Below are 57,671 nucleotides of genomic sequence, written 5' to 3'. Positions count from 1 at the left end.
TGACGGTTCGAATTCTAGGTCAAAGGAGGGATGTTATGTCGGGTTTTCATAACTGGCTACTTGAGATCGCTGGCGGCAATTACTTCCTCTACATCAAACGTCTTTCCGCCAACGACACCGGCGCAACGGGAGGTCATCAGGTTGGGCTTTATATCCCTTCAGCTATCGTTGAAAAGCTGTTTCCGACAATCAATCACACCGGTGTGCTAAATCCTTCGGTCCTTCTGACCGCGCATGTCTCCTCACACGACTGCCCGGACAGCCAGGCCCGGGCGATTTATTATAACAACCGCCATTTCGGTAAAACCCGGAATGAAAAAAGGATCACGCGCTGGGGAAGAGGCAGTCCACTTCAGGACCCTGAAAACACAGGCGCCCTGACGATTCTTGCCTTCAGACTTGATGAACAGAGACGTGATAGCCCGGCTGTAGACATCTGGGTGTGTGCCAACACCGATGAAGAGGACGTCATTGAGGCGGCCATCGGCGAGATTGTTCCTGGCACCCTTATCGCCGGGCCCGCCGGGCAGATTCTGGGCGGCCTGTCTCTTCAGCAGGTACCCGTGAATCATAAATACGTGATCCCCGAAGAGTGGCATCAGCGCTTTCCCTCCGGTAATGAAATTATCCGGTATGCCGCAGGCCATTACGTGAAAAACTCCCATGACCCGGATGAGCAGCTTATTGACCGCCGGCGCATCGAGTACGACATCTTTCTCCTGGTCGAGGAACTGCATGTTCTGGACATCATCCGGAAAGGATTTGGCTCAGTTGATGAATTCATTGCGCTGGCCAATTCTGTCAGTAACCGCCGAAAATCAAGAGCCGGGAAGTCACTGGAACTGCATCTGGAACATCTTTTCACTGAGCACGGCCTGCGACATTTCGCCACACAGGCCGTCACAGAAGGGAATAAAAAACCCGACTTCCTGTTTCCTTCGGCTCAGGCTTATCACGACGCAGAGTTTCCCAGCGAAAACCTGCGCATGCTGGCGGTTAAAACCACCTGTAAAGACCGCTGGCGCCAGATACTGAATGAAGCCAACAGAATCCCCCGGATGCACCTGTTTACGCTGCAGGAAGGTGTTTCACAGGCGCAGTACAGGGAAATGCAGGAGGAAGGGGTCAGACTGGTCGTGCCTTCGTCGCTACACAAAAAATATCCGGAAGCGGTGAGAGCAGAATTAATGACGCTGGGAGCGTTTATTGCTGAGCTGACAGGACTTTATGCAGAATTGCCATAGATAACTGCCGGCAGACAATGCCGGCAGGTTTACTCAGACTTTTTCCGCTTTATTACCGGCAGAAACGGCTTTCAGGATGTAGGGTTCCAGCAGCTTAGCTACAGCTTCGAACACGGGCACCACAACGGAGTTACCAAACTGCCGGTATGACTGTGTGTCAGAAACAGGAATACGGAAAGGTTTGCCAGCGGGCTTCTCAAAGCCCATGAGGCGTGCGCACTCACGCGGGGTCAGGCGGCGCGGCCGGTGGGCCTGATTTTTTTCGTCCGCAAATTCTGCTTCTCCGGTAACCATATCCCAGCCACGGTCTATCAGTATTTCAGATCCGTCTTTGTGATAGCGGGCAGAGAGCGTGCGGGCAACGCTGTCTTTATTTTCAGGGTTAACAAGGCCAAAACCAAAACCGTTACCCTTAGCCGCATGCTTTTTAGCGTAGTTGTAGAGATACTCCCAGAGCTTCGGCGTCAGTATATATTTGCTGTCCACAACAGGCTCCAGCAGTTCGCCAAATGACGGCCGTAGTTCGGGATATAACCGGCTGACGTCGCGCAGGGAAAAGCCTTTGTGAATGTTAAGATCGCGGCGGAAACCAACCAGAACGATACGTTCACGGTGCTGAGGCAGGAAGTGCTTTCCGTCGATGACCTTAGGGTCACTTTTGCCGATATCGGAAGCATCCGAGACTTCATAGCCCAGCTCGTCAAGCGTCTCCATGATGACTTTAAAGGTTTTTCCCTTATCATGGCTTTTCAGGTTTTTAACGTTTTCCAGCACGAAAATGGCCGGTTTTTTGGCCCGGATAATACGCGCCACGTCAAAGAACAGCGTGCCCTGCGCCTCGCATTCAAAACCATGCGCACGACCCAGCGAATTCTTTTTGCTCACGCCCGCGAGGCTGAACGGCTGGCAGGGGAAACCTGCCAGAAGGACATCATGATCCGGCACATGCGCATTAATATGAGCATAGGCATCGGTCTCTGACACTTCAGTATTGTCACTAAGGGTGACTTCCCGGATATCAAGATTGAACGTATGTGCCTGCTCGTCATTGAACCAGTTGGCTTTATACGTGCGAACAGCCTCTTTATTCCATTCACTGGTAAAAACGCACTGGCCCCCGATGGCTTCAAAGCCTTTTCGTATTCCGCCAATACCGGCGAAAAGGTCAATGAACCGGAATGCATAATTCGGGTGATGAGGTGGCGGCTCAGGCAGCATTTTACGAAGAAGCGCTTCTTCAGCAGATGTCAGTGATTTAGGCTGACACTTACCATTGATCCATCGGTTAAGCGTTTCGCGGCTCCACTCGTTTTTGCCGACTTTTCTGAGCAACTCGGCTACATACTTCTGATCATAAATTTCCAGTACCTGCTCGATCAGCTTTTTATCATTCTCCTGCCTCAGTTCTTCTTCCACGGATGCTTTCTCAAGAAGATCCTGCGCCAGTAATTCAAATTCGGACATAATGCCTCCATGGGGTCTTATGGGTGAAAATGTATCACTCATTTGACCCAGAGGGAATTTTTTTATCTGGATATTTAAACAGTATCAATTATCAGCGCGAGACTGCTTCCGGTGCGCTTTACAATAGGGGATTGACGCTCAGCGGAACGGTTTTGCACCGTCAGGGACACTTTGTCATATAAATCAATACATTGAGATGGAAAAGAAAAACACACTCAAAATGGTGTATTTTTAATCGCTAAATAGTATTTAACGGACACCGTTTTCCGTTAATCGATATTTCTCGCCTAACATGAGCGTTCATTCCACTGAGCGTCAGACCCCTTAACAAATTCTGACGCCTTCATGCCGCTGACGCGGCATTCACTGGACAGGCTGCACACTGCTCACCCGTCCGGCTACGTCTGAGAGGTAAGTGCTATGCAGGTTACTGAACAGCAGTACGGGGAACTGGAGAAGGTTTATACCATGATCGGCGCAGTGGTCCTCGCGCTGGCCGGCGACGGTCTTGAAACCACACGGCTGCGCATTGCCGCATTCATTCGTGAAGAACTGGCGAAAACGGATGAATGGTCGCCAGGTATGAAAACGGTCATGCTGAACGCGATCGATACGCTTGAAACCTATCCTGACCAGGAAATAGTGGAGTTACACCGCGACGGCGATGGCGGGGTTCTCTGAGAGACGCTGATGTCATAAAATACCGGTTATCAGGATCACCCTATGCTGTGGTCAGGCATCATGGAATATCTTATGGATAAAGAAAATCTGAACGTCAGTCATCTTGCCTGGTGCGGGCTGATTGCGCTGCATACCGCCCGTCTCGACGGGCTCGCTACCTCGCCCGCACAGGACAACCTCTTTCTGACCCGCTGGCTGGCTACTGCCGAGAAGCAGCGTCGTTTTGGCCGGGAGCTGGCCAGCGACATAAGCTGGCTGCTGAAAGAGGGGCGCCAGAAAGGCCTGCGTGCTGACCTGCCCGGCAAGCTCGATTACCTGTGGTCCGCCAGCAACGGCAACCTGAAGGCGCAGAACGATTTGTTCCGGCTGCAACACGTTCTGCACGCGGTGAAGATGACCGGCTGGATTTACATGGTGCTGGCAGAAGGCGAATGGAGTGGCCGACGGAAATTGCGTCTCAGCCCGTCCGTATCAGGCATCTACCTTAACCGTAACGCGCTGGACACCGGCTTTGATGAACTGGGTCAGCAGCGTATTCCCCTGCCTGCGCGCATTACCGGTGACCTCGCGGGGCTCGATGTGCTGCTGCAGCGATCGGGCTGGCGCCGCGAAGCCGCCGACGCTCAGGACGCGCAGCTGCATACCCTCCTGGCCGAAGGGTTTATTACAGCGTAAGGCCGAGTCTGCGATGAGGAACTATTGCAAGATACAGTGGTTGCCGTAACTTTAAGCTTCAGGAACGATGCTATCGCCGGGCATGACTGACGTTATGCAAATCGTTATTCATAAGCTGGAAATTCTTCCGGATGTGGAAAGCGCGGAGCCGCTCTGAAAACCCGTGCCGGTATTACACCGGTTATCAATGGCCCTTAAATCGACTGCCTGAGCTTTTCTGTTTGATGCTTTACCTGATGATTAGCGGAGCAGATTCACCGGTTTACAACCGGCAGCAGTCCCGGTTATAAATTTAGTGGATGATGTGCCGGTTCTGAAAAGGAGGAACCTGTGGAAGAAGAACAGGGACTGAGGATAGCGCTTTCGCCGGTGCAGCTGGCTGCTGTACTCTCTGATCGCAGCGTCAGTGAAGGTGAATCAGCCAGTAACCGTATATCCGGCGGGCTGGGGCTGGCGGGTGGCGTGGTGGAAATGTTCGGTGCAGGCGCCCTGTGCGTGGTGCCAGAGCCCACCATGCTGACCAAAGCCGGCTGCGTCTTTGTCGGAACGCACGGACTTGATACCATTCAGGCCAGTCTCCGGCAGGTCTGGACCGGCAGGCAGGTCAATACCGATACCTTTAATTCCGCCGTGGCGCTCGCTGAATCACTCGGCGCTGACCGCCAGACCGCCATGAAGGTGGGTCTGACGGTAGACATTGCCATTCCGATGGCGTTTGCGCTGGCGGCCGGTGCAGAGCGGGTCATTGCGGTACGCCGCGGCCGTTTCAGAATTGCTGAGCATGAGTCGCTTTCAGGACGCGCGCCCGGTGGCCACACCATTGAACGGCACATCGGAAAGTCGCCGCATGAGTTACGCGAAAGGCTTGTCAGAGAGCCCAGGCTTGAAGAATCCAGCAGCTTTAAATCACTGAGTGATGCTGAGTCAGTTATCAGCCGGGTGCTGGCTGATAATAAAAATCAGATAATGATGTGGGTGAAGAACGTTCCGCCTGGCATGCGGGCCCGCATGCGCCTGAGCCGGCGGTTTGCGCACCCCACGGGGATTATGGTACGCAAAGGAAATCAGGAGACCGTTACCTGTTATGCCGTCCGCGTGGTGATTGATTTCAGGTCGTTTAACGGAAAACCTTATTTTGTTCTGACTGCGTTTCCGGAGGTATAGTGTACCGTATCAGCATCAGCGAACTGGATAATTTTATCGGCGTATATTTCGGTCAGGATTACGTTATGGCCGAATCCGGACATGAGATAGAACCTAAAATTCAGGCCTACATTCATGATATGCCTGATGCAAATCTTCATGCCCTGCTGGCAGACATTGAACTGTTTCTGGACGGGTGCGACGATACCGAGCTGGATTTCCGGACGCATTACAAAGGGGAATTTGTGCCGGCGAACTGGGACACCACGGCGCAGGCGTTTCTGGCGCGGGTACAGGCGCGGGTGTCTGCCGCGCTTAAAAACCGTGAACGCTGACATCTGGCCGTCGATCCCCGCGAAGCAGTCAGCGTTGCCAGGTCCCTGTTCCTCCGGGTTCCCTTTTTACAGGCTACAGTGAATGCCCGGAGTGGCTCAGAATAACGGACATGCAGCGGACGAGCCGCCAGTGAACAGCCAGATACAAACCATTGTATTTTACCCTGCACAGGCATTGTGTACGTGCGATCCGCACTTTTACGAGCAACGATTTCATTCATCAGGGACCTGCCAGGAATAACGCCATGAACAGACATGAAGTGACGTCTGCGCTTTTCAGCAGCGCGGGATACGATGCGACTACCGGCGTGCTTGAACTGGAGTACCGTAACGGCGCGTGCCGGCAAAGGTGTATCAGGCCTTCTGTGCGGCCGCAGACAGCGACACTTTTTTCAGGACCAGCATCGAGGGGCGCTACCTCTCTGTGCGGGGCAGCCTCAGCCTGCGGCGCGACGTCTGAGGCCATCATCTGCGCGTACGCATCATAGTTCTCCAGCGCCTGCTGGCGACAGTATCGGACGGGGGGCCCTGCGCTCAGCCCGTACCCGGTAGCCACAGCGGCGCTGCCGGGCTGAATCCGTCAGCGTGGCTTGTACCCATGACCAGAACGCGCGTCCAGCATGCGGGGTCACACTGTAGCCGGCCTTTTTCATGATTTTACGGGCAATGCTCTCACTCCATTTACAGATGAGTGAAAGTGCCCCGTTAAAATCACCGCGTGATGTGAGCATGTTTATTTCGTGAAATTCGTTCATGGTTTCCCCTTCCCTGTGTGAATTATATTATCGGCAGGGATTAATAATGACTTAATCCGTATTTGTTATATTTTGTTTCGACAGTAACAGGGTGTTATTTAATTAATGAAACGCGCGGCGTGATAGAATATTTACTCATTTTCCCGGCAGGCGACCATCTATGAATAAATATAAAGCCAGAGTAATCGCGTTATGCGCGATTGTATTTATACCCTGTTCGTTCGCTACGGTGACGGCAGGATTCTCTCCCGGCGGCACGGCGCTGAACCTGATACTGCAGTTCGCCGGCAGCGCGCGCCAGAGCGTGGACGTGGCGGCCTATGACTTCACCAGCCAGCCCGTGGCGCAGGCGCTGGCTGCTTCCGTGGCGCGGGGCGTGACGGTACGGCTGGTTGCCGATGAAAAGAAAAGCCGGGACCGGTGGTCACTCGTCAGCGCGCTGGCCTGCGCGGGTGTGCAGGTGCGCGTCAAAGGCATGTACAGCATCATGCACAATAAATTTATTGTCACTGACGGAAGCGCGGTTGAAGCCGGGTCACTTAACTACACGTCATCGGCCGATAAAAGAAATGCTGAAAACGCACTGGTTATTACAGGCGAGCCGGAAACCGCGCGACAGTACCAGACGGAATTTAACCGTCTGTGGAATGAATCTTCGCCTGTAACGTGCTCTGAAACAGAAACTAATTAAGTCTTTATCGTAATCTTATTTCTTCTACCAGACACTAGTATGAATTCTGAGTATGCGCGGATGTAACTGATATGGCGTAATTGTGGCATCGACGTATACTGACATCATGAGTAATGAATTCATCCTTCATCACAGACATTACGGAAATACAGGTTTATTTCGAAAAGCTGAAAACTGGTCAGAAAGGAATATTTGAATGGCTTTCCAGAGTCCGGCCCATAACTACACAGAAGCACGCCTGAGTCTGGGTGACCTCGCTCATCTTTCACCTTATTCAACCTATCTGATGCGCAGCGACAGCAGCTTTCCTGATGCCGGCATCGTGAAAGAGTCTGTGCTGGCCATCGATCGTGCACTGGTACCGGCGCATGGCCAGCTCATCGTGGCCGAGTTCGACGGGGAGCTGACGCTGCGGCGCCTGCTGCTCGATCCTGTTCCCGCCCTGCAGGCGCCGGATTCAGATGAAACCATTACCCTGCTGGATGTGAGTCAGGGACTTCCCGTATGGGGTGTGGTTGCATACGCACTCACCGATGTGGCCGGGCTGGGATTCAACGGACCGGTGAGAGAGTAATCATGTTTGCGCTGGCCGATGCCAATAATTTTTATGCATCCTGTGAAACTGTATTCAGGCCGGATTTGCGCGGTAAGCCCATTGTTGTCGTGTCGAACAATGATGACTGTGTAATCGCACGATCGGTGGAGGCTAAACGCTTAGGGATTAAAATGGCGGCTCCGCTGTTTCAGAACGAGCGTTTTTTCAGGCAAAACGGCGTTCAGGTGTTCAGCTCTAATTACGAGCTTTATGGCGACCTGTCTGCACGCATGATGGACATCCTGGGCGAGATGGCTGCGGGACAGGAAGTCTATTCCATTGATGAATCTTTCCTGGATGTCACCGGAATTGGCAGCCTCATCCCGCTTGAAACGTTCGGACAGCAGATGCGCGAGCGCATACGGCGGGAGACAGGACTGATTATCGGTGTGGGGTTCGGGCCGACCAAAACGCTGGCCAAACTGGCCAACCATGCGGCCAAAAAGTGGACCCAGACACGGGGCGTCGTGGACCTGTCTGACCGGAGCCGTCAGCGCAGACTCCTGCATCTGACCGATGTCAGTGATATCTGGGGCATCGGCCGGCGCATCAGGCTGCGGCTTAATCAGCTGGGAATCACTACGGCTCTGCAGCTGGCGGACAGCAACGTCAGCATGATACGAAAGAGTATCGATGTCATCACGGAGCGTACAGTAAGGGAACTGAACGGCGAGTCCTGCCTGGCGCTTGAGGATGCACCGCCGCCGAAGCAGCAGATAGTGAACTCACGTTCTTTCGGGCAGCGTGTCACACAGCTGGAAGAGATGCAGCAGGCTGTGGTCCTTTACGCCACGCGCGCCGCTGAAAAGCCCAGGGAGCAGAATTCGCGCTGCCGCCATATCAGCGTGTCCATCGCCACCGGCCGGCACGGCGATGAGCCGCAGTATTCAAACACTACCTCCCGCATCTGTGACTATCCAACCAGTGATACGCGGGACATTATAGCGTCGGCGCTTCGTGGCCTGGGCACGATCTGGCGGGATGGATACAGATACGCCAAAGCCGGCGTAATGCTGGGAGATTTTTACCAGTCCGGTGTGGCGCAATTTGACATGTTCAGCGAACAACAGCCGCGGGCAAACGCTGATGCGCTGATGGCGGCGCTGGACACCATTAACCGTTCAGGCAAAGGAAAGGTGTGGTTTGCGGGTCAGGGAGAACGTGACAGTGCCTGGCAGATGAAGCGTGAAATGCTCTCGCCGCGTTATACGACTAGATTAAAGGATATTCCAAAGATAAAGTAGCAATCTTACTTCTTTTTTAATGTCAGATAGCAGGTTGCCGTTCCATAGTATTATTTCCCTGTCCAGGCTGTAACAACCTCTTCAGCACTCTTAATGTAAAAGTCAAGCAGGAACTCGGCGATATCATTTCTCGAACAATCAATCAGGCTGAATTCAGTAAGGCTCTGATCATTCAGTATGACATTCGCTTCACCTGCCATATAAGCACGCCCTGGAATTGTAAGACTTTTCTTTATAAAGTACAAAATCTGACTGACAGGTATACGAACCCGGTCCATTTTACTTGTCACTGAGTTATATTTGTAGGCCGTAATGAACGGAGTACCGATGTCCTGTGCGTCATCTCGGGCGCCGCAGACTTCAGCTATTTTTTTCGCTAAATCAATAAAGGGATTTATGTTGAAGTCACTACCGCTGCCGTAATTCTTTGCCTTTTCGCTGAGGTAAAAAGCTATATCAAGCGGGTCTTTAAAGCTAACTGATGACAATTTTTCAATTGTTTTCCTGATAATGTCTTCTTCTGGAAGATCATACTGATCGATAACTTCATTTACCCAGTTAAGAGTGATTTCATCAATGGATAAATTTTTCTTTCGGACCAACATTTAATTTCTCCTCTTCATATTGTGTTCAGAATGTACGTTATCAGTAATGTAAGCAAGACGAGCCATTCTTTGCATATTGCAGAATCAATCATTAAATCATGATTTCATTCTAAGATCGCTGCGTTGATAGCTCCAGTCGATAAGGCTGTCAGGGCGCTGTAAATCAAAGAGTATGCGGGTTTCGAATCCGTTACCTACAAAGGACACATTGCCCTCAACAAGTGAGGCAATGCCCTTCGACCCTACGTGAAGCGTATTCTGGGTATGAGCATATTTATCCGGATATTCCTCCAGAGTAAACAGACAGCGATGCCTGGCATTTGCCCTTTCAAAAAACTTCTTATGGTCAAAACACATTACGATAAGCAGCTTTCCGGCCATGATGTCCATAAGCAAATCTGTCGGAAGGTTTATGCTCAAAAAAGGGCGTGACAGCGTATCAAAAAAACTTTCATTTATATTTGTTACCCGGCCTTTAAATTCGGTACCGTCTATCCAGATATTGAATCCCACAAAGCCCATTTGCGTTTCAGCATAAACGCCCACGTATACGCACTCATCGATAACATCGATGGCCCATTCTTTACCGCCTTTAATTTCTTCAGCCAGGTTAATAATATGTTCACTAAAAAATTCCGGCTGATAGTCACGGTCTTCAATTATGACGCGTGATTGCATCAGGTTGTCATATCCTTCCCCCGTATGTATAGCTTCCAGCGCGTTTCCGGCCCGAATCATCTGGTTTTTAATACGGTTGAACTGCCGGGCATCGTTAACTGGTTTATCGTTAAGGAAATTCTCTTCAAAGTGAGGACAGCCGGAGGTATAACCAAATTCCGCAGCCTGATATAGCTCGATATTCTTTATTCCGCTCTTGACCTCGACCAGCTGAAAGCCGTCCTGGAGCGAAATCATGACCAGGTCTCCTACGTGCACAAAGGTACTCATATCGCTGACAACCGCGAGCCGGTGTGGGTCGCTGTTGAGATCGTCCGCGGCAATTAGGGAATCAATAATGTTCTCTTTTGAGAGGTTGTCCAGATCGGCTTTGATGGGCAGCCGGCGCACGGATGAGGCCTCATTGCCGAGCATTCCCCAGATGAGGGCATCTGCCGTGCGGCGCAGCACACGAATCTCCAGCTTTTTCAGTTCAATAGAGGCGATGCATTCGTCCTTCTGCGTTTTCTGACGATTGCGATGATGTTCCTTTTTTTTCACCTCCAGCTCATTAATCTCGTCAAGCCTCACCACGACTGAAAGTGCGATATGTTTGTGTGCGGTCTTCCAGCGTGAGACACAGGCTTCATATCCTGCTGTCATATCCCCTTCCTGGCCCAGACGGGCCAGTTCAGTTTCCTCGCCACGGATGAGAAGCGTGATTTTCTGCATATGTGAAATGAACTCAGGTGAAAACAGGGTCCAGAACTTCAGAAAAGGCCTGAATTTTCTGTCCATTTCTCTGTCACGTCCGGTGTTTTTCATCTACACCTCACGCCATTCAGGCCGGTTTAACGGCGGTTGCAACCGGATGCCGCCCCGCAGTTTTGTTTTCAGGTTCAAACGTGACGCGGTCACCCACGGCGTAAGCACCCAGTCTGCCCGCAAAATTTCTCGCCTGCGCAATAAATTTCGTCCCGTCCTTTTCACTGAGTAACATGGCAAAACCTTTACCGGCATCCAGCGAGATAATCCCGCCTGTGTGCCGGGTTTCCAGCAGCGTGCTGGCCAGCCAGTCATCCTCTGACGTCTGCGGTATGTCCGGCAGCCCTGACGGCAGCTTTTTATTTTTCCACAGCGCATGGGGATTACACAGCTCGTTCATCTTCTGCGTGTTCTCAATGATGCTGAGCAGCTTCAGGTTTGAAGGGTTTATCCAGCGGATGACGTCCAGACACTTGTGATAGTCCCGCACGACCTTATTGATAGCCTGCTCCACGCAGTATGTCTTGTCTGAGCGCCAGAGCGGTTCGTGGTGAGACAGGCGGTTTCTCAGGGTGTTGATGTCACGCAGGTCAGCTCCGATCCGGTTGACGGAAAGCGGCGTGCCCTGCTTTTTATCGAGTGCGTTCGGGAAGACTTCCGGTATGAGGTGCGGCCAGAGGTGAAGATAGCTGGCATAGCCGTCGCTGTAGTCGCGGTTAACCATTGAGACCCAGAAGCCAAACGTCAGCTTGGCGATGAGGTTTTCAGTGGTCGGCGGCTTGCCGTCCTTTCTCAGCTGCGCTTTGGCACCTTCAACAGCGCGCCAGGAGTCCCGGTTGTTCTGCTGAGTCATGACGGTCACAAACCACTTATCGTCGATGCGGCTTTTCAGCGCGGGCCAGTCGGCCGCAGGCGCACTCTGCTCGATGAGTGTCTCTTCGTGCCGCCTCTTTGCAGCGCAGATGGCGTTTCTCAGGGACACCTCTATGATCTGCAGCGTGGGAAGGAACGCGCCGGCGAGCTGTTTGTTCCAGAGGTAGATGCCGAGGCACTCCTCCTCGCTGGCTCCGTTAAAGACCGAGGACTTGTAGGTGGCAAACCTGTGCTGGGAAATTGAATCCAGTATGGCGGCAATGGTCATAATCACTCCTTGTTATGCTGCTACTATACTGCGGCCTGAAGCGGATGCCACAGACATTACGCTTGACGTAAGCGTCAGTTTGTACGAAAATCTCTCCCCAGAGACGGGATCTCTGACTGTGTGAGCGATCCCGGCCAATGCCGGGACGCGAAAATTTCGAAAAAGGCTTCCTCGCGGAGGCCTTTTTTGATCCTGTCATTCTCAGAACTCTTTCCCCTTCTTTTTATTCGCATCATGCCGTCCGACGGCTGCGCTTGGCCGATTTTTTACGATTGGGCATTTCCGTTATAAAGCCAAAAATTTATTTGTGAAATTTCCTGATGCTGAACCCATGACTAAAAATGCACTCAGGTTTTACTGGGGAACGCTGTATAACTCGAATAATGATATTGAATGGCTTAATCCTGCTGAATGCAGGGATGTTGGAATACCTTTAGGCGGCCTGCGTGATGCCATTCTCGAAAAATTCAGTATTTCAGATTCTGAAAGTCTTGAAGGGGCTGCAATCATTTTTGATGGTCGTTGCCACTGGAATAAAGATAAAACGAAAAGAATAATAAATATATATGACAGTGAGCGTATATTCATTTCTTTAGCTGATTAACTATGGCAGGCATTGCGTAAATTTATAGCAATCGCTTTGTTTAATATGACTGGCTGCCTTCTTTACGGTTAAAATATGCCAGAATGATGCATGTATAAACAGGAACAGAGAGGAGAAGGACACGCAGTGACGCTGACAGAAAAATCGGGCCACCTGGCATGGTGCGCCCTGGTGGCGCTTGAGCTGGCCCGCCAGGACGGCGCTGTATGTTCTGCCGCTCAGGAAAATCTCTTTCTGACCCGCTGGCTGGCGACTGCCCTGAAGCAGCGCCGCTTTCCCCGTGAGGTAACGCCCGACATCGAATGGCTGCTGAAACAGGGGCGCCAGTATGGCGTGGGCGCAAAGCTTGCCGGCAAGCTGGACTACCTCTGGCGCTCCTGCACCGGTGCGCTGTCTGAACAGAACGACCTGTTCCGGCTGACGTATGCGTTGGAAACCGCGAAGGACATGCACTGGGCATACCGGCTGCTCAGCGACCGGGAGTGGGCAGGACGCCATGCCGCTGCCCTGAACCCTGACGTCAACGGCATTTACGTGTCCCGGACCAGCCTGGACGCGGCGTTTGACGACAACGGCTGGCAGGTCAGCCCGCTGATGGCGCGCCTGACCGGGCGCGTGAAGGGGCTGGAAACGCTGTTTAACCGCTGTGGATGGCAGATGACCAGTGAAGGGCCGTCCGGCCTTTATGCACTGACGGCAGAAAAGCATCAGTTAACAGAAGCATAGATAAAATCAGTACAGCAGCTGCTCTCTTCAGCTGACCGGAATAACGGCGTTTACTGACTACAGTGGATGTCTGACGCAAGGGAGTGAAGAATGGAACGTGAAGCAATACTGCAGGTGCTCAGGGCGAACCCGGACAACTGCATCCGGGCCTTTCACCGCGGGCACCCGGGCTGCTCCGGGTACATGGAGGGGAAGCTGCTGATAAGGCGCTACACAACAGTTCTAATGAGCGGGCAGCAACCGCTTTGACATGATAAAAGTACTGTGAGGAGGCCGCGAGTCTATTCCTGCTCATTAAATGGCCGGAGCGCGCTTGCTACATCTGACCGGTGATTTGAGGATAAAAATCCTTTTGATGTCTGTCTGGTTATCCGAAGCGTGCGAATGTGAGAGTGCAAGAAGGGTTGTTCCATTGAAAACGGCATGCCTGCTTTAGCCCGTCTTGTCAGATTCATTCCTATGAGTATCAGCCTCCTCAGCAATGTACTTTGCTGAATGACGCTTAAGCCCGGCCAGATTTCATCACCAGATGGTCATAGCCTTTGCGGCGATAATTCAGCACCGAGATGCCCCAGAAAATTACAAAAATCCCCACAGCCACGTAGCCCACACTGCCCATATTGTCGTTAAGCTGACCAATCTGCGTCCACAGCCCGCCGTGCATATCCAGCTTATCCGCTATCAGCCCGAGCGCTTCCAGGCCGCCGATAAACAGGGCGATGACCACACTGGTGGCGGTAATCATGATGTTGTAATAGAGCTTACGCACCGGTTTATCAAATGCCCAGCCGTACGCGCCGACCATAACAAAATTATCCAGCGAATCGACCAGCGCCATGCCGCAGGCAAACAGGACCGGGAACACCAGAATGCTCCACACTGACATACCAGAAGAAGCACCCGCTGCAGACAGGCCCAGCAGGCTGATTTCGGTGGCGGTATCAAAACCCAGCCCGAACAAAAAGCCGACCAGATACATCTGCCAGCTTCTGTTGACCAGATTAAATGCGAAATGAAAAAGCCTGCTCATTACGCCACCGTGTACCACGAGCAGCGCATCCTGCGACGCATCGGTGTTGCCCTGTTTGACCTGCTGGAAACGGCGGTAAACATCGCGCAGGATCAGCGCATTCAGTAGCGCCATCAGCAGCAGAAACAGGGCCGAAATCAGCGTGCCGATTGACCGGCCATAATCATGCAATCCGCCAATTTTATCGCCAAAAACCAGCGAGGTAGCGGCAATCGCCACACAGGCCAGTACTACGATGGTCGAGTGCCCGAGTGAGAAAAAAGCGCCGACGGCAACCGGACGTTGTCCCTGCTGCATTAATTTGCGTGTCACGTTATCAATAGCAGCAATGTGATCGGCGTCGACAGCGTGGCGCAGACCATAGCCATAAGCCAGCAGTGAGGCCGCGATCAGCGCTGCGCTGTGATGGAAGACTATCAGCGCCCAGCCCCAGGCCGCTAAATTAGCTGCGATCAATCCGCATAACAGCCAGCCGGCACGGCGGTGAGTGTGAAAAAAATCACGGTTTATCATGATAATCCTTATGCGTTAATGAAAAGCCAGGATGCTGAAGGCGGGCACAGGCGATAACCGCCTGGCCGAGCGCCAGCCCGCCATCGCCAGCCGGCACCTGTTGGGGCATCAGGACCTGAAAAGGGGCTAAATAGTGAGGCAGAAGCTGTCGCAGTAGCCGGTTGTGCAGTACGCCACCGCCCAGCGCGACGGTGGTGACGCCGTGGATTCGCGCCTGATGACGGGCGAGGCCGGCAAAGCCCTGCGCCAGCGCGTCATGAAAGGCAAACGCCCGCTCGGCGGGTGCGGCCTGCCAGTTAAGCCATTGCCGCCAGAACGTCGCGAGATCTAACAGGATTTGCTTACCGGTGTGGAGCAAAGGCAGGGTGACCGGATGCAACGCACCCTGCGCGCTGCGCGCCAGCGTCTCCAGACGACAGGCGGCTTCGCCTTCCCAGCTCAGACTTGCGGGTGCGCAATGAAGGGCCGCGGCGACGGCATCAAATAAGCGCCCGCAGGACGAGGCCCGTAGCGCATTGATTCCGGCGCTAATCGCCTTTGAAAGTGGCAACCACGGATGTGATAACACGGTGTCCGCTTCAGAGCGTTTCTGCCAGTCCGGCACAAACGCCTGCCAGTGCGCCAGTAAGTTACGCCAGGGTTGCCGTGCGGCACAGTCACCGCCCGGCAAGGCGACGGCAGGGAGCCCGCCTGCATGCTCACAGTGCAGGTAATCCACCAGCAAACACTCCCCGCCCCATAACGCCCCATCCTCACCATAGCCGAGTCCATCCAGTGCCAGTCCGACCACTCTCCCGCCGTCCAGCGGCCAGCTATGTTCTGCCAGACAGGCGGCGAGATGCGCATGATGGTGAAACACCGCCATCCTGTTGATTGTCGGGCGTTGCGCCTGACAGTAGCTGACGGCGTCAGGATGCGCATCACAGACCGTTATCTCCGGTGTACAGTCATAGAGCTGCTGAAAATGTGCAATGGCCTGTTGCTGCTGGCTGGCAATATCGCTGCGGGTGAGGGAGCCAAAGTGCGGACTGAGAATAGCCTGATTGCCGCGAAGCAGGCAGAAGGTGTTTTTGCGTTCACCGCCCAGCGCCAGCAGGGGGTACGGACTGTCAAATCCGGCGGGCAGAGTGAGTGCATCAGGCACGTAACCGCGCGACCGGCGCAGCATTTCGCTGCCATGCTCTGTCACCCGCAGCAGTGAATCATCAGCGCGCTGCACAATGTCGCGATTATGCAACAGCCAGAGGTCGGCGATATCCTTAAGTTGATCACGCCCCGTCTCATTGGTCAGTGCGGGCGCACAGCCGTTTGCATTGCCGGAGGTCATTACCAGTGGGGTCTGACAGGACTGCATCAGTAAATGGTGCAGCGGAGTAAACGGCAGCATCAGCCCGATTTCATCCATCTCCGGTGCAACCGCCGCACACAGTGGTGACCGCGGATTTTTCGCAGTCAGAACAATAGGTGCGGCTGGCGATTGCAGCCTCTCGCGCAGCCTGCCTTGCGCGTGGATATCGCTGCACTGCGCCAGCCAACTGATGTCCGGTAGCATCACAGCCAGCGGCTTAGTCGGACGCTGTTTGCGTTGACGCAGACGCAGCACTGCCGCCTGCTGTGTGGCATCACAGGCCAGATGGAAGCCGCCCAGCCCCTTAATGGCAACGATTTTTCCTGCCTGTATCGCCATCGCCGCCTGTGCCACTGCTGCCTCGTCCTGCGCCAGAACGTCGCCATGGTGTAATGTCGCGCTGACGCAAGGGCCGCAGTGCGGACAGGCGATCGGCTGGGCGTGAAAGCGCCGGTCGGCCGGGTTGTAATACTCCCGCTCGCAGGCCGGGCATAGCCTGAATTGCGCCATGCTGGTCAGCGCGCGGTCGTAAGGCATTGCACGGATCAGCGTAAAACGCGGCCCGCAGTGGGTACAATTGGTAAAGGCATAGTTAAACCGACGGTCGGTTGGTCGGGCCATATCCTGCAGGCAGGCCGGGCAGGTTGCCGCATCAGGAACCACCTGGGTATTCATCCGGCTGTGACGGCTATCAGTGATAGTGAAATTTTGCGGCGCCGTCTGCCAGACGAAATCATCGACACTCAGGCTGTCAATATGCGCCAGCGGCGGGCAGTCGCGGCGTAACTGTTCTGTCAGCGCGTCAAGGCTGACAGGTTTAAGTAGCCTGATTTCTACACCTGCGCTGTCGTTACTGACCTCACCACGCAGCTGCAGCTGGTGTGCCAGCTGCCAGATAAATGGCCGGAAACCGACCCCCTGGACTTTGCCGCAAATGCGGATACGTATGCCGGAAACAGACATGACTCTCTCATTTCCTTACGATTCGGGCGGCAACCCGGCAGCCACTGTGACCCCGACCCCCTGATGATTATCAGCTCTTCGGGATCGCGTTGTGCGCTGCTGTGCTGCGACGCGAAAATGATGATAAGTTCGCGTCAGGATGCCCTGGTGAAATTAAATCCCGCTGGCGGGGATCAGGTCTTCAGCGGCGCTGCGCAGGCGGGCTTTCATGTCGCTGTAAGTCTGATGTGCGTAGCTTTCAGCCCAGCGTTGATCGGCGATCGGTTCGACTTTCACTGCGCAGTATTTGGTTTCAGGCGTTTTAGAGATAGGGTCGAGGTTATCCTGCGTCAGTTCATTGCAGGCGCCGATCCACCACTGATAGGTCATGTACACCGCACCGGCATTAATACGTTCGTTGTAGTTGACGCGTGAGATGACTTTGCCACGGCGTGAGGCTACCCAGACCAGTTGCTGGTCACTGATAGTCAGCGCCTGTGCATCGATCGGATTCATCTGCACGAAGCCAGGTTCGTCAGCCAGCGTTTGCAATGCTGCACAGTTGCCGGTCATGGAGCGACAGGAGTAGTGGCCGACTTCGCGTACGGTACACAGCACCAGCGGATAGCTGTCGTCCGGCAATTCAGCCGGCGCGCGCCACGGCGCGGCAAACAGCTGACCTTTACCGGTTGGGGTATCGAAGTGGTTATTGGCATACAGGTAGGGCGTTCCTGCGCTGTCAAGCGTGGTGCATGGCCACTGAACGTGGCCCAGTTCACCCATTTTTTCATAGGTTGCGCCATAGAACAGCGGGCATAAGCTGCGCATTTCATCCCAGATTTGCTGATTATCGCGGTAATGCATCGGATAACCCATCTGCGTCGCCAGCAGGCTGATGATCTCCCAGTCGCGCTTGACGTTACAGGTCGGTTCGATGGCTTTCTCAAAGCGCTGGAAGCCACGGTCGGCACAGGAAAAGACGCCACCATGTTCACCCCAGGATGTCGCAGGTAAAATAACGTCAGCCTGTTCCGCAGTTTTGGTCATGAAAATATCCTGTACCACCACAAAGTCGAGCGCGGCAAAGCCTTTGCGCACCAGCCCTAAATCCGCCTCGGTCTGAAGCGGATCTTCGCCCATGATGTAATAGGCTTTAACCTTGCCTTCGAGCGCCAGATGCGGAATTTCGGTGATGCGGTAACCGATGTCGGTATCCATCAGATTGACGTCAATCCCCCAGGCATCGGCGAATTTCGCCCGCACGTTCGGGTCGGTAACCGACTGATAGCCGGGGAATTCATTCGGCAGCACACCCATGTCGCAGGCACCCTGCACGTTATTTTGCCCGCGCACCGGGCCGACGCCGACGTTGGCCCGGCCGAGGTTGCCTGTCAGCAAGGCCAGCCCCGCCAGGCCTTTTACCACGTCAACGGCCTGGCCAAACTGAGTCACGCCCATGCCCCACATGATGGTGGCTGAAGGCGCTGCGGCGTAGGTGCGCATCGCCTGACGGATTTGCTGTGCGGACACGCCGGTCTGTTCCGCTACCGCTTCCGGGGCGTAATCCGCGACATTTTTACGGTATTCCTCAAAGCCTTCGGTGTATTTCGCTACATAGTCGTGGTCATACAGATCTTCTTCGATCAGCACATGTGCAAAAGCATTGACCAGCGCCATATTACAGCCGTTTTTGATTTGCAGATGCTGATCGGCAATACGGGCGGTTTCAATGCGGCGTGGGTCGCAGACAATGATTTTTGCGCCTTTCTCTTTAGCCTTGATCACCCGGCGTGCGACGATCGGATGGGAATCTGCGCAGTTATAGCCGATCACCAGCAGACATTTTGAATTCTCGATATCGCCGATAGAATTACTCATCGCGCCGTTGCCGAGCGTCGCCTGTAAACCCGCCACGGACGGGCCGTGGCACACCCGGGCGCAGCAGTCGACGTTGTTAGTGCCAATCACCGCTCGGGCAAATTTTTGCATGACATAGTTAGTTTCATTGCCGGTTCCGCGCGAGGAACCGGTGGTCATGATGGCACGCGGACCGTGTTTCTGTTTGATCTCCGTCAGCCGCTGTGCGGTGTAGCGAATGGCTTCATCCCAGCTGACGGCTTCGAACTTTCCGCCTTTCTGACGGCGGATCAGCGGCTGTGTCAGGCGCGGGGTCAGCAGTTTGGTGTCATTGAGAAAATCCCAGCCATAATAGCCTTTCAGACACAGTTCGCCCTGATTGGTAACGCCGTTCGCCGCTTCGGCGCGAATAATTTTTCCGTTATCCACCACCAGATTCAATTTACATCCAGCGCCGCAGTAGGGGCAGACAGTCGTGACTTTTTTCATTGGAAGGTTTCCTTAATCCGGGGTTAAAACAGCAGCGGAGAAGTGTTGTCGAGCGCCGCGCGGCGACGTTTTTCTGCATTCATCTCCTGTAACTGGTTACGATCGATAGCGAACAGGGCGTTGGTCGGGCAGATGGCCAGACAGGCCGGGCCTTCAGTCCGGCCATGGCACAGATCACATTTGTGCGCTTCGGCTTTATCCGAGGTAGCTGCCATCGCGGCGCCGTTCTGGCGGAAAATCGGTTTTGTCACCACTTCCATTGCGCCGTACGGGCAGGCAACCACGCAGGTTTTACACCCGATGCAGCGCTCCTGCAGCACCTGCACATGGTCGGCTGAGCGAAGAATGGCGCCATTGGGGCAGACGTTGGCACAGGGTGCATCTTCACACTGGCGACACATCACCGGGGTACTGAGGTTGACGCCTTTTATCACGTGCAGACGCGGTGCGAATGTCGCGGCGCTGAGCAGCGAGATATCCTGCGAGTCGTTATGCGCCATTACGCAGGCAATTTCACAGGTACGGCAGCCGATGCATTTTTTGGGATCGGCGATGATGAACCGGTTCATGAGTAATTAGTCCCTAAGCCATTGGTTTTAGCTACTGGCTATACATAAAGCGTGCCAGTTCATGTTTTTAATTTTTACTATTAAATTCATTGAGTTAATTTTAAAGGTTGCTCCGCTGACGAAATTTTTCACTGACGTCATATTTGCGTCGTCACCGTATCGACAGTTATGTCGAAAGACTGAAAGGAGCGATCCCAGGACCAGTTTCAAGTCGCGGTAACAGCTGATGCAGGCGGCTGATCGCCTGTTCCACAGCGGTACTCATCGGGTAATAAAACGCGACGACGTCGGGCTGAATACCGACAAAGGTGATCTGCGGGATGTCCTCGCGCAGTTGCTGCATGAGAAAGGTCAGCGGCAGATTGTGGGTAGTCATCATGAACATGTCGGCGATATCTTCCTCGGCAATAATGCGCATTTCGCCAGGCGCCAGCCCCATATCGGTAGCATCAGCAATCACCAAATGTTGTGGATGCAGTTCGCGCAAATAGCCGATGTCGTTTTCAGGTGCCGCGCCGCCGTCCACCACCGTCCAGCCGGGAAGTGGTTTTTCCGCGCACAGTTCGGCCAGACGCGGACCGGCGCCGTCGTCGCCCATCATGCTGTTGCCCACGCACAACAGCGCGTAGCGGGGAAGGTTCTCAGGGTAATCAGGCATCGTACCTCCTGACCATCAGGTACATGGCGGGGTCATTTTCAATTTGCGCCAGCAGGGCGATAAGCTGTTCGCTCCATCCTTGCTGTTGCACCGTCATTTGCGGGCTTGCATCGCGCAACGCCAGTGCCAGCAAATGCGTGTGGCTGCTGTCGATAGTAATCTCGCCAAATCGCTGAACACCCGCCAGTTTGCGGCGGGCTTCGCTGTTTTCAGGCAGACAGTCGATCCAGTGCAGATAGCCATCGAACGGGCATTCGAGGCGCGATTGCAGACAGTCGATCACCCCGAGGTGATGGCCGATAGCCAGGCTGTAATAAATCACTTCCTGCGCTTTCTGCGAGCAGCGTTTCTGGGCGCTTTTTTCATCAACAAACTTGCTGCTCAATGAATAGAAAATCACTTTGTCTTTGTCAGGCGCATGACCATCATAGGACTGATGGCGCGCGTAGCGCTGGTCGTTAACGGAAGTCATCACAGACGCACCTCGCCTTGCAGCACCTGATGATAGATATGCTGCAGATTGCCGATGATTTCGCTCAGGCGCAGGTCGCCCTGTTCAGCCAGATAGGCCGATACACGTTGTTCTACCGGCTGTAATCCGGGGGCAGCGACGATTTTCATAAACTGATCGGCAATCTGGCGGCCATAGCGGTAACCGGCCATGCGGCGCGCTTCGCGATCCAACAGCACGCGTAACGGTTGCGGCAGGTCGGGATGCAATAAAATAGCCGGTTCTGCGGCAGCGTCGTCATGCTGCTGCCCTTTGATTTTTTGATCCAGCAAACCCAGCGCCATTGCAAATCCATAAATGGTCGCCGCCGGTGTCGGCGGGCAGCCGGGGATATATACGTCCACCGGCACGATTTTGTCGGTGCCGCCCCAGACGCAATAAAGGTCGTGGAAAATGCCGCCGCTGTTACCGCATGCGCCGTAAGAAATACAGATTTTCGGATCCGGTGCCGAATCCCAGGCGCGCAAAGCGGGCATACGCATTGCGCGGGTGACCGCACCGGTGAACAGCAAAATGTCAGCGTGGCGCGGCGATGGAACGACTTTGATACCGAAGCGTTCAGCGTCAAACAGGGGTGAAATGGCGGCAAAAATCTCAATCTCACAGCCGTTACAGCCACCGCAGTCCACGCGGTAAACGTAGGCGGAACGGCGGATGCTGTTCAGCAGGGTGGATTTCAGTCTGGCGATACTGTCATCCAGTGTAACAGGCACCGGCAGACCCTTTTCGTCTCGCGGCGCAATCGGGTTATGACTCATCAGCGAACCTCCGTAGTCATATGGCGGCCAATATCAATGCGGTCGCTGGGAGAAAGACCGTGCATTTTTTTGCACGCCGGACAGGTTTCATACTGCACACGACGTTCGCTAATCTGCAGGTCGCTCAGCGCGGCATTTTCCTGTAACAGGCTGAGCGCAAAGTCGATTTCTTTTTGGACGGCGTAAGGTTTGCCGCATTCCCGGCAAGGGCAGACCGGGAAATCCGCGGTCTCAAACAGGTCTTCTTTGCGCCAGACCGCCAGCTCGAACTCCTGCGACAACGTGATCGCTGCCGTAGGGCAGACTTCTTCGCAGCGGGCGCAGAAAATGCAGCGTCCTAAAAACAGCTGCCAGCGGATCGTTTTGGTGTCGTCTGACGTGGTCATGGTCAGCGCGTTAGACGGACAGGCATTAGCACAGGCGCCGCAGGCGATACACTGCTGTGCGGTATAGTGTGGTTTGCCGCGAAAGTTGGGTGCTAAATTCAGCGGTTTGAAGGGGTAGCCCAACGTTGCCGTGCCGGTTTTGAGCACTTTTTTAATCAGTTTCAGCATGATTTGAACGGCTCCTTAAAGCGGCGAATTTTTGCGTTCGATGCCGTAACGTTCGATCTCTTTGTAAGGCACGACGATGGACGTTTTCTTGCGCACATCAACCACCGTCATGCGGTCTGTGCAGGAATAGCAAGGATCGAGACTGCCGATAATCAGCGGGGCGTCGGAAACGGTATTGCCGCGCAGCATGTAGCGCAGCGTCGGCCAGTTGGCGTAGGTCGCCGCACGGCAGCGCCAGCGGAACAGCTTCTGATTGTCGCCGGTCATGCTCCAGTGAATGTCGTCGCCGCGTGGCGCTTCGGCAAAACCGAGCGCGAAACGGTGCGGAATATAGTTAAAGCCTTCCACCGCCAGCGGGCCGCCCGGCAGGCTTTGCAGGCCAGACTCGATCATATTCAGGGAGTTAAAGACTTCGTGAATGCGCACTTTCAGACGGGAATAAACATCGTTACCGGTTTCGCTGAACAGTTCAAACGGCAGTCTGGCGTAACCGGCGTAGGGATGATCCTGTCGCATATCACGACGGTGACCGCTGCCGCGCACCATCGGGCCGACGTTGCTGAAATCGCGCGCCACCTGAGGATCCAGAATGCCGACGCCGATGCTGCGCTGTTCCGTATTTGGCGTGCTGAGCAGAATATCCACCAGCTCGTTCAGGTCGCGACGCATAACGCCCGTCAGCGCAAGGGTGGCAATCATATCGTCTTTTAATATGTCGCGACGGATGCCGCCGATCAGGTTCATCCCGTAGGTTTTGCGCGCACCGGTCAGGATTTCCGCCATTTTCATCGACTGTTCGCGGATGCGGAAAAACTGCATGAAACCGGAATCAAATCCGACAAAGTGACAGGCCAACCCGAGGTTCAGCAGATGGCTGTGCAGACGTTCCACTTCCAGCAAAATGGATCGGATCATCTGGGCGCGTTCCGGCACTAAAATCCCCATGGCGTTTTCGACCGACGAGGTATAAGCCACGCTATGCGTGAAACCGCAAATGCCGCACACGCGGTCAGACAAAAACGTTACTTCGTTATAGCCCATGCGGGTTTCGGCCAGTTTTTCCATGCCGCGATGCACGTAGAACAACCGATAATCGGCGTCGATAATGTCTTCGCCATCAACGAACAGACGAAAGTGGCCCGGTTCGTCAGAAGTGACGTGCAGCGGACCAAGGGGCACGATTTTGCTGCCTTCTTTGGCCTCAGAAATAAACGGATAGGTTTCTTCATCCGTGGTCGGTGCCGGGCGCTGACGGTAATCCATTGCGTCTTTGCGCAGCGAATACAGGTCATCAGGCCAGTCATCCGGCAGCACCAGACGGCGTTCGTCCGGCAATCCGATCGGGCGCAGGCCGTACATATCCCGCACTTCGCGTTCGCCCCAGACGGCTGCCGGCACGCGCGGGGTTACCGACGGAAACTCCTGCGATACCGGATCCACTTCGGCGCGCACGGTAATCCAGCATTTCACGCCTTTTTCCATCGACAGCACGTAATACAGCGCGTAATTACCACACAGCGTGCGTTCATCATTGCCGAACAACACGGAAAGCCAGCCGCCCTGCTGGTAATAAAGCCATTCGACCACTTCCGGCAGCCAGTTCAGCCTGATGGTGACGGTCGCCTGTGTGTCGGTCTGCCATTCGCTGCCCAGAATCGCCGACGGAAACTGTTTTTCCAGCGCGGCCAGATACGCGTTGCCGACCGGGTTTTGATTTAAAGCGCTATTGAACTCACTCATTGCAAAGCCTCTGTCCGCCGCAGCGGAACAAAATGTCAGGTCAGCCAGCGACCAGCCAGGAAACCAGCGCCAGAAACGCCAGACCAAATCCCGCCCAGGTGGTGCGGGAGGTTTTAAGAAAGCGCAGACGCGTGACGCTGTTCTCGATAAGCGCGACCATAAACATGGCGATCAGCAGTTTTAGCAGACAGACCACAACGGCAGTCAGCAACGCCAGCGGTGTCAGGTTTTCCACCAACCCGAACGGGAAGAACAGACCGAGGAACAGCTGCAACACCACCAGCTGTTTCAGGCTGATGCCGATTTTCAGCATCCCTAACGCCGCGCCGGAGTATTCGGTCAGCGGACCTTCCTGTAACTCCTGCTCGGCTTCAGCCATATCAAACGGCAGCTTGCCCATTTCGACATAGGTGGCGAACGCACAAGCCAGACCGGCCAGCGTCAGAGTTAAGGAAGAGGACGGCGGCCAGTGCAGAACGCGGGCGGCAATCGCGCCAAGTGACGTGGAACCGGCGACCAGCGCCGCCACCCACAGACCGAGCAGCAGAATCGGCTCCACCAGAACGCCGAGTACCGCTTCGCGGCTGGAGCCAATGCCGGTGAAAGTGCTGCCGGTATCGAGTCCGGCGATGGCAAACACAAAACGCACCACGGCAAACAGATAAATCACGGTGATCAGGTCACCCGCCGCGCCCATCGGTGATATCAGCGTCACCATTGGCAGGGCGGTGGCGATGACAAGTAAACCGCCAGTCAACAGATACGGCATACTGCGAAACGCCATGCCTGCTGCTGCGGGCGCGACGCTCTGACGCTGAAGCAATTTGGCGATGTCATGGTATTCCTGTAATACACTAGGACCGCGCCGGTTGTGCATTCGCGCACGCATCACGCGGCTGAAACCGGCAAACAAAGGAGCGACAGCCAGCAATGTCAGCGCCTGAACTAGCGCCAGCGGCCACAGCGAACCGGCCAGCAGGGAAGGAAAGTTCATAGTCAGTTCCTCAGGCAAAAGCCACGACCAGTAATACGGCCAGTTCGATGAGCGCCAGACGACGGCAGAACGCCCCCAGCCAGCCACGGTGCAGGGCTGAAACCAGTGACACCGGTGTCGCATGACTGCGCAGACGGTAAAGCGGAGCAAACATCACGCGCAGCGGCTGGGCGAAACCGGTCGCCGTCACTACCATGTCGGCGGAGTGCGCATAACCACAGGCCCAGGCATCGCCCCGTGAACGATTTGGCAGCCGCGCGCCACGCAGAACTGCGGCGATAAGCCATGGCACTAACGGCATTCCCAGCAGCAAAATGGCCACCATCGGGGCAGACACCGCGGACGTCGGCGAAAATGCCACGCCATGCTGAGCAGCCAGCAGAACCGGCGTGTTTAGTACGGCCGCAGCGACAGCAGAGAATTGCGGAATAATCCACGGGGAAGCCACGCCGGAAATCACGCACAACAGCGCCAGTAACATCGTGCTGAACGTCATAGCGGGTGGTGCCGGTGTGGCGTCTGCTGCGCTCTGACTGCGCGGTGTACCGAGGAAAGTCACGCCAAAAACTTTGGCAATACACATCAGCGCCAGCGCGCCGGTCAGTGCCAGACCGACCGCCAGCAGCGGCCCGATCAGGCGGGCGATAAAGACGTGGCTGCTGCTCAGCTGGAACAGGGACTGATACAGCAGCCATTCACTGGCGAAACCGTTTAACGGCGGCAGCGCGGCCATCGACATCAGCGCAATCAGCATCGCACCCGCCGTCCACGGCATAAGACGCGCAATGCCGCCGAGTTTTTCCATATCCTTTATGCCGGTCTGCATTTCAATTTCACCGGCACCGAGAAACAGCGCTGTTTTAAACAGGCCGTGATTGAACAGATGGAACAGACCCGCCAGCAGCGCGAGTGACGCCAGAACCGGCAAATTCAGTGCCACGCCGGTCATTGCGCCACCAACACCGAGCAAAATAATCCCGATATTTTCCAGCGTGTGATAGGCCAGCAGGCGGCGGATATCGTGCTCCATCAGCGCATACAGCCCACCGATAAATGCGGTCAGGACAGCCAGGAGCAATACCATCAGGCCCCACCAGAGTGGCGGTGCGCCCAGCAGATCCAGGCCGACTTTTATGATGCCGATAATGCCGACTTTCATCAGCGCAGAAGAGAGCAGGGCGGCGGCGTGAGCGGGCGCGCTGGAATGCGACTGGGGCACCCAGGCGTGCAGCGGGATAATCCCGGCGTACAGCCCGAAACCGGCCAGCGCCAGCAGGAAGGCCGCCGATTTAATGCCCGACGTTAACGCCGCATGGCGCAGCACCTCAAAATTGACGCTGCCGCTGGCGTGATGCAGCAGGGCGAAGGCCAGAATCAGACACAGTGTACCGAGGCGGCCGGATAAAAACTGATTCAGACCGGCACGGCGGCTTTTCTCATCGTCAGCCTGAACAATCATGAAATAGGCGCACAGGGCAGCCATTTCCATCATCAGGATCATGGCGGGCGCATCGGTGGCGATCGTGGCGGCAGCCAGCGCAGCCAGCATCAGGTTGCACAACAAACCGCTACGCGCACACGACCGCCGATCGGCCTTCTCCAGCCAGGCGCAGGCATACAGGCTACTGCACAAAGCCGTAATTGACATGGTCAGCAACAGCAGCGCATTCAGCGGATTAAAGCTGGCGCGATAAGGCAACAGTGGCAACGTCATCGTCATCGGTGTGTCAGCGTTCAGCATCTGAAGCGCGGCAACCAACAGCGCAGTGGAGGCCACCATACCGCCGACACCGGAAATCAGGCTGCTGATTTTTGCTGCACCGGCCAGTAACCCACCAACAGTCCCGCTACAGACCCACACCAGCAGCGCCAGCGTAATCAGGAAGGCTGGCTGCAAGGCGAACAGTGCCGTCATGATCTGACCTCCGTGTCAGGTGCACCCAGGGACATCATTCCGCCCGGTGAGATGTTCATGGCATTGAGGCGTTTTTGCTGACTGGTGTGTTCAGCCACGCTGGCAGTGACCAGCATGATGGCCTGGGTCGGGCAGGTTTTAACGCAGGCCGGACCTTCCGGGCTGAAGCTGCATAAATCGCATTTCACCGCGACCGCACGCACGCCCGGAATGCAGTCGATCAATGGACTGATGGCGCGCGGCGGCAGCGGTGCCGGCAGCGCTTTTGCGCTATTGCAGTGGGCGGGGATAGCCAGCGGCGTGCTGCCGGAAAAGGTAATCGCCCCGAACGGACAGGCGATACCGCACAGCTTGCAGCTCACACACAGACTCTCATTAAGATGGATGGCGTTGTTTTCGCGGGTGATGGCGTTCACCGGACAAACCTGCGCGCACGGCGCGTCTTCACACTGATGACACATCACTGGCACTGAATCCAGGCGGTTACGCATGACCTGCAAACGCGGTGCAGATTGTAAACCGTGACGCAGATGCTCCTGAGAACAGATAGCCATACAGGTATTACAGCCGATACAACGTTTCGGGTCGGCTATCACATATTGATTCATGGCTGTATTAGTGCGCATGAACTCTCCTCGGGCTATTCGTCAAATATGACGAAGTCGTCACGTAAATTGATATTTCGACATTTATGTCGGAATTAATCCGCACCTCAGCGGAAATAAAAACGATGCGGACTGATCGGTAAATAAGCGGGATCATTGGCGGGTAAGTAATTTTTCCAGCGCAGGGTAAACCGGCTGATTGGTTTCCAGTGAATGAAACAGGCAGTCATAAATAGACGATATTTTATTGAGGTAATGCTCCAGCACCGCACGCTTATCTTTTATATCTACCGTACTGTCTACCCATCCCTGCTCGTTCAGGGTGGCGTGGGAAAACGTGCGGAAATCAGGCTGTTCATCACCGTGCGCCATGTTCAGACTGTAAACGAGTTCCTGACTGTAAAAATCGTCGCTGAGATGAATGCTGATGATGAAATGGTTAAACAACGTGAAGCGGAGATCCTGCTCTTCACCGTAGATGAATGCATGATTTATCTGGACATTTAGCTGGGTTATCGCCTGTGTCAGGCTGTTCTGATAGGTTCGCCAGTGTGATTTAAGATGACTGTTCTTGCTGGCAATATAATCCGCTTTGCTGGTCAGTTCGCTCAGTGTACTCATAGTTATTACCCGTTAAAAAGTGTTGCGCAGAGGCTTTGTATTTTTCTGGATGCCGAAGTGACGACGACATACGATGTATAAGACTCTGCTAGCATAAAATGGGCCAGTATCGTTTTGTGTTGACTAACTGAATAACTATTAACAACTTAATCGCATTTTTACGGAAAATTTTTCCGGGCTGAAAAGAAGGCAGATATGTCGATGGCGACTATTTTCGACATTTCTGACGGAGAAGGTTGCGCATATTTAAATCCGGAAGAGTGTGTTTCATCGGCTATTTAATAAAGCTGGCATCAATGTTGCTTGTGGTTTTTACATTCACGTTTAATTTAGCTGCCGCCGGAGAAAGAATATGCATGAAATTACGCTGTGTCTGAATGCGGTCGAAATAATGCAGCAGGTGGGACGGAAAAATAATGCCAGAAGAATTACTGCGGTTTGGATGGAAATAGGGCCGCTTTCCTGTGTGGAACCGGAAGCGGTGCAATTTTGCTTTGCCCTGGTCTGCCGCGAAACGCTCGCTGAGGGCTCTATTCTGCATCTTGAAACACCCGTCGCAACGCACTGGTGTGACGCCTGTCAGCAGATGATCACTTTAATCAGTCCAGGCGTATCGCTGTGTCCGCACTGCGCTGGACGTCAGGTACGGGTCATTGCCGATAGCGGCATGAAAATTAAACGCATCGAAATTGAATAACAGACACTCAATGTGTCCCGGGAGAAGGTTATGTGCAGTATCTGTGGTTGTGCCAGTGGCGACCAGCGAATTGAAGGGACAAGCAGCGGCGATCATCATTTCCACCCTCATTCCTCGGATAATCGCGACAGGTTGCCGTTTGCAGCACGCCGGCTGGTAGATATCGAAATGGACGTGCTGGCGAAGAATAACCATATTGCCGGCCACAACCGTGAACATTTTGCTGCTGCGGGCATTCTGGCACTCAATCTGGTTTCCAGTCCCGGCTCCGGTAAAACCACCTTGCTGACCCGCACCCTGACCCAGCTGGCATCCAGTGTGGAGTGTGCGGTAATTGAAGGAGACCAGCAGACAACCCGCGACGCAGACCGAATCCGCGCGACTGGTGTGGCGGCCATTCAGGTAAATACCGGAAGAGGATGTCATCTGGATGCGCAAATGATTCACGATGCGCTGCATCAGTTGTCGCCCGCTAAAAACAGCCTGCTGTTTATTGAGAATGTCGGCAATCTGGTCTGTCCGGCCAGTTTTGATCTTGGCGAGCGACACAAAATAGCGGTGCTTTCGGTGACCGAAGGCGAAGACAAACCGCTGAAATACCCCGATATGTTTGTCGTCTCCGGGCTAATGATCCTCAATAAAATTGATCTGCTGCCGTACGTCAGCTTTGACGTCGACACCTGTATCGCTTATGCGCGACAGGTCAATCCCCGGATTGAGGTGATTGCCCTGTCAGCCACCACCGGCGCCGGGATGGATCAGTGGCTGGCCTGGCTGGAGCAGCAACGATGTGCATAGGCATTCCCGGACAGATCATTGCGCTGCATGAAAAGCAGGGTGATCACGCGTGGGCCGAGGTCTGCGGTCTGCGCCGTGAAGTCAATATTGCGCTGGTCTGTGAAGATGAACCTGCAGCGCTGGTCGGTTGCTGGGTGTTAATCCATGTCGGGTTCGCCTTAAGCAGACTGGATGAGCGTGAAGCCCGGCAAACCTTGGCCGCACTGCATGCGATGGGCGAAGTGGAAACTGATGTTGCTCTTTTCCTGCGCGGAGGAGAGGAAAGATAATGCGTTTTGTTGATGAGTTCCGGGATCCGCAACTGGCGAAAACGCTGCTTGAACAGTTGCACCAGCGGGCGGGATTACTGCCGTATACCGCCGACAAACCGCTGCAGATTATGGAAGTCTGTGGTGGTCATACCCACGCTATTTTCAAATTCGGTCTGGACAAACTGCTGCCGCCCCAGCTGGAGTTTATCCACGGACCGGGCTGCCCGGTCTGTGTCTTGCCTATGGGGCGCATCGATGCCTGTTGTGAGATTGCCGCACATCCTGAGGTGATTTTTTGTACCTTTGGTGATGCGCTGCGCGTGCCGGGGCAGCACGGATCTCTGGCGCAGGCGCGTGAACGGGGCGCGGATATACGGGTGGTCTATTCACCGCTGGATGGGCTGAGACTGGCACGTGAGAACCCGGCGCGGCAGGTAGTATTTTTTGCCCTCGGCTTTGAAACCACGCAGCCAGTGACTGCCGTGACGCTGCAACAGGCGCGGCGTGAACGGCTGACCAATTTCAGCATCTTCTGTCAGCACATCAGTCTGATGCCCACCCTGCGCAGCCTGCTCTCACAGGATGATGTGCGGATTGATGCCTTTCTGGCTCCCGGCCACGTCAGCATGATTACTGGCGCCGCACCTTATCATTTTATCAATCAGGAATTTGGCAAATCGCTGGTGATCAGCGGCTTTGAACCTCTCGATATGCTGCAAAGCGTGCTGATGCTGGTGAAACAGGTTTGCGAGGCATCGTGTAAAACGGAAAACCAGTACCGCCGCGTCGTGCCAGAGCAGGGTAACCTGCTGGCTCAGAAAGCGATACGAGAGGTGTTTACGCTGGCTGGCAGTAGCGAGTGGCGCGGACTGGGGATGATTGAATGCTCAGGTATTTCTCTGACATCTGCCTATGCGACGTTTGATGCAGAGCATAGGTTCAGCCCGCAGGCGCAGCCGGTAGCGGACGATCCCCGTTCCCGTTGCGGTGAGGTACTGACCGGGCGTTGTAAACCGCATCAATGCCCGCTGTTTGGCACTGGCTGTACGCCGCACAATGCCTTCGGCGCGCTGATGGTCTCCTCTGAAGGGGCGTGTGCGGCATGGTTTCAGTACCGGCATCAGGAGGCGGCCATTGCCAGCCAGCCACAGCATAAACAACAACAGAAGGTCAGTCAGGATGAATGAGGCTAAAGACGTCGTTACCATGGCGCATGGCAGCGGGGGGCGCGCGATGCAGCAGCTTATCGATCAGCTATTTCTCCGCGCCTTCGACAATCGCTGGCTCAATCAACGGGAAGATGGCGCGCAGTTGTCGCTTGCCAGTCTGAGTGCGCAGGGTGACCGGCTGGCGTTTACCACTGACAGCTACGTGATCGATCCGGTTTTTTTCCCCGGCGGTAACATCGGCAAGCTGGCGGTATGTGGAACGGCTAACGATCTGGCGGTCAGCGGTGCTACACCTGGCTGGCTCTCGTGCGGCTTTATTCTGGAAGAGGGCTTTCCCCTGGTTGAGTTACAGAAGATAGTCAGCCTGATGGCGCAGACTGCGCGCGATGCCGGCATGGCGATTGTGACCGGCGATACTAAAGTGGTGCAACGTGGCGCAGCCGATAAAATTTTTATTAATACAGCCGGGATAGGCGTCATCCCGGACGCCGTCAACTGGTCCGCCCGCGCAATAAAAGCGGGAGATAAAGTGATCGTCAGCGGTACGCTCGGCGATCACGGTGCGGCGATCCTTAACCTGCGTGAAAAGCTGGGCATGGATCTGGGCGTGGAGAGTGACTGCGCGGTGCTGGCGCCGATGATTGCGCCGCTGCGATCGCTTGTGGGTATCCATGCTTTACGTGATGCCACCCGCGGTGGCGTGAATGCCATTTTGCATGAGTTCAGTGCGGCCAGTGGATTGGGCATCTGCATCGACGAGCAAGCATTGCCGGTGAAACCCGCGGTGCGTGGCCTTTGTGAACTGCTGGGGCTGGAACCGCTGAACTTCGCCAATGAAGGCAAGGTGGTGGCGGTAGTCGCTGCGCATGCCGAAGAGGCGGTGCTTGCGCTGATGCGCAACCATCCACTGGGGGGAGATGCCACAACCATTGGCGACGTGACGCAGGACCCTCAGGTCTGTCTGCGCGGCACACTGGACGTGACACGGCAGCTCACGTTGCCGCATGCGGAACCCTTACCTCGCATTTGTTGATCTCATCAGGGCGATGACGAAATTGACAGGCGTAAACTTCAACTGCGGTCGGCCGCTCAAATGAGCAAAATTTTCAGGCAACTTTATCCAGAGCTAATGTATGCAGAGTGCAACCATGAGCAGCATAAAACACCAGGGATTACTGGAACTGACGCGCACCTTACTGGTGCAACAGACCATGACGTCACTGCTTGAAACCCTGACGCAGATGATCCAGACCGCCGGTATTGCGGAGAGTGTAACGCTGGTACTGTTCGCCAGTAACAGTGAACGCGTCAGTTTTTACGGTCTCGATTCGCATCATCAGGGGGTCATTTACCAGGATGAAACGTTACTGGCAACCGGCCCGGTGCATGCGCTGCTGCACAATCCTGAAACGCAGGTCTGGCGCAGTGACGCGTTGCATCGTCGCTATCCGCAACTGGCGGCACTGAACCTCTATCCACCCTTTAACCACTATTGTCTGGTCCCTCTACTGGGATCGGAGGGATTACTGGGCGGCTGTGAGTTTACTCGCCTGCCGCCGACGCCGTTCAGTGAAGAGGACAAAAGCGGCCTGTCTGAGCTTTGCACCCTGGCGGCGATTGCGGTCGAACAAATTCAGTTACGTGAAAACGCACTCCACCAGCAATCCCTGCTGCGCCACGAGCGCGATGACTTTCGTATTCTGGTCGATATCACCAATGCTGTGCTGTCAAAATTAGATCTCGACGAGCTGACCGGCGAAATTGCCAAAACCATTCACCATTTCTTTCATATCAATGCCATCAGCATTGTGTTGTGTGATGCCGATAAGGAGAGCGCAGAGGCGAGCGTCTATGCCACGCATTATGTCCAGAGCCATGTTGCCGAACGCGAGCAATCGCGTATAGCGCTGGCAGGCACGCCGGAACAGCAGGTGATGAAAAGCGGTGAAATGCTGCTGACCAGCGAGCATCCGGATGATAAAAAGGAGGGGAGTACCAGTACGCTGTTCCATCTGCTGTGGCGTGAACAGAGTAAAACGCTGTGTGTGTTGCCCCTGCGCTTCGGCCACAAAACGCTGGGGGTATTAAAGCTGGCGCGCTTTCTGCCGGATAACTTTAATTCAACCAACCTGCGGGTATTGCAGCAGATCGCCGAACGTATCGCCATCGCGGTGGATAATGCGCTGGCCTATCAGGAAATCAAAAGTCTGAAAGAAAAGTTACAGCATGAAAATCTCTATCTGACCGAGCAGATTAACAATCATCACGCTGATTTTACTGACATTGTTGGGCGAAGTCCGGGTATGTCTGCCGTGCTGAAACAGGTAGAGATTGTGGCGAAAAGTGACTGCTCGGTACTGATCCTGGGAGAAACCGGAACCGGTAAGGAGCTGATTGCACGCGCAATTCATAATCTTGGCGATCGTCGCGATCGACGGATGGTAAAAATGAACTGTGCAGCGATGCCTGCCGGGCTGATGGAAAGCGACCTGTTTGGTCACGAAAAAGGCGCCTTTACGGGCGCAACGGCGCAAAGAATGGGGCGCTTTGAGCTGGCCGATCAGGGGACCTTATTTCTTGATGAAGTCGGTGAGATCCCACTGGAGCTGCAACCTAAACTGCTGCGTATTTTGCAGGAGCAGGAGTTCGAGCGGGTAGGCGGTAACAAGCTGATTTCTGTCAATGTGCGGATGATCGCCGCCACTAACCGTGACCTGAAACAGATGGTCGCTGATAAAGAATTTCGCAGTGATCTCTATTACCGGCTTAACGTGTTCCCGATTGTGATCCCGCCTCTACGCGAGCGCCCGGAGGATATTCCGCAACTGGTAAAATTCCTCACCGGTAAAATTGCGAAACGGATGAAGCGCACTATCGACAGTATTCCTGCAGAAACGTTGCGTATGCTGAGTCGTATGCCTTGGCCGGGAAATGTGCGTGAACTGGAAAATGTGATTGAGCGGGCAGTGTTGCTGACGCGCGGAACCGTACTGGAGATGCAACCGGACGAATTAAATTATCCATTCCCCCTCGCTGCGGCAAGGGTCGCGGTAAGCGCGCCACCGCTCACATCATTTTCTTCAATGCATGAAGAGGATGAACGCCAGCACATTATTGACGTGCTGAAAGAAACCAATGGTGTCGTTGCCGGACCGCACGGTGCCGCACTCCGACTAGGGCTTAAACGCACCACGCTATTATCCAGAATGAAAAAGCTGGGCATCACCGCGCACTAAGGCGGTCAGACTGTTTTTTTCATTGGATGATAGCCTGTGTCTATGAATAACCTGTTCCGCCTGACCTGCGCCCTGAGTGCCAGCGTCAGCGAATTTTCTCTGTACCGTACCAGCTTGACCTGCCGCGTAAAGGGGCTGGAACGATCTTTAACCGCTCTAGATGGCAAGTGGCCCGTCTCGTCCCTTATATCTGACCCAAGAAAAACCTGACTAAGCAGCCGTATAGCAAAGATCGATGCAGCGAATGATGTCTTCAGCTGACCGGAATAACGGCATTTACTGACTACAGTGGATGTCTGACGCAAAGGAGTGAATGATGGAGCGTGAAGCGATACTGCAGATGCTCAGGGCGCACCCGCACAAATGCATCCGGGCTTTTAACCGCGGGCGGGCTGTTCCGGGTACAGCGAGGGAAAGGTGCTGGTAAGGCACTACGGGGGCCTCATTCCTGACGAAATCGTGCTGAAGCCCGTGATGTTTCTGAAGGTGCAGGGTGACCTGTGTGTGACGGAGCGATGGGGGAATGACTCCCTGGGCGGCTGCACGTGGCGGCTCAGCAGCGCGGCTGCCGTGGCCGCTGAATAAGTCAGTGGCGGATTTGTGCCAGGTCGTCTTCGGTCAGGCCGGTCATTTTCATGACGGTATTACGGTCGATGCCGTTCTGCAGCATGGTGCGGGCAATTTTCAGAGTGGTTTCACGCTCGCCTTCAGTGCGGCCTTTTTCAATGCCGCGCTGTTCGCCGAGCTTAAGGCCTTCTGCCCTGCCCTTCTCAATACCCTTCTCAATACCCTTCTCAATACCCTTCTCAATGCCCTTCTCAATGCCCTTCTGCTCAAGCTGCTGTGCGATGGTCATAAGTGCGTCTCCGTGTTGCGGCACACGCTGAGCCAGTTCGCGTACAAAGGCTTCGGCGTCGGCTGATTCGCCTGCCTGTACAATATAGTGTACCAGCGATATCACCTGTGATGAAGACAGATAGCCGGCCAGCAGAATTGGGGCCAGCCGATCGGTCAGTTCTGCCAGGTCCCGCTGATGGATGTGCTTCTGCAGCAGGGTCAGGGCGGCCATGCTGCGGTGGCCGGCGATTTCATCATCCGGAATGACGGTAACGTCAACCAGCGGGAAAGCCTGGCTGTAGAGCCTGCCTGCCAGTTCCGGGTCGTCAAACTCATCCAGCCACCGGGTGGAGTACGGATACGGGCTGCGTTTGCCCGTATAGAACAGCACGGGTATCACCAGTGGCAACTTTTTATGCCCCGCCTCAAGGTGCCGCTGCATGGCAGCAACGGCATAGCGCACCAGGCGAAAGGCCATGTGTTTGTCGGGCGAGGACTGATGCTCGATGAGCACGTGAACATAACCCTCACCGGCTGTGGTTTTCAGGCTGTAAAGCACGTCGCTGAAATACTGGCGCAAATCATCCTCAACGAACGAGCCGGATTCCAGCTTCAGTGTGCTGAGATCGCAGATGTCGCGCAGCTCTGCGGGAAGTGGTGGTCGAAGGCGTTGAGAAAGAAGAGTGTAAGCATACCTGTTTTAGTTCCACACACTTTTTGAGAGTTCCGGTTTTTCAGCCATCAGCCGGTATTCTTCCGGCGTCAGGTTATTCAGGGATTCATGAGGCCGCTCGCTGTTGTATTCCGTCAGCCAGCGCTCTGTGATTTCCCGTGCTTCATTCAGCGTTCTGAACAGATAAAAATCCAGGATTTCTGTCCGGTACGTCCGGTTAAAGCGTTCGATAAAGGCATTCTGTGTCGGTTTGCCTGGCCTGATAAATTCCAGCATCACGCCATGGTCCTCAGCCCATTGTGCCAGAGCCAGTGATATCAGCTCCGGGCCGTTATCCATCCGCATCTTCAGCGGATATCCACGGTTTGCCACTATCCTGTCCAGCACCCGCACAACCCGCTGCGCCGGGATATTCAGGTCAATTTCTATGGCCAGAGCCTCACGGTTAAAATCATCCACGACGTTGAAAGTCCGAAAACGTCGCCCACATGTCAGCGCGTCGTGCATAAAATCAATCGACCAGCTCTGGTTGAGTGCTTCCGGCGTTGCCAGAGGAGCCGGATTGCGCACCGGAAGACGTTGTTTCCCCTTGCGGCGAAAATTGAGTTTCAGCAGGCAGTAAATCCGGTGAACACGCTTATGATTCCAGGCGTTACCCTGCCTGCGAAGTACCTGAAAAAGCTTCTTAAATCCGTATCGCGGATAGCGTTCTGCCAGTTCAGTCAGCGCCAGGATCACCGGTTCATCACGCCGGGTATCGGGCTGATAAAAATACACCGTCCTGCTCAGCGATACTGTCCTGCATGCCTGGCGGATGCTCATGGAAAATTGTGCAGTCAGATAGCTGACAAGCTCCCGCTTTATCGCTGGTTTTAGAGCTTTTTTTCGATAACGTCCTTCAGCGCCCGGCATTCCAGACTCAGGTCGGCGAACATCTGCTTCAGGCGACGATTCTCGTCTTCAAGATCTTTCATCTTTTTGATATCTGAAGCCTCCATTCCGCCGTACTTTGCTTTCCAGTTGTAATAGCTGGCTTCGGATATTGCCGCTTCGCGGCAGACGTCCTTAACGGTACGTCCGGCTTCGACAGACTTCAGAACGGCAATGATCTGGTGTTCGGTGAATCGGGCTTTACGCATGGCGATCTCCTCAGAGGACATAATCAGTATGTCGGAAGATCTCTAAAAGTGAATGGACCGTTTTATCGGGATACTTACAAGAGCAGGCGGAATGGCTCAGAGCATCCGGTTGCGGACTGCTGCAGGGCTTTCTATTTGGCCGTCCGGGGCCACACAGAAAGCAAAATCAGCCCATCTGACTGGCCTCTGATACATGCAGGTTTTACCGGCAATATACTGTCCGGATGAGGCAGGCCGCCGGGTCATAAGCACAATGACCGACGGGATGTTATGTTTAAAACAGGTGAAACGTAACGCGTTCTATTTGCTCAAAGTGGACCCTGCGGCATGGATTTCAATGTCCGCTCTGTGCCAAAATCGGACCTTGCTAACATCGGGATGTACTAATCTGCGGGGAGCAGGCCACAGTGTATCTGGTGGTTTATAAAAAAGTGCCGAGGAACAGCCTTTTATTAAGCTCTAATGATGATTTGCAGCACAATGAGTGAATATGAACGATCCCTTAAACCCCAAAGTATATTGAAGTTTAATAAAAAAATTACATGCCTTATGTGTAAATAAGAAAATAATTTATCAATTTTTAGGTGGTGGTTGTATTTTCTTTAGTGTGACCAGGAAGGGAAACCCACGACTTCAGGCGATGTCCATCGTGGGACCGATGGTCACAGCCACTCTTTTTCGGGAAATTTTTGATGAAGACAGTGAACTGCGGCCCGATCTGGAGTCTTTAGCAAAAAGCCATGCCGATATCATATTAAGAGGGCTTCTCAACGCTTCCCCTGAGCAGGTTGCTGATGTCTGAAACAGGCTGAATGAGAAATATAAAATGCACGATAACAGTCCACTTCGCAGGCCTCATTCTGGGCTGACAGGGATTTCTGGAATCTAAAGGATCAGTTTAAGGAATAGCGTTCAGCACAACATTCGGCAATGATTACGTGCTGAAGGTATCAGTTATACCCTGGACCGGTTAAGCCTTTCACGCCAGTATCCGCTCATCGCTCATACCGGGTTTTGCATACTCATTCATTTAACAGAGCGCCATTCGGGCATATTCATATATCGACGCACTGAATATGAATGCCGGTGCTTATCTGCCAGATGCCCAAAGTTTTTACCCACCTTTAATGAACTGCTCAGTTTTGTTATGATTGTGGTTATGAAAAGGAGATATGAATGCGCATGCTGACTGAACAGAAGAAAAATGAAATTCTTAACTCCGCTTCGGCCGTATTTCTCGAACAGGGGTTCGAGCGAGCGTCTATGGACGGTGTTGCGAAAAAAGCCGGCTGCTCCAAAGCCACGCTTTATAATTATTTCCCCTCTAAAGAGAGACTTTTTGAGGCGGTAGTCAGGACGTACAGCACTAATTATCTCATGGGAGCAGCAAGTGAGCTAAAAGCCAGCGATAACGACTTATTCACATTATCTGAGAAGTTACAGCGTTTTGGCGAGGGAATGCTGGGTGTGATGACATCTGACTGGAAAGCTTTGCAGCTTTACCGGATGGTCGTTGGTGAGGCGGGCCATTCTGATATAGGAGAGCTTTTTTACGAGTCGGGCGTGCGCGAGAGTATGAGCGCGTTGACCGGGGTGATGGAGTACCATATGGGTAAAGGAGACTTAACCGGAAGTAACCCAACGCTGAGAGCGAAACAGTTTTCTGCTCTGGTAAAGGCTGAAGCCGACGAACTTTTCCTCATGCGTAAGACTCCTGACTATACGGAAAACGAAGTGCGCGTGATGGTCACAAGCGCGGTTGACCTGTTTGTAAACGGCGCAGGGCAAAAGGCCGACTCTGCGAAAATTTAGTGCAGAGGTGGCGCAGTATCTGATTGACATAGCCTGCATTAAATATAAACTAAACCGTACAGTTCATTTAAGGGGTGTTTGTAATGTCACATCGTGTTCTGTTAATTATCACCGCCGTGCTTGGGTCGTTTCTGTTGACCGGTTGTGTTTCATTATTCTGAGGGTGTTTTATGCGTTATCTCGTTCTTTTTATTACGGGTTCAGCACTTATGATGCTTACGGGTTGCCTTTCGATCGGCAGCCACATCTAATCCGCCAATGCCCGCTGTAAGGCGGGCCTGATTAAACCATTTATCAGGTGCCTGCAATTATCATTACCATAATACTGCTGAGAGCCACTGCGACGATTATTTCTGCAGTAAGCAAAGTAATCAGTGCGTTTTCGCGAGAACCCCAGGCAGGGTGAGCCGACTTCCTGCCACGCTGAGCCCTGCATCTCCTTATAAAAAATACGTCGCGCAGATTACAGCTAACCCTCCACCCTATTATAGTGATCGTTGTGCCCGTTATGCATAACATCATCCAGTCTATGAGGGTGATACTGCCTGCCTTATTCAAAATTAGTTCAGTCACGGGGTTTATTTCCTGATCCAGAGCTTTAAGCGGATTACAGACTTTTTTATGGCATTTTCGGTCATGCCCTTTGCAAGACCTGAAACAAAATTTATCAGTTAGGCACTCCATCACCGAGAATGGTGAGTGCAAATATGCCTGCGACCATGAGTACGATGTTCTCAACAATCAGCATCAATATGAGGGCACCCGGGCGTGCGCCCCATAGCCTGATCGTATAGTACTGACCGAGCTTCCTCCCTAATCCCCTGACGTAAAATATCTCCCTGATATTGCCCGTTATCCTGCAGAGCACAAGGAGGGCTATCGTTACCCTCGTCATCTGTAGAATCCAGTATCTTAAGGTCATTAACTCTGCTCCGGTCAGCAAATGTTCAATCATCTGCATGGGTCCTGTTAAGGCAAAGGGATATATTCCATAAGTGCGTGTGTCAGCTGACATAAACAGAGAAAGAGGTCAGGGCGCCGCTGAGCATGAAAATGAGGGCCAGAATGGCCCGACAAGCCAGCGTTTTCATACCAATCCCGCAGACGCATATTTGCCAATGAATATCCTGACTGATCCTTCGTCTCATCTGGCTTCGAAGACATACATCCGGCTGGCCGTTGGTGGTAAAATGTCCATTCAGCTCGCTGGTCAGTGAAAGGTAATACCGCACCATTTCGTCCGCGGCGCGGAAACGGAGTTCACCCCGAGAAATAGCTATGTCCATCAGGGAACGTATGTAATCAGTTACAGAGGGATGTGGTGATTCCGCTTCCGAATGCTGCTCTGAGCAAAACTGCACCTGTGCAGGCAGTAACGTCATACGGGTGAGCTTTCTTTTGATAGGCAGCCCAGAGAAGCGTAACGGCAATATGCATCCCAGCACGTTCAAGGCTGAGTTCGTATGGGTTTGTTTGCAATACCGGCTTTCTTCCCGTAACCCTTCAAATTGACGCGAAAACAACCCGGAAAAATGCTTATGCTGCACGCTCTCGTTTTTAAGTTCAGCATAGAGACTTCATCTTTACTCATTCTCATTCTCATTCTCATTCCCTCACCCCTAAGTCATGAAACTCAATGAAACATCTTCTTGACACAACCATGCTAAGCGATTTTAACTAAACCGTACAGTTTATTTTTAACACACAAGAGAATTTACTAATGTCGCTGACTTCACGCTCCTTTAATCGCAGCCTTTTCTTCCTTGCAATCCTGGCAGCATCAGGCTGCTCTTCCACATCACCATTAAAGTATTCAGGCATACCTTCCTCAGCACGTATGTCACTCAATACTGCCGATGACAACGATCGGATACCCTTCCGTTACGCAGTTCCTGTCAACTGGAGCAAATACAGAAGCATTACTATTGAACCTGTTGAGATTTATTCGGGGAGTGACGCACAGTTTAATGATATGTCGCAGGAAGACCGTCGCCGGCTGGCAAACTACATGCGCGATAAGTTCGGCGAAGTTCTCGCCGAGAAATTTATAACAAATACATCTGCCGGAAATGGCCCCTCACTCAGGTTAAAACTGACCCTTACCGGCGCTGATACTACACCGCCGGTGATTGGTACCTTTACCAAGTTTGATTTGGCTGGAGGTCCTTATAATATTGTCCAGTCGGTGCGTGGAGGGCGAGGCCTGATGAGTGGGTACGTTAACTATGCAGTTGAAATTGAAGATGCAGAAACAAAAACGCTGCTGCTCGCGTACGTTGCGGAGCAGTATCCTAATGCGATGAACGTGGGTGCAACATTTGGGTCTCTGAGCGCAGCAGAAACGGGTATCGACAAAGGAGCAGAACAACTTCTGGAAAAGCTTCGTTGAGTAAAAAGCTCGGCCATTTCTTTTAGTATGTCTTGTTGGGCTGATAAGTATGCTGAAAAACAGCATTCTGAATCTTGTGTCAGAGTTAAGGCCACTCTCCGCTAATAGCTAATAGCATACCTTACCATGCGCAGATGTCCGCTTTGTGCCAGAAGCGGACATTGCTTGCATCATGGCATGTTATTTAGAAAAAACATGTTTATGGTCCGCTTTTCGCTGTGAGTTCAACTGATGGACGCAACACACTTATTGAACCGTTCTGCGGGTGATTCATAGTCTAGCGTTTTTCTCGGTCTTTCGTTGAGCTGTCTGGCAACGCTGTTTAGTCTCTGCTGACTGTGAACCGATAAGTCAGTTCCCTTTGGAAAATATTGTCTTAGCAACCTGTTCGTATTTTCATTTGAGCCACGTTGCCAGGGAGATTGAGGATCACAGAAGTAAATCTGGATGTCTGTTGCTACAGTAAACCGGGTGTGGCTGGTCATTTCAGCTCCCCGATCCCAGGTTAATGTTTTATATAGCTCAACAGGTAATTCCCGGGCTTGTCTGATGAGTGCAGATATAACCGTTATGGTCTTGTTGTCCCTGATTTTGGCTAACATAACAAAGCGGGAATGGCGTTCTACGAGGGTGATAATATAGGAGTTTTTCGAGCCCTGGATCAGATCACCTTCCCAGTGACCAGGGATGGCTCTGTCTGAGGCTTCCGGTGGCCTTTCGCTGATAGGTATCGCATTCGGGATTTTCCCTAACCCTTTCCCTTTAAGTGATGACGTTCGGGATCTACGAACCGCTCTTCCGCTTCTGAGGCATTGCTGCAGCTCTTTTTTTAATGCCCCCCGGGTTTGTATAAAAAGCGTTTTATAAATCGTTTCGTGTGACACATGCATTTCCTGATTATCCGGATAACAGCGTTTCAGCCAACCGGCGATCTGTTCCGGCGACCAGTCCTGATGCATCTTCTCTGCAATGATTTTACACAATGTGGGGCTTTCAATTAGCTTGCAAGGTTTTGGTCTCAGAGCATTTTCCCACGCAGCAGTATCGGCTTTTGCTGCACGGTATTGCTTGGCACCTCCGTGCCTCCTGACCTCGCGGCTAATCGTTGAGGGTGCTCTTGATAAGTTGGCAGCAATGTCCCTGATACTGAGTTTTGCTACCAGTCCTCTGGAGATCTCCTCTCTTTCATCAAGCGTAAGCGCTAATCGATGCCGCTTTCGAACGGGAGGACGGTAGCCCCCTGTCTGGTGGATTGTGGGCATGATGGAAGAATGAAATCTGTCGAACATTCTGGCGATATCATGCAGAGAATCACCTTGCTTATATCTGTCCCAGATAATCGCCTTCTGCTCTGGCGTGTAGTTAATCCGAGTTCTTCGTTTCATGACAACGTCCCCCCTTGATTAAGGATAGCGTTGCATCGAGCCATTGAACTCACAGCTCATAGCGGACGTTCATCATCTGCAACCACTACACGTCTTTAAAACACCCTCTTTGGTTGACATCAAACACAACTGCTCACCCGTTCCCCGCCGTCCGCGGGACATTCAGTCTGCTCCGGCGGCGCGTGCGGCTTCCGGTGTCGCCCTGCCAGCTCCGCTTTGCGACCGGCTGCTGTGGCGGCACGGGGCAGATGAGGCCGTGCAACCGTTGACTGAGGAGCAGATGATGAAAAGAGAACTTACCATTGCCGGCCTGATAGCCAGCTAGTCGGGGTTTGCCCCTGACACTCGGTGTGTGGCCCACATCTGGGTGGCGGACGACGTTGAGGACATAGACTCAGAACTCTCACCAGATGAATGTAAGTGTCACATTCAGACCGTATTGATGTTCATGCAGATATGAGGTGCCATTTTCATGGCAGCAGGCCATGTAACCGGTTCATCAAAAAATTCAGCATTATCCATGTGCTTAGCCTGCCTGACAATCAGGGTCTTACCTACGGGGAGAACGCTGCGCGCATGGGCATCTGCCACACGCAGGATATCCAGGCACCTCAGGCCGGTATGACCTTTCTACTGTCGGCAGACCTTCACCGGAACAGCCTTAATCAGAGCAGTACGCCTCAGATCAGCCATACTTTTGTAAAAAATACCTTCCGGACTGACTGCCGGAGTTCCGATCTGGCTACGGAATAGACAGCTTTGCTGCTCCGCCCGGTCATCAAGCCCGGCCGGATTTTGTCGATATGTATTAGTTCATCAACCATCAAGGTTTATCCAGTGAAAATATCGACACGTTTAACAGCAGGTTTCACCTTCCTTATCTTACTGTTTGTAATCAGTTCCGCATTTACCTTTATCAGCCTTAATACATCCCGGCATGAGATGAATGACATCGTCTCTCACAGGCTGAAAAAGGTGGTGGTGGCGAATGAAGCCGGCACGGCCCTGAGAAATATGCTGGTTCAGGTCAGAAATATGGCGCTGTTTTCTGACGAAAAAGCCATTGCCACAGAGTGGGAACGCTTTGAGAAGAGCAAAACTGCTTATATTCAGAATCGCAATAAGCTCAAAGGTATGATTATGGCTGAAAACATCCCGGACGAGATGAAACTCCTTACCACCGTCCTGGATAACGAGAAGACGGCGCTTGCAGTGCTTGAGACTGCTGCAAAAAAAGGCAGGCAGAAGCAACTTGAAGGCCTGCCGGATTATCTCACCAGCGTGGTACGGCCTCCTCAACAGCTTCTGATTGCAAGCCTGAATGCCCTGACAACCATCCAGACTCACCAGGCTGAAGAAACTGCTTTCAGAAATAATGAACATGCCATCAGGGTGCTGAAGATTTCCGGCCTGATTATTTTCATTTCAATCGTGAGTAGTGTACTGGTCTGCCTGTTTATTGTCCGCATCCTGATGCGGCAACTGGGAGGGGAACCCGCAGAGGCTCAGAAAATCGCGGCGGCGATTGCCGGGGGGGACCTGACCACGCCCGTTCAGCTGCGACATAAGGACACAACCAGCCTGCTGGCCTCTCTTGACGGAATGCAGGCTGACCTTCGCGCACTTGTGGGACAGATAAAGGGCGCTGCCGGTTCAGTGGCACAGGCAGCAGATGAAATCTCTCAGGGTAACAGCGAGCTGTCATCACGGACGGAGCAGCAGGCGGCTGCGCTGCAGGAAACAGCGGCCAGCATGGAGGAGATAACGGCCACGGTAAGGAACAACACAACCAGCGCGCAGCATACTGCCGGTGTGGCAAGGGAAGCGGCTGCTCTTTCCCGTAACGGTAGGGAGGAGGTGCTTCGCATGTCCGAAAGTATGGGAGAGATATCTCACAGCGCCGGAAAAATACGGGATATTACCGCCGTTATCGAGGGTATTGCATTCCAGACCAATATCCTCGCACTGAACGCTGCGGTCGAGGCGGCCCGTGCCGGAGAGGAGGGGCGCGGCTTTGCGGTAGTGGCCGGCGAGGTGAGGTCGCTTGCGCAGCGCAGCGCCACAGCGGCAAAAGAAATTAAAGCCCTCATTGAGATGGCGGTCACCCAGGTCGAAAACGGCGTTTCGGTAGCTGACGGTACAGGACAGAGTATCATCAGAATTACCGGCATGGTGGGTGAACTGGCTGAGGCCATGGACGAAATCTCGCTCGGCTCAGAGGAGCAGATGCAGGGCATCGCCCAGGTCAGCATTGCGGTAACCCAGATGGACGGCGTCACGCAGAATAACGCCGCGCTGGTTGAAGAGTCCTCGGCGGCATCGCAGTCCCTTTCTGAGCAGGCGCGTGCCCTGCAGAATATGGTGGAAACCTTCCGCATATAATGTGCAGGTAAATCCCCTGCTTCGTCCGGCTGCCGGACGAAGCAGGGGGCGGCAGACTAACCGGGCGTTCAGATACCCAGCCTGCGGTTCCTAGATGAGTGGAAGGTAAGCGGTTCCTAGATGAGTGGAAGGTAAGCGGTTCGCCGGATGCTTCCGTCATCTGTGACCGTAGCGACTGCCGGTGGGAAGATTCCAGGGTAAACGTATACTGATCACGGGCGGCACCAGTGGCATGGGGCTGGCAGGCGCTCAGCGTATTGTTACTGAAGGTGGTCACGTAGCCATTACGGGGCTTAATGAAGAAAGGCTGGAACGTGCACGCAGCCTGCTTCCTGTAACATCACTTATTCTGAAAAGCGATACTGCAAGCGAAACCGACATAAAAGGGCTGGGGGAAGCTATCAGCGGCTGGGGTTCACTTGATGGATTATGGCTTAATGCCGGCTTTGCAGAGGTAGGATCTCCGGAATCTGTAACGGCAGATTCTTTCAATCGTATGATGAACGCTAATGTGCGCAGCCCGATGCTACAGCTAGCAGTTGTCTCCGAATCACTTAATTCAGGCGCGGCCATTTTGGTAACTTCCTCCTCTTCTGTCTATGAAGGTGCGGCGATGACAAGCCTATATGCAGCAACGAAAGGCGCCGTTATCGCTATGGTTAAAAGCTGGGCTTCTGCGCTGGCTGAACGCGGTATCCGCGCCAACACTTTGGTGCCTGGTCCGATTGAAACTAACTTCAGGCACTTTATGCCAGAAGAGTCCCGTCAGCAGTTTGAAGATTTTGTGGTAAGCCAGGTTCCTTTGGGGCGAGCGGGAACAGTAGAAGAGGCCGCTGCAGTTGCACTCCGATGACGCATCCTATGTTACCGGCAGCCAGTATGCTGTAGACGACGGGCTTGCACATTACTGACCGCCGACCAAAGCCACGAAAGTAAGTGAAATTAATCCAGCAATGTCTGCTTTTAGCTCATAGCGGATCTTCCGGAGCGTAGGTCCGCTTTGTGCCTGAAGCCTGCTCTCTCCGCATCATGATGTGTTGATCAATTGCGGTAGTTCACCTGCACCTTTCTAAGTGACCTCCGGCATGTTCATTCCGTTCGTCTGTAATTTTGCAGGCAATTTAGCGATAATTTGTTAAGCGGAAAGAAGATCTTTAAAGGAGGCACTGACAATGACTGTTTCTATAGGTGTGCTTGCAGGAATGGGACCCCGCTCCACAGCCCCCTTCGTTGATATGCTGGTGACAGAGTGTCACATCGGGTACGGAGCGAAATATGATATGGATTTTCCTAAAATGCATATTATCTCGTTGCCGACACCTTTCTGGCCTGGCAAGAAAGTTGATGATAATGCGATGATCGCAACCCTACAGCAGGGTATTACCGAACTCGTCAGGGCCAAAGTGAGTCTGATAGCTGTTCCCTGTAATCTTGCGCACTGCTACTTTGCCGAAATGAAGGCGGTGAGCTCCGGTATCCCACTTCTGCATATCGCAGACATCGCACTTGAGTCACTACCTGCAGAGGCAACCAGGATTGCTGTACTGGCTACGAAACCTACGCTGGAAGCGGGTTTTTATCAGGCGCGGATAGAAGCTTCTGGTAAAGAGATTATTGATTCACCTCTGCTTCGTGAGATGACCACATCGCTAATTGGACGGGTTAAAACGAAAGGTTTTCATGACTCCGATGTACAGGCAGAGTGGATAAATTTAATGTCTGTAGTGGCAAATCTTAAGGTGGAGGCTCTTCTTATTGCTTGTACAGATCTTAGTCCCCTGATAACTGAAAATACTTTCAGCTTTTTCATCGTAGATACGGCAGCAAGCCTTTCCAGTGCGACCATTAAAAACTACAGACGTCTGTCCGGGAAAATTACAGACGGCACCCATAATACCGACTAACCTGATGTCCGCTTGTCGCTCATTACAGCCCTTCAACCTTACTTGAACGATATGAGCTTCCCCAGACATTAACTTTTTCGCCAGTAAGTTTCTCAACAATCTCAATTGCATCTGGATCGCCATGGAAAGTCATGCAACATAAGCAATCGCCGCCACAGTCAAAACTCATAGTTCCTGGTGTTTTACTCATCGGTTCGCCGCAGATCTGGCAATTGTTTACATTCACTGGTGTGACATCCTGATTGGGTTTTAACAACGATGTTGCTTCATTTAACACGGTAATATCGACCTGCTCCCTGTTAATGCTCACTAAACCCTTTTAGCAATATCCGTCGATCGCTCTTGGCGGGCCTTCCAGAGCGCAAGTCCGCTTTGTGCCAGATGCGGACATTGCTCCCCCACAACATTATGCGTTGGTCACTGGGGATCAGGTCGTTTTCTATGAGGTCTATGCTTTTCTGAATGCCAGTTAAACGCAAACGTGATGACTGATAAGGGCGTTACTGACGTAGCGGTGAATTATCAACGCTGGCGGGTCATTCGCAGGAGGAGAGTTTACTGTTCCAAACCAGACAGGATTAGCGGGGCAAACGGAGCCACAAATGTAGGCAGGTATGCCCGCATACGTGCCCGCTATTGGTCTGTGGACATGGCCTGAAGAAATGGCGAGTAATCTGGCCGGGGCGCGTCTAATCAAATCTTCCATCTCAGGCAGACCTCTGCACATCGTTTCGTCTAGCGTTGGTATGCCAGATGCAAATACGTGATGGTGCAGAAACAGCAATGACGGAGGGCTGCATGCGTCGCTAAGTTGGTTATCCAACCATTCCAGATGGTCAGTCACACTGCCGTAATCTTTATAATCAATCGTCGAATCCAGACCAATCAGGCGAATGTCACCGGTGTTATGAATTAAGTGCAGGGCTTCTCCTTGGGCATCATGCGCCCATCTATTCTCATCCCAAACAGAACGCATCAGACTTCGGTCGTCTGAGTTACCCGGCAGGATCAACGAAGGGTAATTTTGCTGATTCAGGCGGTCAGCTATGTGTTTATAACCTTCCTGCCAATGCCCATCCGTTAGATCGCCTGTAATTACCAGTATGTCCGGTTGCAGATGTGTAAGCCAATTTAGTACCTGGTCGAACCGAAACAGATAATCATTTTCGGTTGAGGCGTGAATGTCTGAAACCTGAGCTATCAGCATAAAGACCTCATACGATTATTGTGTGGGGAATAAGATCCTGATTCACAACCATGAATCCCGTTACAAATTTCATGTTTTTCACCACTATGGTAACAATGAACAGATTAATTAGGATCAAGAATTCATAACGTTGCGGTGAATCAGACTGGCTGTAAAGGCGTTCGGGAATTCACAATGAATCGCTAAGTTCAATTCCGACTGCTCAAAGCCAATGTTCGCAGGGATGCGTAACGTCCGCTTTTCGCTGTGAGTTCAACTGATGGACGCAACACACTTATTGAACCGTTCTGCGGGTGATTCATAGTCTAGCGTTTTTCTCGGTCTTTCGTTGAGCTGTCTGGCAACGCTGTTTAGTCTCTGCTGACTGTGAACCGATAAGTCAGTTCCCTTTGGAAAATATTGTCTTAGCAACCTGTTCGTATTTTCATTTGAGCCACGTTGCCAGGGAGATTGAGGATCACAGAAGTAAATCTGGATGTCTGTTGCTACAGTAAACCGGGTGTGGCTGGTCATTTCAGCTCCCCGATCCCAGGTTAATGTTTTATATAGCTCAACAGGTAATTCCCGGGCTTGTCTGATGAGTGCAGATATAACCGTTATGGTCTTGTTGTCCCTGATTTTGGCTAACATAACAAAGCGGGAATGGCGTTCTACGAGGGTGATAATATAGGAGTTTTTCGAGCCCTGGATCAGATCACCTTCCCAGTGACCAGGGATGGCTCTGTCTGAGGCTTCCGGTGGCCTTTCGCTGATAGGTATCGCATTCGGGATTTTCCCTAACCCTTTCCCTTTAAGTGATGACGTTCGGGATCTACGAACCGCTCTTCCGCTTCTGAGGCATTGCTGCAGCTCTTTTTTTAATGCCCCCCGGGTTTGTATAAAAAGCGTTTTATAAATCGTTTCGTGTGACACATGCATTTCCTGATTATCCGGATAACAGCGTTTCAGCCAACCGGCGATCTGTTCCGGCGACCAGTCCTGATGCATCTTCTCTGCAATGATTTTACACAATGTGGGGCTTTCAATTAGCTTGCAAGGTTTTGGTCTCAGAGCATTTTCCCACGCAGCAGTATCGGCTTTTGCTGCACGGTATTGCTTGGCACCTCCGTGCCTCCTGACCTCGCGGCTAATCGTTGAGGGTGCTCTTGATAAGTTGGCAGCAATGTCCCTGATACTGAGTTTTGCTACCAGTCCTCTGGAGATCTCCTCTCTTTCATCAAGCGTAAGCGCTAATCGATGCCGCTTTCGAACGGGAGGACGGTAGCCCCCTGTCTGGTGGATTGTGGGCATGATGGAAGAATGAAATCTGTCGAACATTCTGGCGATATCATGCAGAGAATCACCTTGCTTATATCTGTCCCAGATAATCGCCTTCTGCTCTGGCGTGTAGTTAATCCGAGTTCTTCGTTTCATGACAACGTCCCCCCTTGATTAAGGATAGCGTTGCATCGAGCCATTGAACTCACAGCTCATAGCGGACGTTCATCATCTGCAACCACTACACGTCTTTAAAACACCCTCTTTGGTTGACATCAAACACAACTGCTCACCCGTTCCCCGCCGTCCGCGGGACATTCAGTCTGCTCCGGCGGCGCGTGCGGCTTCCGGTGTCGCCCTGCCAGCTCCGCTTTGCGACCGGCTGCTGTGGCGGCACGGGGCAGATGAGGCCGTGCAACCGTTGACTGAGGAGCAGATGATGAAAAGAGAACTTACCATTGCCGGCCTGATAGCCAGCTAGTCGGGGTTTGCCCCTGACACTCGGTGTGTGGCCCACATCTGGGTGGCGGACGACGTTGAGGACATAGACTCAGAACTCTCACCAGATGAATGTAAGTGTCACATTCAGACCGTATTGATGTTCATGCAGATATGAGGTGCCATTTTCATGGCAGCAGGCCATGTAACCGGTTCATCAAAAAATTCAGCATTATCCATGTGCTTAGCCTGCCTGACAATCAGGGTCTTACCTACGGGGAGAACGCTGCGCGCATGGGCATCTGCCACACGCAGGATATCCAGGCACCTCAGGCCGGTATGACCTTTCTACTGTCGGCAGACCTTCACCGGAACAGCCTTAATCAGAGCAGTACGCCTCAGATCAGCCATACTTTTGTAAAAAATACCTTCCGGACTGACTGCCGGAGTTCCGATCTGGCTACGGAATAGACAGCTTTGCTGCTCCGCCCGGTCATCAAGCCCGGCCGGATTTTGTCGATATGTATTAGTTCATCAACCATCAAGGTTTATCCAGTGAAAATATCGACACGTTTAACAGCAGGTTTCACCTTCCTTATCTTACTGTTTGTAATCAGTTCCGCATTTACCTTTATCAGCCTTAATACATCCCGGCATGAGATGAATGACATCGTCTCTCACAGGCTGAAAAAGGTGGTGGTGGCGAATGAAGCCGGCACGGCCCTGAGAAATATGCTGGTTCAGGTCAGAAATATGGCGCTGTTTTCTGACGAAAAAGCCATTGCCACAGAGTGGGAACGCTTTGAGAAGAGCAAAACTGCTTATATTCAGAATCGCAATAAGCTCAAAGGTATGATTATGGCTGAAAACATCCCGGACGAGATGAAACTCCTTACCACCGTCCTGGATAACGAGAAGACGGCGCTTGCAGTGCTTGAGACTGCTGCAAAAAAAGGCAGGCAGAAGCAACTTGAAGGCCTGCCGGATTATCTCACCAGCGTGGTACGGCCTCCTCAACAGCTTCTGATTGCAAGCCTGAATGCCCTGACAACCATCCAGACTCACCAGGCTGAAGAAACTGCTTTCAGAAATAATGAACATGCCATCAGGGTGCTGAAGATTTCCGGCCTGATTATTTTCATTTCAATCGTGAGTAGTGTACTGGTCTGCCTGTTTATTGTCCGCATCCTGATGCGGCAACTGGGAGGGGAACCCGCAGAGGCTCAGAAAATCGCGGCGGCGATTGCCGGGGGGGACCTGACCACGCCCGTTCAGCTGCGACATAAGGACACAACCAGCCTGCTGGCCTCTCTTGACGGAATGCAGGCTGACCTTCGCGCACTTGTGGGACAGATAAAGGGCGCTGCCGGTTCAGTGGCACAGGCAGCAGATGAAATCTCTCAGGGTAACAGCGAGCTGTCATCACGGACGGAGCAGCAGGCGGCTGCGCTGCAGGAAACAGCGGCCAGCATGGAGGAGATAACGGCCACGGTAAGGAACAACACAACCAGCGCGCAGCATACTGCCGGTGTGGCAAGGGAAGCGGCTGCTCTTTCCCGTAACGGTAGGGAGGAGGTGCTTCGCATGTCCGAAAGTATGGGAGAGATATCTCACAGCGCCGGAAAAATACGGGATATTACCGCCGTTATCGAGGGTATTGCATTCCAGACCAATATCCTCGCACTGAACGCTGCGGTCGAGGCGGCCCGTGCCGGAGAGGAGGGGCGCGGCTTTGCGGTAGTGGCCGGCGAGGTGAGGTCGCTTGCGCAGCGCAGCGCCACAGCGGCAAAAGAAATTAAAGCCCTCATTGAGATGGCGGTCACCCAGGTCGAAAACGGCGTTTCGGTAGCTGACGGTACAGGACAGAGTATCATCAGAATTACCGGCATGGTGGGTGAACTGGCTGAGGCCATGGACGAAATCTCGCTCGGCTCAGAGGAGCAGATGCAGGGCATCGCCCAGGTCAGCATTGCGGTAACCCAGATGGACGGCGTCACGCAGAATAACGCCGCGCTGGTTGAAGAGTCCTCGGCGGCATCGCAGTCCCTTTCTGAGCAGGCGCGTGCCCTGCAGAATATGGTGGAAACCTTCCGCATATAATGTGCAGGTAAATCCCCTGCTTCGTCCGGCTGCCGGACGAAGCAGGGGGCGGCAGACTAACCGGGCGTTCAGATACCCAGCCTGCGGTTCCTAGATGAGTGGAAGGTAAGCGGTTCCTAGATGAGTGGAAGGTAAGCGGTTCGCCGGATGCTTCCGTCATCTGTGACCGTAGCGACTGCCGGTGGGAAGATTCCAGGGTAAACGTATACTGATCACGGGCGGCACCAGTGGCATGGGGCTGGCAGGCGCTCAGCGTATTGTTACTGAAGGTGGTCACGTAGCCATTACGGGGCTTAATGAAGAAAGGCTGGAACGTGCACGCAGCCTGCTTCCTGTAACATCACTTATTCTGAAAAGCGATACTGCAAGCGAAACCGACATAAAAGGGCTGGGGGAAGCTATCAGCGGCTGGGGTTCACTTGATGGATTATGGCTTAATGCCGGCTTTGCAGAGGTAGGATCTCCGGAATCTGTAACGGCAGATTCTTTCAATCGTATGATGAACGCTAATGTGCGCAGCCCGATGCTACAGCTAGCAGTTGTCTCCGAATCACTTAATTCAGGCGCGGCCATTTTGGTAACTTCCTCCTCTTCTGTCTATGAAGGTGCGGCGATGACAAGCCTATATGCAGCAACGAAAGGCGCCGTTATCGCTATGGTTAAAAGCTGGGCTTCTGCGCTGGCTGAACGCGGTATCCGCGCCAACACTTTGGTGCCTGGTCCGATTGAAACTAACTTCAGGCACTTTATGCCAGAAGAGTCCCGTCAGCAGTTTGAAGATTTTGTGGTAAGCCAGGTTCCTTTGGGGCGAGCGGGAACAGTAGAAGAGGCCGCTGCAGTTGCACTCCGATGACGCATCCTATGTTACCGGCAGCCAGTATGCTGTAGACGACGGGCTTGCACATTACTGACCGCCGACCAAAGCCACGAAAGTAAGTGAAATTAATCCAGCAATGTCTGCTTTTAGCTCATAGCGGATCTTCCGGAGCGTAGGTCCGCTTTGTGCCTGAAGCCTGCTCTCTCCGCATCATGATGTGTTGATCAATTGCGGTAGTTCACCTGCACCTTTCTAAGTGACCTCCGGCATGTTCATTCCGTTCGTCTGTAATTTTGCAGGCAATTTAGCGATAATTTGTTAAGCGGAAAGAAGATCTTTAAAGGAGGCACTGACAATGACTGTTTCTATAGGTGTGCTTGCAGGAATGGGACCCCGCTCCACAGCCCCCTTCGTTGATATGCTGGTGACAGAGTGTCACATCGGGTACGGAGCGAAATATGATATGGATTTTCCTAAAATGCATATTATCTCGTTGCCGACACCTTTCTGGCCTGGCAAGAAAGTTGATGATAATGCGATGATCGCAACCCTACAGCAGGGTATTACCGAACTCGTCAGGGCCAAAGTGAGTCTGATAGCTGTTCCCTGTAATCTTGCGCACTGCTACTTTGCCGAAATGAAGGCGGTGAGCTCCGGTATCCCACTTCTGCATATCGCAGACATCGCACTTGAGTCACTACCTGCAGAGGCAACCAGGATTGCTGTACTGGCTACGAAACCTACGCTGGAAGCGGGTTTTTATCAGGCGCGGATAGAAGCTTCTGGTAAAGAGATTATTGATTCACCTCTGCTTCGTGAGATGACCACATCGCTAATTGGACGGGTTAAAACGAAAGGTTTTCATGACTCCGATGTACAGGCAGAGTGGATAAATTTAATGTCTGTAGTGGCAAATCTTAAGGTGGAGGCTCTTCTTATTGCTTGTACAGATCTTAGTCCCCTGATAACTGAAAATACTTTCAGCTTTTTCATCGTAGATACGGCAGCAAGCCTTTCCAGTGCGACCATTAAAAACTACAGACGTCTGTCCGGGAAAATTACAGACGGCACCCATAATACCGACTAACCTGATGTCCGCTTGTCGCTCATTACAGCCCTTCAACCTTACTTGAACGATATGAGCTTCCCCAGACATTAACTTTTTCGCCAGTAAGTTTCTCAACAATCTCAATTGCATCTGGATCGCCATGGAAAGTCATGCAACATAAGCAATCGCCGCCACAGTCAAAACTCATAGTTCCTGGTGTTTTACTCATCGGTTCGCCGCAGATCTGGCAATTGTTTACATTCACTGGTGTGACATCCTGATTGGGTTTTAACAACGATGTTGCTTCATTTAACACGGTAATATCGACCTGCTCCCTGTTAATGCTCACTAAACCCTTTTAGCAATATCCGTCGATCGCTCTTGGCGGGCCTTCCAGAGCGCAAGTCCGCTTTGTGCCAGATGCGGACATTGCTCCCCCACAACATTATGCGTTGGTCACTGGGGATCAGGTCGTTTTCTATGAGGTCTATGCTTTTCTGAATGCCAGTTAAACGCAAACGTGATGACTGATAAGGGCGTTACTGACGTAGCGGTGAATTATCAACGCTGGCGGGTCATTCGCAGGAGGAGAGTTTACTGTTCCAAACCAGACAGGATTAGCGGGGCAAACGGAGCCACAAATGTAGGCAGGTATGCCCGCATACGTGCCCGCTATTGGTCTGTGGACATGGCCTGAAGAAATGGCGAGTAATCTGGCCGGGGCGCGTCTAATCAAATCTTCCATCTCAGGCAGACCTCTGCACATCGTTTCGTCTAGCGTTGGTATGCCAGATGCAAATACGTGATGGTGCAGAAACAGCAATGACGGAGGGCTGCATGCGTCGCTAAGTTGGTTATCCAACCATTCCAGATGGTCAGTCACACTGCCGTAATCTTTATAATCAATCGTCGAATCCAGACCAATCAGGCGAATGTCACCGGTGTTATGAATTAAGTGCAGGGCTTCTCCTTGGGCATCATGCGCCCATCTATTCTCATCCCAAACAGAACGCATCAGACTTCGGTCGTCTGAGTTACCCGGCAGGATCAACGAAGGGTAATTTTGCTGATTCAGGCGGTCAGCTATGTGTTTATAACCTTCCTGCCAATGCCCATCCGTTAGATCGCCTGTAATTACCAGTATGTCCGGTTGCAGATGTGTAAGCCAATTTAGTACCTGGTCGAACCGAAACAGATAATCATTTTCGGTTGAGGCGTGAATGTCTGAAACCTGAGCTATCAGCATAAAGACCTCATACGATTATTGTGTGGGGAATAAGATCCTGATTCACAACCATGAATCCCGTTACAAATTTCATGTTTTTCACCACTATGGTAACAATGAACAGATTAATTAGGATCAAGAATTCATAACGTTGCGGTGAATCAGACTGGCTGTAAAGGCGTTCGGGAATTCACAATGAATCGCTAAGTTCAATTCCGACTGCTCAAAGCCAATGTTCGCAGGGATGCGTAACGTCCGCTTTTCGCTCATAGCAGACATTTAACCAGCGTGCTTTTGTGCCAAGAGCGGGAGTTAATAACCTTTTAGTGTTTATCATAAAAAAATACCTGCCCTCCGAGGAGGGCAGTTACAAAACGCGGTGGTAGCGTATTGTGCTTCTATATAGTTTTCTACTTTGTGAGGAAGAACCAGACAATCCCGTCAGACATCTTCCCTTCACTGAGCGGTAGAAGCGCTCACCTATGACACAACACTGTTTATATTAATTACTTAAAAATCAGTCGCAAGCGTAATCGGTAAGTTAATAAAAAAACCGACGAGTGGAAAAATCCCGGCAGCAGGGCAGACATGTACTTCACTCATCTCAGCAGATATAAGAAGAGTTGGGTAGCGCATTTTATCTGACCCTAACCGGCTACACCGGGCGTACGGCGCCGTCTGCCCAGTGTACTCTGTTCAGGAAATCATTCGGCGCCTTCATGCTGCTGCACGCCATACAGAGCACAATCTTTGGTGTGTTACCATTATCTAAGTAAATTTACCCGCACAGGATTTATTGCGTAGATAAGCACGGTTAGAATGGCAAATATGATTTATTCAGAGGACAGACTGCAGTGACGCTCACACAAAAATCCGGTCATCTGGCCTGGTGCGCTCTGGCAGCCCTTGCACTTGCACGTCAGGACGGTACCGTTTTTTCCGCTGCTTAGGAAAATCTCTTTCTGACACGCTGGCTGGCGACCGCCCTTAAACAGCGTCGCTTTTCCCGTGAGGTGGCTCCCGACATTGAGTGGCTGCTGAAACAGGGACGCCAATATGGCGTTGCCGCAAAGCTTGCCGGCAAGCTCGACTATCTCTGGCGCTCCTGTACAGGCGAGCTGTCCCGGCAGAATGACCTGTTCCGTCTGACATATGCCCTGGAGATGGCGAAAGATATGTGCTGGGCTTACCGGCTGTTCAGCGACCGGGAGTGGTCGGGAAGGCATGCCGCCGTCCTGAACGCTGGCGTAAACGGAATTTATCTGTCCCGAAGCAGCCTGGATGCTGCATTCAACGATGGCGGCCAGCAGGTCGCACCGGTGATCGCGCGACTAACCGGGTCCGTGCAGGGGCTGGAAACGCTTCTTAACCGCTGTGGATGGCAGATGGCTATTGATGGGCATTCCGGGCTTTATGTGCTGACGGCAGAAAAATATGAACTGACGATGGGGCAGTGAGCCCCTGGGCGGCTGTACCTGGTGGTTCAGCAGTACGGCCGGAGAGGCCGCTAAATAAGTCAGTGGCGGATCTGCGCCAGGTCGTCTTCAGTCAGTCCGGTCATTTTCATGATGGTATTACGGTCAAGACCGTTCTGCAGCATGGTACGGGCAACTTCCAGCTTGCCTTCATTTCGGCCTTCCTGCCTGCCTAGCTGGATACCCTTCTGGATGCCATTCTGTTCGAGCTGTTGTGCGATGGTCATAAGTGCGTCTCCGTGTTGCGGCACACGCTGTGCCAGTTCGCGTACAAAACCTTCGGCGTCGGCTGTTTCGCCTGCCTGTACAATATAGTGTACCAGCGATATCACCTGTGATGAAGACAGATAGCCGGCCAGCAGAATGGGCGCCAGCCGGTCAGTCAGTTCTGCCAGGTCCCGCTGATGAATATGTTTCTGCAGCAGGGTCAGGGCGGCCATGCTGCGATGGCCGGCGATTTCATCATCAGGAATGACGGTAACGTCAACCAGCGGGAAAGCGCTGCTGTAGAGTTTGCCTGCCAGCGCCAGCTCATCAAACTCATTCAGCCACCGGGTGGAGTAAGGGTACGGGCTGCGTTTACCCGTATAGAACAGCACGGGTATCACCAGTGGCAACTTCTTATGGCCCGCCTCAAGGTGGCGCTGCATGGCAGCCACCGCATAACGCATCAGGCGAAAAGCCATGTGTTTATCGGGTGAAGACTGGTGCTCGATGAGCACGTGGACATAACCCTCACCGGCTGTGGTTTTCAGACTGTAGAGCACATCGCTAAAGTACTGCCTCAGGTCATCCTCGACGAACGAGCCGGATTCCAGCTTTAGCGTACTGAGGTCACAGATAGCACGCAGCTCTGCGGGCAGATGGAGTTCCATGAAATCACGGGCGACATCCGGGTGGGTCAGAAACTGCCGGAACGTGGCATCGTGAGGAGTAGGTGTGCGGTTTTTCTTCTTCTTCATCAGTTCCGGCTCTGAAAAATAACCGCTGTATGTTACCACAG

Annotated in this window: 49 protein-coding genes and 4 pseudogenes; 25 read left to right on the top strand and 28 right to left on the bottom strand. The window is 52.9% G+C overall.

Features of this window, described 5'->3' with window-relative positions; all coding sequences use genetic code 11:
- Positions 1–35 precede the first annotated feature (35 nt).
- Positions 36–1,244, top strand: a complete 1,209-nt coding sequence (locus J2125_RS24465) for a type II restriction endonuclease (protein WP_209499569.1) — start codon at positions 36–38, stop codon at positions 1,242–1,244.
- Between the two features lie 33 nt (positions 1,245–1,277).
- Here J2125_RS24465 and J2125_RS24460 read toward each other — a convergent pair whose 3' ends face one another.
- On the bottom strand, positions 1,278–2,708 hold the full coding sequence (locus J2125_RS24460) for a DNA cytosine methyltransferase (RefSeq protein ID WP_017802609.1): 1,431 nt from the start codon (positions 2,706–2,708) through the stop codon (positions 1,278–1,280).
- 420 nt (positions 2,709–3,128) lie between these two features.
- Here J2125_RS24460 and J2125_RS24455 point away from each other — a divergent pair, with 420 nt between their 5' ends.
- From J2125_RS24455 to umuC, 7 genes are all read left to right on the top strand, one after another.
- On the top strand, positions 3,129–3,389 hold the full coding sequence (locus J2125_RS24455; RefSeq protein WP_209499568.1) for a DUF2767 family protein: 261 nt from the start codon (positions 3,129–3,131) through the stop codon (positions 3,387–3,389).
- A 72-nt stretch (positions 3,390–3,461) separates the two neighbouring features.
- Positions 3,462–4,064, top strand: a complete 603-nt coding sequence (locus tag J2125_RS24450) for a DUF2913 family protein (RefSeq protein ID WP_244987371.1) — start codon at positions 3,462–3,464, stop codon at positions 4,062–4,064.
- A 330-nt stretch (positions 4,065–4,394) separates the two neighbouring features.
- Positions 4,395–5,228: an RNase A-like domain-containing protein gene (locus J2125_RS24445; RefSeq protein WP_017802613.1), complete on the top strand. Its 834-nt coding sequence runs from the start codon at positions 4,395–4,397 to the stop codon at positions 5,226–5,228.
- Positions 5,228–5,542, top strand: coding sequence for a contact-dependent growth inhibition system immunity protein (locus J2125_RS24440; protein WP_017802614.1), 315 nt, complete (start codon positions 5,228–5,230; stop codon positions 5,540–5,542). Before J2125_RS24445 ends, J2125_RS24440 begins: the two co-directional genes overlap by 1 nt.
- A gap of 915 nt (positions 5,543–6,457) precedes the next feature.
- The gene (locus tag J2125_RS24430) at positions 6,458–6,988 is read left to right on the top strand and encodes a phospholipase D family nuclease (RefSeq protein ID WP_017802616.1); all 531 of its coding nucleotides are present in this window, start codon (positions 6,458–6,460) and stop codon (positions 6,986–6,988) included.
- Between the two features lie 196 nt (positions 6,989–7,184).
- Positions 7,185–7,562: a peptidase gene (locus J2125_RS24425; protein ID WP_017802617.1), complete on the top strand. Its 378-nt coding sequence runs from the start codon at positions 7,185–7,187 to the stop codon at positions 7,560–7,562.
- A 2-nt stretch (positions 7,563–7,564) separates the two neighbouring features.
- Positions 7,565–8,827, top strand: coding sequence for a translesion error-prone DNA polymerase V subunit UmuC (gene umuC / locus J2125_RS24420; RefSeq protein ID WP_017802618.1), 1,263 nt, complete (start codon positions 7,565–7,567; stop codon positions 8,825–8,827).
- Positions 8,828–8,877: 50 nt separating this feature from the next.
- On the opposite strand, the gene J2125_RS24415 is transcribed toward umuC, so the two are convergent.
- The 3 genes from J2125_RS24415 to J2125_RS24405 form a co-directional block, all read right to left on the bottom strand.
- Positions 8,878–9,432 (bottom strand): hypothetical protein, encoded by a 555-nt coding sequence (locus J2125_RS24415; protein WP_017802619.1) that lies wholly within the window; start codon positions 9,430–9,432, stop codon positions 8,878–8,880.
- Between the two features lie 96 nt (positions 9,433–9,528).
- Entirely contained in the window at positions 9,529–10,914 is a 1,386-nt protein-coding gene (locus tag J2125_RS24410) for a hypothetical protein (protein WP_017802620.1), read from the bottom strand.
- Between the two features lie 16 nt (positions 10,915–10,930).
- On the bottom strand, positions 10,931–11,995 hold the full coding sequence (locus tag J2125_RS24405; protein ID WP_017802621.1) for an Abi family protein: 1,065 nt from the start codon (positions 11,993–11,995) through the stop codon (positions 10,931–10,933).
- Positions 11,996–12,302: 307 nt separating this feature from the next.
- On the opposite strand from J2125_RS24405, the gene J2125_RS24400 reads away from it, so the two are divergent.
- On the top strand, positions 12,303–12,599 hold the full coding sequence (locus J2125_RS24400) for a hypothetical protein (protein ID WP_152601426.1): 297 nt from the start codon (positions 12,303–12,305) through the stop codon (positions 12,597–12,599).
- A gap of 126 nt (positions 12,600–12,725) precedes the next feature.
- Complete coding sequence (locus J2125_RS24395) at positions 12,726–13,325, top strand: DUF2913 family protein (protein WP_017802622.1); 600 nt, start codon at positions 12,726–12,728, stop codon at positions 13,323–13,325.
- A 502-nt stretch (positions 13,326–13,827) separates the two neighbouring features.
- On the opposite strand, the gene J2125_RS24390 is transcribed toward J2125_RS24395, so the two are convergent.
- The 13 genes from J2125_RS24390 to J2125_RS24330 form a co-directional block, all read right to left on the bottom strand.
- The gene (locus J2125_RS24390; protein ID WP_209499566.1) at positions 13,828–14,868 is read right to left on the bottom strand and encodes a HoxN/HupN/NixA family nickel/cobalt transporter; all 1,041 of its coding nucleotides are present in this window, start codon (positions 14,866–14,868) and stop codon (positions 13,828–13,830) included.
- Positions 14,855–17,179: a carbamoyltransferase HypF gene (hypF, locus tag J2125_RS24385; protein WP_017802625.1), complete on the bottom strand. Its 2,325-nt coding sequence runs from the start codon at positions 17,177–17,179 to the stop codon at positions 14,855–14,857. Before hypF ends, J2125_RS24390 begins: the two co-directional genes overlap by 14 nt.
- A 153-nt stretch (positions 17,180–17,332) precedes the next feature.
- A complete protein-coding gene (gene fdhF, locus J2125_RS24380) occupies positions 17,333–19,504 on the bottom strand; it encodes a formate dehydrogenase subunit alpha (protein WP_017802626.1) in 2,172 nt (723 codons plus the stop codon).
- A 23-nt stretch (positions 19,505–19,527) separates the two neighbouring features.
- Positions 19,528–20,073, bottom strand: coding sequence for an electron transport protein HydN (gene hydN, locus J2125_RS24375; protein ID WP_017802627.1), 546 nt, complete (start codon positions 20,071–20,073; stop codon positions 19,528–19,530).
- Positions 20,074–20,239: 166 nt separating this feature from the next.
- Positions 20,240–20,731 (bottom strand): hydrogenase maturation peptidase HycI, encoded by a 492-nt coding sequence (gene hycI / locus J2125_RS24370; protein ID WP_017802628.1) that lies wholly within the window; start codon positions 20,729–20,731, stop codon positions 20,240–20,242.
- Positions 20,724–21,203 (bottom strand): formate hydrogenlyase maturation HycH family protein, encoded by a 480-nt coding sequence (locus J2125_RS24365; protein ID WP_017802629.1) that lies wholly within the window; start codon positions 21,201–21,203, stop codon positions 20,724–20,726. The genes hycI and J2125_RS24365 overlap by 8 nt, the downstream gene beginning before the upstream one ends.
- Positions 21,203–22,000 carry an NADH-quinone oxidoreductase subunit B family protein gene (locus tag J2125_RS24360; protein WP_017802630.1) on the bottom strand — a complete coding sequence of 266 codons (798 nt, stop codon included), beginning with the start codon at positions 21,998–22,000 and terminating at the stop codon, positions 21,203–21,205. Before J2125_RS24360 ends, J2125_RS24365 begins: the two co-directional genes overlap by 1 nt.
- Complete coding sequence (locus J2125_RS24355; RefSeq protein ID WP_017802631.1) at positions 22,000–22,554, bottom strand: formate hydrogenlyase complex iron-sulfur subunit; 555 nt, start codon at positions 22,552–22,554, stop codon at positions 22,000–22,002. The genes J2125_RS24360 and J2125_RS24355 overlap by 1 nt, the downstream gene beginning before the upstream one ends.
- A 15-nt stretch (positions 22,555–22,569) precedes the next feature.
- The gene (locus J2125_RS24350) at positions 22,570–24,294 is read right to left on the bottom strand and encodes a hydrogenase large subunit (protein WP_017802632.1); all 1,725 of its coding nucleotides are present in this window, start codon (positions 24,292–24,294) and stop codon (positions 22,570–22,572) included.
- A gap of 40 nt (positions 24,295–24,334) precedes the next feature.
- Entirely contained in the window at positions 24,335–25,288 is a 954-nt protein-coding gene (locus J2125_RS24345) for a respiratory chain complex I subunit 1 family protein (protein WP_209499565.1), read from the bottom strand.
- 10 nt (positions 25,289–25,298) lie between these two features.
- Complete coding sequence (locus tag J2125_RS24340; RefSeq protein WP_017802634.1) at positions 25,299–27,203, bottom strand: proton-conducting transporter transmembrane domain-containing protein; 1,905 nt, start codon at positions 27,201–27,203, stop codon at positions 25,299–25,301.
- Positions 27,200–27,811: a 4Fe-4S dicluster domain-containing protein gene (locus tag J2125_RS24335; protein ID WP_209499595.1), complete on the bottom strand. Its 612-nt coding sequence runs from the start codon at positions 27,809–27,811 to the stop codon at positions 27,200–27,202. Before J2125_RS24335 ends, J2125_RS24340 begins: the two co-directional genes overlap by 4 nt.
- Positions 27,812–27,961: 150 nt before the next feature.
- A complete protein-coding gene (locus J2125_RS24330) occupies positions 27,962–28,429 on the bottom strand; it encodes a hypothetical protein (protein ID WP_017802636.1) in 468 nt (155 codons plus the stop codon).
- A gap of 352 nt (positions 28,430–28,781) precedes the next feature.
- On the opposite strand from J2125_RS24330, the gene hypA reads away from it, so the two are divergent.
- The 6 genes from hypA (at position 28,782) to flhA (ending at position 34,580) form a co-directional block, all read left to right on the top strand.
- Entirely contained in the window at positions 28,782–29,126 is a 345-nt protein-coding gene (gene hypA, locus J2125_RS24325; protein WP_017802637.1) for a hydrogenase maturation nickel metallochaperone HypA, read from the top strand.
- 30 nt (positions 29,127–29,156) lie between these two features.
- The gene (hypB, locus tag J2125_RS24320) at positions 29,157–29,924 is read left to right on the top strand and encodes a hydrogenase nickel incorporation protein HypB (protein WP_072016909.1); all 768 of its coding nucleotides are present in this window, start codon (positions 29,157–29,159) and stop codon (positions 29,922–29,924) included.
- Complete coding sequence (hypC, locus tag J2125_RS24315) at positions 29,915–30,193, top strand: HypC/HybG/HupF family hydrogenase formation chaperone (RefSeq protein WP_017802639.1); 279 nt, start codon at positions 29,915–29,917, stop codon at positions 30,191–30,193. The genes hypB and hypC overlap by 10 nt, the downstream gene beginning before the upstream one ends.
- Entirely contained in the window at positions 30,193–31,362 is a 1,170-nt protein-coding gene (hypD, locus tag J2125_RS24310; RefSeq protein ID WP_017802640.1) for a hydrogenase formation protein HypD, read from the top strand. The genes hypC and hypD overlap by 1 nt, the downstream gene beginning before the upstream one ends.
- Entirely contained in the window at positions 31,355–32,377 is a 1,023-nt protein-coding gene (gene hypE, locus J2125_RS24305) for a hydrogenase expression/formation protein HypE (protein WP_017802641.1), read from the top strand. The genes hypD and hypE overlap by 8 nt, the downstream gene beginning before the upstream one ends.
- Positions 32,378–32,492: 115 nt before the next feature.
- Positions 32,493–34,580 (top strand): formate hydrogenlyase transcriptional activator FlhA, encoded by a 2,088-nt coding sequence (flhA, locus tag J2125_RS24300; RefSeq protein ID WP_017802642.1) that lies wholly within the window; start codon positions 32,493–32,495, stop codon positions 34,578–34,580.
- Between the two features lie 586 nt (positions 34,581–35,166).
- Here flhA and J2125_RS24295 read toward each other — a convergent pair.
- Both J2125_RS24295 and J2125_RS24290 read right to left on the bottom strand, forming a co-directional pair.
- A pseudogene (locus J2125_RS24295) lies at positions 35,167–36,072 on the bottom strand (Rpn family recombination-promoting nuclease/putative transposase); the annotation flags it as partial.
- A 45-nt stretch (positions 36,073–36,117) separates the two neighbouring features.
- Positions 36,118–37,229, bottom strand: a protein-coding gene (locus tag J2125_RS24290; RefSeq protein WP_209499454.1) for an IS3 family transposase whose coding sequence is annotated in 2 segments (ribosomal slippage) — positions 36,118–36,968 and positions 36,968–37,229 — 1,113 coding nt in all. Because the reading frame shifts where the segments join, the coding sequence is not laid out codon by codon here.
- Between the two features lie 1,176 nt (positions 37,230–38,405).
- Between J2125_RS24290 and J2125_RS24285 the strand changes: the two genes are divergently transcribed.
- Complete coding sequence (locus J2125_RS24285) at positions 38,406–39,041, top strand: TetR/AcrR family transcriptional regulator (RefSeq protein WP_017802646.1); 636 nt, start codon at positions 38,406–38,408, stop codon at positions 39,039–39,041.
- A gap of 667 nt (positions 39,042–39,708) precedes the next feature.
- Here the strand turns inward: J2125_RS24285 and J2125_RS24280 are convergent.
- Positions 39,709–39,996 carry a hypothetical protein gene (locus J2125_RS24280; protein ID WP_026111910.1) on the bottom strand — a complete coding sequence of 96 codons (288 nt, stop codon included), beginning with the start codon at positions 39,994–39,996 and terminating at the stop codon, positions 39,709–39,711.
- A 49-nt stretch (positions 39,997–40,045) separates the two neighbouring features.
- Positions 40,046–40,423, bottom strand: a complete 378-nt coding sequence (locus J2125_RS24275; RefSeq protein ID WP_017802649.1) for a hypothetical protein — start codon at positions 40,421–40,423, stop codon at positions 40,046–40,048.
- A 338-nt stretch (positions 40,424–40,761) separates the two neighbouring features.
- Between J2125_RS24275 and J2125_RS24270 the strand changes: the two genes are divergently transcribed.
- The gene (locus J2125_RS24270; RefSeq protein ID WP_209499564.1) at positions 40,762–41,430 is read left to right on the top strand and encodes a DUF3313 domain-containing protein; all 669 of its coding nucleotides are present in this window, start codon (positions 40,762–40,764) and stop codon (positions 41,428–41,430) included.
- A 224-nt stretch (positions 41,431–41,654) separates the two neighbouring features.
- Here the strand turns inward: J2125_RS24270 and J2125_RS24265 are convergent, their stop codons facing one another.
- Positions 41,655–42,815: an IS30 family transposase gene (locus J2125_RS24265; protein WP_034947353.1), complete on the bottom strand. Its 1,161-nt coding sequence runs from the start codon at positions 42,813–42,815 to the stop codon at positions 41,655–41,657.
- Between the two features lie 837 nt (positions 42,816–43,652).
- On the opposite strand from J2125_RS24265, the gene J2125_RS24260 reads away from it, so the two are divergent.
- From J2125_RS24260 to J2125_RS24250, 3 genes and pseudogenes are all read left to right on the top strand, one after another.
- On the top strand, positions 43,653–45,197 hold the full coding sequence (locus J2125_RS24260; RefSeq protein WP_209499594.1) for a methyl-accepting chemotaxis protein: 1,545 nt from the start codon (positions 43,653–43,655) through the stop codon (positions 45,195–45,197).
- A 181-nt stretch (positions 45,198–45,378) separates the two neighbouring features.
- Positions 45,379–46,108 (top strand): annotated as a pseudogene (locus J2125_RS24255) (SDR family oxidoreductase).
- A 261-nt stretch (positions 46,109–46,369) separates the two neighbouring features.
- The gene (locus J2125_RS24250) at positions 46,370–47,101 is read left to right on the top strand and encodes an aspartate/glutamate racemase family protein (protein WP_209499563.1); all 732 of its coding nucleotides are present in this window, start codon (positions 46,370–46,372) and stop codon (positions 47,099–47,101) included.
- 22 nt (positions 47,102–47,123) lie between these two features.
- On the opposite strand, the gene J2125_RS24245 is transcribed toward J2125_RS24250, so the two are convergent.
- The 3 genes from J2125_RS24245 to J2125_RS24235 form a co-directional block, all read right to left on the bottom strand.
- The gene (locus J2125_RS24245; RefSeq protein WP_209499562.1) at positions 47,124–47,411 is read right to left on the bottom strand and encodes a hypothetical protein; all 288 of its coding nucleotides are present in this window, start codon (positions 47,409–47,411) and stop codon (positions 47,124–47,126) included.
- Between the two features lie 159 nt (positions 47,412–47,570).
- A complete protein-coding gene (locus J2125_RS24240) occupies positions 47,571–48,308 on the bottom strand; it encodes a metallophosphoesterase (RefSeq protein ID WP_209499561.1) in 738 nt (245 codons plus the stop codon).
- Between the two features lie 252 nt (positions 48,309–48,560).
- The gene (locus tag J2125_RS24235) at positions 48,561–49,721 is read right to left on the bottom strand and encodes an IS30 family transposase (protein WP_034947353.1); all 1,161 of its coding nucleotides are present in this window, start codon (positions 49,719–49,721) and stop codon (positions 48,561–48,563) included.
- 837 nt (positions 49,722–50,558) lie between these two features.
- On the opposite strand from J2125_RS24235, the gene J2125_RS24230 reads away from it, so the two are divergent.
- From J2125_RS24230 to J2125_RS24220, 3 genes and pseudogenes are all read left to right on the top strand, one after another.
- On the top strand, positions 50,559–52,103 hold the full coding sequence (locus tag J2125_RS24230; protein WP_209499594.1) for a methyl-accepting chemotaxis protein: 1,545 nt from the start codon (positions 50,559–50,561) through the stop codon (positions 52,101–52,103).
- Between the two features lie 181 nt (positions 52,104–52,284).
- A pseudogene (locus J2125_RS24225) lies at positions 52,285–53,014 on the top strand (SDR family oxidoreductase).
- A 261-nt stretch (positions 53,015–53,275) separates the two neighbouring features.
- Positions 53,276–54,007: an aspartate/glutamate racemase family protein gene (locus J2125_RS24220; RefSeq protein WP_209499563.1), complete on the top strand. Its 732-nt coding sequence runs from the start codon at positions 53,276–53,278 to the stop codon at positions 54,005–54,007.
- A 22-nt stretch (positions 54,008–54,029) separates the two neighbouring features.
- Here J2125_RS24220 and J2125_RS24215 read toward each other — a convergent pair whose 3' ends face one another.
- Positions 54,030–54,317 (bottom strand): hypothetical protein, encoded by a 288-nt coding sequence (locus tag J2125_RS24215; protein WP_209499562.1) that lies wholly within the window; start codon positions 54,315–54,317, stop codon positions 54,030–54,032.
- Positions 54,318–54,476: 159 nt separating this feature from the next.
- Positions 54,477–55,214: a metallophosphoesterase gene (locus J2125_RS24210; protein ID WP_209499561.1), complete on the bottom strand. Its 738-nt coding sequence runs from the start codon at positions 55,212–55,214 to the stop codon at positions 54,477–54,479.
- An 833-nt stretch (positions 55,215–56,047) separates the two neighbouring features.
- On the opposite strand from J2125_RS24210, the pseudogene J2125_RS24205 reads away from it, so the two are divergent.
- Positions 56,048–56,650: pseudogene (locus J2125_RS24205) on the top strand (DUF2913 family protein).
- 59 nt (positions 56,651–56,709) lie between these two features.
- Here J2125_RS24205 and J2125_RS24200 read toward each other — a convergent pair.
- Positions 56,710–57,630, bottom strand: coding sequence for an Rpn family recombination-promoting nuclease/putative transposase (locus tag J2125_RS24200; protein WP_034950508.1), 921 nt, complete (start codon positions 57,628–57,630; stop codon positions 56,710–56,712).
- Between the last annotated feature and the right edge of the window lie 41 nt (positions 57,631–57,671).

This window comes from Winslowiella toletana (genome assembly GCF_017875465.1).
Taxonomy (GTDB): Bacteria; Pseudomonadota; Gammaproteobacteria; order Enterobacterales; family Enterobacteriaceae; genus Erwinia; species Erwinia toletana.
This window is presented reverse-complemented; position numbering and strand designations above follow the sequence as displayed.

Coding starts and splice junctions, on each gene's coding strand:
- J2125_RS24465 (WP_209499569.1), top strand. CDS start 36: ATGTCGGGTTTTCATAACTGGCTACTTGAGATCGCTGGCGGCAATTAC.
- J2125_RS24460 (WP_017802609.1), bottom strand. CDS start 2,708: ATGTCCGAATTTGAATTACTGGCGCAGGATCTTCTTGAGAAAGCATCC.
- J2125_RS24455 (WP_209499568.1), top strand. CDS start 3,129: ATGCAGGTTACTGAACAGCAGTACGGGGAACTGGAGAAGGTTTATACC.
- J2125_RS24450 (WP_244987371.1), top strand. CDS start 3,462: ATGGATAAAGAAAATCTGAACGTCAGTCATCTTGCCTGGTGCGGGCTG.
- J2125_RS24430 (WP_017802616.1), top strand. CDS start 6,458: ATGAATAAATATAAAGCCAGAGTAATCGCGTTATGCGCGATTGTATTT.
- J2125_RS24425 (WP_017802617.1), top strand. CDS start 7,185: ATGGCTTTCCAGAGTCCGGCCCATAACTACACAGAAGCACGCCTGAGT.
- umuC (WP_017802618.1), top strand. CDS start 7,565: ATGTTTGCGCTGGCCGATGCCAATAATTTTTATGCATCCTGTGAAACT.
- J2125_RS24415 (WP_017802619.1), bottom strand. CDS start 9,432: ATGTTGGTCCGAAAGAAAAATTTATCCATTGATGAAATCACTCTTAAC.
- J2125_RS24410 (WP_017802620.1), bottom strand. CDS start 10,914: ATGAAAAACACCGGACGTGACAGAGAAATGGACAGAAAATTCAGGCCT.
- J2125_RS24405 (WP_017802621.1), bottom strand. CDS start 11,995: ATGACCATTGCCGCCATACTGGATTCAATTTCCCAGCACAGGTTTGCC.
- J2125_RS24390 (WP_209499566.1), bottom strand. CDS start 14,868: ATGATAAACCGTGATTTTTTTCACACTCACCGCCGTGCCGGCTGGCTG.
- hypF (WP_017802625.1), bottom strand. CDS start 17,179: ATGTCTGTTTCCGGCATACGTATCCGCATTTGCGGCAAAGTCCAGGGG.
- fdhF (WP_017802626.1), bottom strand. CDS start 19,504: ATGAAAAAAGTCACGACTGTCTGCCCCTACTGCGGCGCTGGATGTAAA.
- hydN (WP_017802627.1), bottom strand. CDS start 20,073: ATGAACCGGTTCATCATCGCCGATCCCAAAAAATGCATCGGCTGCCGT.
- hycI (WP_017802628.1), bottom strand. CDS start 20,731: ATGCCTGATTACCCTGAGAACCTTCCCCGCTACGCGCTGTTGTGCGTG.
- J2125_RS24365 (WP_017802629.1), bottom strand. CDS start 21,203: ATGACTTCCGTTAACGACCAGCGCTACGCGCGCCATCAGTCCTATGAT.
- J2125_RS24360 (WP_017802630.1), bottom strand. CDS start 22,000: ATGAGTCATAACCCGATTGCGCCGCGAGACGAAAAGGGTCTGCCGGTG.
- J2125_RS24355 (WP_017802631.1), bottom strand. CDS start 22,554: ATGCTGAAACTGATTAAAAAAGTGCTCAAAACCGGCACGGCAACGTTG.
- J2125_RS24350 (WP_017802632.1), bottom strand. CDS start 24,294: ATGAGTGAGTTCAATAGCGCTTTAAATCAAAACCCGGTCGGCAACGCG.
- J2125_RS24345 (WP_209499565.1), bottom strand. CDS start 25,288: ATGAACTTTCCTTCCCTGCTGGCCGGTTCGCTGTGGCCGCTGGCGCTA.
- J2125_RS24340 (WP_017802634.1), bottom strand. CDS start 27,203: ATGACGGCACTGTTCGCCTTGCAGCCAGCCTTCCTGATTACGCTGGCG.
- J2125_RS24335 (WP_209499595.1), bottom strand. CDS start 27,811: ATGAATCAATATGTGATAGCCGACCCGAAACGTTGTATCGGCTGTAAT.
- J2125_RS24330 (WP_017802636.1), bottom strand. CDS start 28,429: ATGAGTACACTGAGCGAACTGACCAGCAAAGCGGATTATATTGCCAGC.
- hypA (WP_017802637.1), top strand. CDS start 28,782: ATGCATGAAATTACGCTGTGTCTGAATGCGGTCGAAATAATGCAGCAG.
- hypB (WP_072016909.1), top strand. CDS start 29,157: ATGTGCAGTATCTGTGGTTGTGCCAGTGGCGACCAGCGAATTGAAGGG.
- hypC (WP_017802639.1), top strand. CDS start 29,915: ATGTGCATAGGCATTCCCGGACAGATCATTGCGCTGCATGAAAAGCAG.
- hypD (WP_017802640.1), top strand. CDS start 30,193: ATGCGTTTTGTTGATGAGTTCCGGGATCCGCAACTGGCGAAAACGCTG.
- hypE (WP_017802641.1), top strand. CDS start 31,355: ATGAATGAGGCTAAAGACGTCGTTACCATGGCGCATGGCAGCGGGGGG.
- flhA (WP_017802642.1), top strand. CDS start 32,493: ATGAGCAGCATAAAACACCAGGGATTACTGGAACTGACGCGCACCTTA.
- J2125_RS24285 (WP_017802646.1), top strand. CDS start 38,406: ATGCGCATGCTGACTGAACAGAAGAAAAATGAAATTCTTAACTCCGCT.
- J2125_RS24280 (WP_026111910.1), bottom strand. CDS start 39,996: ATGATTGAACATTTGCTGACCGGAGCAGAGTTAATGACCTTAAGATAC.
- J2125_RS24275 (WP_017802649.1), bottom strand. CDS start 40,423: ATGACGTTACTGCCTGCACAGGTGCAGTTTTGCTCAGAGCAGCATTCG.
- J2125_RS24270 (WP_209499564.1), top strand. CDS start 40,762: ATGTCGCTGACTTCACGCTCCTTTAATCGCAGCCTTTTCTTCCTTGCA.
- J2125_RS24265 (WP_034947353.1), bottom strand. CDS start 42,815: ATGAAACGAAGAACTCGGATTAACTACACGCCAGAGCAGAAGGCGATT.
- J2125_RS24250 (WP_209499563.1), top strand. CDS start 46,370: ATGACTGTTTCTATAGGTGTGCTTGCAGGAATGGGACCCCGCTCCACA.
- J2125_RS24240 (WP_209499561.1), bottom strand. CDS start 48,308: ATGCTGATAGCTCAGGTTTCAGACATTCACGCCTCAACCGAAAATGAT.
- J2125_RS24235 (WP_034947353.1), bottom strand. CDS start 49,721: ATGAAACGAAGAACTCGGATTAACTACACGCCAGAGCAGAAGGCGATT.
- J2125_RS24220 (WP_209499563.1), top strand. CDS start 53,276: ATGACTGTTTCTATAGGTGTGCTTGCAGGAATGGGACCCCGCTCCACA.
- J2125_RS24210 (WP_209499561.1), bottom strand. CDS start 55,214: ATGCTGATAGCTCAGGTTTCAGACATTCACGCCTCAACCGAAAATGAT.
- J2125_RS24200 (WP_034950508.1), bottom strand. CDS start 57,630: ATGAAGAAGAAGAAAAACCGCACACCTACTCCTCACGATGCCACGTTC.